Raw genomic sequence first — 57,671 nt, 5'->3', positions numbered from 1 at the left:
TAGAGTGAAAGCGGCATGGTCAGCGAGCTCGGTTCCGCGGTCCCAGGTCAACGTTTGACGCAGTTGTAACGGTAGATCTTTCATCACGGTTTGTAGGGCGGTGTTCATCGCTTCAGCACCGTACCCACCCAAGGCAGGTCCGTTCTTCGTCCTTGGTTGTTCACCCCAGCCGTCCAACCGGGGCAGGTGCACCAGCAGGATCGACCGGCTGTAGCGTTCGACCACGGTCCCGATCGCTGACCTGCCGGTACCGATGATCAAGTCTCCTTCCCAATGCCCGGGCACCGCCCGATCCGAGGCTTCCGGGGGCCGGTTAGAGATGACAACATCGGCGGTGACATGACCTTTAGGCTTGCTCTTGGACCGGGCGCGGGGTTTACGCAGGGCCCGCCCAGTCCGCAGTGCGGCCACGAGTTCACGCTTCAGCGCCCCGCGCCCCTCAATATAGAGCGCCTGGTAGATCGCTTCATGGGAGATTCTCATACTCTCATCATCAGGGAAGTCGATCCTTAACCGCTGCGATATCTGCTCCGGGCTCCACGCGGTCAACCACCGTCGGTCTGCCCTGTGAGGTTTGCTCCGGCCCTTCCACGCAGGCGTATCAGGCCCCGCCATGACGACCCCGTTTTCATCTCGGACCGTCCCAGCAAGACGCTCCTGAACATAGTCTTGCAGGCGCGGATTATCCACGAGTTTTGCTTGTTTGGGACGCTTAGCGGCTTCCTGAGCTTTCCACTGGGCCACCCCTACCCGATAAATCTGCTTGCCACCACGGGTGGCAGCATTACGCCGTAGCTCACGAGAAATCGTCGCCGGATTGCGGCCAATCCGTCGAGCGATCTCACGCACACCCGTCTGTTTCTCCCACAGGATCGCGATTTCCTCTCGTTCAGCAAACGATAGATACCGCCCCGAGGGCTCGTCCAAAGCTAACGGTCTCATTCCACCAGCATGACGGAACCACCTCGTTCCCACCGGTACGGACACCCCCACCTGAAGGGCGGCCTGCGCAGTGGTGATTCCCGTCGCGATCAGACCCCAGAACTGGCGTTGCACCGCCCGTGACGGAACCGGCCTACCCGGGGAACGCATCGCAGGCCGCAACGCCCGATCCGCACGCCACTGACGCCGCACCCCCACCGGCATATCACTGGTCTTCTTACTCCAGTCCTTGGTAGCCACCTTCTCACACCTCCATGCTCAGGGTGTTGCGACAACCAATTGAATCCACCCTGTCAGCCGTGGTCTGAGTGGTGAATCAAACCCGTCGTTTCCTTAGCACGCACAATCGCCTGGTTGAGAGCTTGCAGCGGCAATGTCTGAAGTGCGCATGGAATCTGATAACGCCCACCCAACGATCCGTCGGGAATACAAACGCGGTGTACACAAATCCATTGTTCGTGCGCACATACGTAATGTCAGCCACCCACAGCTTGTTCGGACCTTGGGCTTTGAATTCACGCTCGACCAAGTCTGGGCGCAGATCAGGCAGGTTAGGCTTTCGGGTTGTGATTGGTGATCTGCCTTTGCCAGAACCACCGGCCAGGCGCATTAAACGGGCAGTTTGTTCACGACCGATATCAATTCCATCACGGTAAAGAGCATGCCACATTTTCCGCACACCTAAGACACCGTAATTATCCCGATGAATAGCACTAATGCGTTCAACCAGCACAACCGTCACGAAGCCGACGAGCACTTAAGTCCACGGGCCTTGGACTGGCGATAACCACACGAGGTAATGAACCTACCAGCGCGGTTATTCTTCAACGCCAGTGCAGATGAACTCGACAGAGAAACGATTCCGGTATTTATCGATGAACCGGATCATTTCTTAACGTTTTGGGTCTGGTTCCGACGCGAAAAAAGCCGATGCAGCTTTCAATAGCTCGTTGGTGTCGCGGAGTTCCTGATTCTCCCGGCGTAGCCTCGCGTTTTCCGCGGCCAAGTCTGCAGGTACAGGTTCTGGGATGTTTCCTGCAAGGCGGGCAGGCTTAAGTTCATTGACGAGCTGTGTGCCATGAAACCCCCAGCTTTGGAGCTACTGCCTGGCACGCGGGGTGCATCGACATATTTTCCGCCAAGATACGGTCTTCCACAAGATGGACCACTCGGTCTTTGGCATCCTGGTCAAATTTTCTTGGCATGTTCCAGATTTTCCCATCTACTCAGACGGAACAAAACCTGGGACACTTCAGCGTGAAAGGGCTACGGATGAAATTCGCTAAGAAGTTGACTGCAACTATTGCGGTATGTGCAAGTGTTACTTTTGCTGGTGCTGGTGTTTCAAGTGCCAAGGTTTTTCACGGTCATTGGATTGGTGGTCGTATTGAAGAGGCGTATCACCGGCTTGGTGGTTGGCAGACTTTTGGTGACGCTATAATTTGACACGCTCGAAACCCACCATCCAAAGGCCACAAAAAGCGAAACAAGGTAAAGAAGATTTCGGGCAATAAGCACATAAACCGTAAGTGACGTGTCAAACGGAACGGAAATAATATCGTCATAGCGGGCGGGATAAACTACCCAACTGAAAAACGCAATGAAGATACTCATAATTGCGAGTAGACGTACCGCCCAAGACCTTGGGCGCACAGCTACGGCTACTACGATTAGTGGGGCAATCCATAAAACATATTGGGGTGAAAGTACTTTATTTGTACAGATAACCAGCAACACCATCACGATAGACCATGCCAACGTGGCCTCTGGATTCCAACGATCAAACAGGAAATTCACGAATGCCCACAAAACACCGAACACTACAGTTGCCAGCATGGCCCACGATGAAATCATTAAAGCCGTCTCGATATTTGGGCCAGTTACTTCGAAGCTTTTCGACGTAGCGTAATAGACGGAATAATGCTCCGGATCACCAAGAGCTTTATACATAAACCATGTGCCAGGGATCGATTCAATCTGAATCCCTCGATCTGTTTGATACGTCAAAGGCGATATCAGTCGATCGAAACCATCAACAAAATAGACAATTACTACTAAAACCGCGGAAGTTGTAAAAAATACCGCAAGACGTATCCAACTGCTCATGCTTCTAAAACCGCCCACTAGACCCGCAGCTAGAATTCCAGGCCAAAGCTTCATCATTGTTGCTATCGCTATTAAAGCCGATGCGCGGTATGGATTGACAAAATAACACAGGGCAGCCAAACCCACGGCCACTCCGCACATAATATCTAAGCGCAATAAGAAAACGTGTTGGGTAGCAAGACCAAAAATTATCCAGACAACTGCTGCAAACCGAGAACCCGGAAAGCGTTCTTGGCTCACTGTGAGTAATGCGCCAAAAAACAAAACGTCGAAAAGCAAACAAAGAACTGCAAACCCAACAACAAAAACTGCATGTTCAGAACCCGTTATCCATGATAACGCTTTAATCGGCCATACTCCGGCGGCTGGATATTCTTGCAATGCACCTGGAGAAAGTCCAAAGATACCGACATAGTAATAATTGACATCGCCTGTAGGGCGAAGATCGAGCATGATGAGCTTTACTAGGGCGATACGAGAGATTACCCAAAGTGCGCACAACGAGGGGATCGAACCGATTTTTTGCACGGAAAAATTGTACGAATAATTGCAGCCTCATGGGGGATACCACCACCGAAACTGCAAATAAATAATGAAATATAAAGTAGGCTAACCCATCAATTTCGTTACACTAGTGGCCATCGATATAGCTCACAAGCCAGACCGTGGGAAGAAGAAAACATATGGGAAGAATATTTGATGTCCTCGATGTTGAGACTTTAGATGCCAATCTTTTTCGAGGTCCCGTTGTGGAATCGGCGCTAGCGCGTACCTTCGGCGGGCAAGTTGCCGCCCAAGCGCTTGTATGCGCTACGCAAACGGTCAACACTGAAGACTTTATTGTGCATTCTCTGCATGGATACTTCGTGTCGGCAGGTGATTCATCAAAACCTACGATTTTTGAAGTTCAACGTATCCGCGACGGGCGTAGTTTCATCTCACGGCACATCACGGCTCTGCAAAATGGTCGGCCAATTTTTGTCATGCAGGCCAGCTTCCATATAAGAAACGACCACGGACCAGAGCATTCAGATCTCGTTCGGCGTGTGCCCCCGCCAGAAGCTGTCCAAATAGACCGAGACGGACTGCCAGCAAGCTCAAGGGCCTTACTCGATGAATGGGGGGATTGGGATATTCGAAAAATTGCTTCGGAAGACTTTGAGAAAAATCCATACACTCCAAGTCAACAAGTAGTGTGGTTTAAATCCAAGGAAGCGCTACCTGACGATGAAACATTCCACATTTGCACACTGGCATACATGTCAGACATGACTCTTCTTCACTCATCTCTCGTCCCGCACCCTGAAGAGCCAGTAAAACTCGCATCACTGGATCATGCCATGTGGTTCTTGCGCCCATTCCGAGCCGACGAATGGTTGCTCTACGATCAAGTGTCACCTTCCGCACACGCGGGACGTGCATTAACGCAAGGAAAAATCTTCAACCTTAATGGTGATTTAGTAGCTATCACAACACAAGAAGGTTTAACGCGCCACCTCAAACCTGGCGAAGCAGATATTCCATTTGTGTCACAATGAATAAAATAAACAGTAATAAAAAGTGCGATAAACACATAGGGCACAAACTCAATATCACATAGCTGTCGTATAATAGCGCCGTTGCCAAAAACGAGGCATCGTGGAACTTTCCGTTACCAGCTATAGTGATTGCGTTGCTCAAGAAAAACATCGCAATGTTACTACGCTGAAACAGCTCATCAACATTCGACATGACGATGCTCAGACCACGGTGTCAGACTAAATGAAAGGGAGCCAATGTCCGGCCACTCCAAATGGGCTACAACGAAACATAAGAAAGCAGCCAACGACGCCAAGCGAGGCAAAGAGTTTGCCAAGCTCATCAAGAACATCGAAGTAGCTGCGCGTACCGGCGGCGGCGATCCTTCAGCAAACCCGACTCTTGATGACATGATCAAGAAGGCCAAAAAGGCTTCAGTTCCAAACGACAACATCGAACGTGCTCGCAAACGCGGCTCTGGAGAAGAAGCCGGTGGCGCTGACTGGCAAACCATTATGTATGAAGGTTACGGTCCAAATGGCGTAGCTGTACTTATTGAGTGTCTTACAGATAACCGCAACAGGGCAGCTTCCGAAGTTCGAACTGCGATGAGCAAAAATGGTGGCAACATGGCAGAAAACGGTGCAGTTTCCTACATGTTCAAGCGTCGCGGATTTGTCCTCGTAAATAAGGGCGAACTAACTGAAGACGATGTACTCATGGCAGTACTTGACGCAGGTGCAGAGGAAGTAAGTGACGCCGGCGATAAGTTTGAGATTCTTTCCGAGCCGGGTGATGTAGCTGCAATTCGTGATGCACTGGCAGAAGCAGAAATTGAAGTGGAGGATTCTGATTCTGATTTCCGTGCTGATGTTCTGGTTCCGCTCGAAGCAAATGATGCCCGTAAGATTTTCCGGCTAATTGATGCCCTTGAAGAGTCTGACGACGTTCAAAATGTTTACACCAATATGGATCTGAGTGACGAAGTTCTAGCAGAGCTGGAAGCATAATACTTTTTGTATTTGTTTCAAGCGGCTGTCGTGTCCTTCTATGGGCGCTGCGGCCGCTTTTCGCAATTATGTGCTAAATTGAAGTGTCAATGGTTTTACAGATATGTTCGCAACCAATTCACTAGATAAGGCACTATGACCATCACGCATCGTCCTCAACACTCCGTTGTAGGCTTAAGGATCATGGGAATCGACCCCGGTCTGACGCGCTGTGGATTATCGGTGGTTCAGGCTGGAAAAGGTCGAAGCGTTATACCCGTAGCCGTCGGGGTGGTGCGTACACCGCCTCATGCTGAGTTGTCACAACGATTGTTAGAATTGAGCGAAGCGGTAAATAGCTGGATCGACGAGTATCAGCCTGATGTCGTTGCCATCGAGAGAATTTTTGAGCGCGGAAATGTGTCCACGGTGATGAATACCGCCCACGGAGTAGGAGTGCTTGTTCTTGCAGCAGCGCAACGCGGCCTACCAGTGCATATGTACACACCTAGCGAGGTGAAAAAGGCAATTTCGGGTAATGGTCGAGCCGACAAAAAACAGATGACGGCCATGATTACAAGAATTCTTGGGTTGGTGGAAGCGCCCAAACCGGCTGATGCGGCCGATGCTCTTGCTCTAGCGGTATGCCATTGTTGGCGAGCTCCAATGCTAGCGATACATAACTCCCAGAGATAGCCCGTAACAATAGATATTTAGAAAAAGGGGTATATGAAGTGATTGTTTCTCTGAGAGGTACAGTCGAATCGATCGGTTTAGGTAGCGCTGTAATCGAATGTAATGGCGTAGGTTATGAGGTGCTAGCTGCCCCCACAACTCTTGGACGGTTAACTCGGGGAGAGCAGGCGCGGGTGTTAACCACAATGGTGGTCAGGGAGGAATCCCAAACACTATATGGGTTTACCGACGATGCTTCACGACGCATGTTTGTTCTGTTGCAGTCGGTATCGGGCTTAGGTCCTAAACTTGCTTTAGCAGCACAGTCTGTTTTTACTACGGAAGACATCGCTCGACATATCGCTGGGGGTGATGCCAAGGCTCTGCAGAAGATTCCTGGAGTCGGTAAACGGATGGCTGAACGCATGATCGTTGATCTAAAAGATAAAGTTGCTGGATTCAATGACGGTATTCCTGCTGCCGCACAGCCTCAGTTGTCCATTGCCGTCGATCAAGCAGTCCAAGAGCAAGTACTTGAAGCTCTCGTAGGACTAGGGTTTAGTGAAAAAACTGCATTGCCAGTGTTGTCTCGTGTGTTGCGGGACTCCCCAGAGCTCTCAACATCTCAAGCATTGCGCGCAGCATTAAGCGAATTGGGCACTAAGAACTAAATAGGGGAGAGTTATTCGTGGCTAATATTGAAAAAACCGAGTTTCATGTCCCAACACCGGTATCTGCTGCTGGGAATCAGAAAAGTTCACTGGGCAATGCTGATGTCGATGCACGATTGCAATCCAATGAAGGGGAAGTAGAGACTTCGCTTCGTCCACGTAGTTTGGACGAATTCATTGGACAGCCAAAGGTGAGAGATCAGCTCAATCTTGTCTTATCAGGTGCTAAGAGCCGAGGAGTTGCACCAGACCATGTGTTACTTTCGGGACCGCCTGGACTAGGAAAAACAACAATGGCGATGATTATTGCCTATGAATTAGGCACTAGTCTTCGTATGACATCCGGCCCTGCATTGGAACGCGCCGGTGATTTAGCAGCCATGCTGTCTAATTTGATGGAAGGTGATGTCTTATTTATCGATGAGATACACCGTATGGCACGTCCGGCTGAAGAGATGCTGTATATGGCGATGGAGGATTTTAGAATCGATGTCATCGTCGGTAAAGGGCCTGGGGCAACGTCAATTCCCCTTGAACTAGCTCCTTTTACTCTGGTTGGTGCAACTACACGGTCCGGAATGCTCACAGGACCATTACGTGATCGATTTGGGTTTACTGCCCAAATGGAATTCTACGAGGTTGAAGATCTCACCAAGGTTGTCGTACGAGCTGCTGCGGTTTTAGGGGTCAGCATCGATCATGATGCGGCTGTAGAAATAGCCTCCAGATCTCGTGGAACACCACGTATAGCAAATCGTCTGCTTCGTCGGGTTCGAGACTTTGCAGAGGTCAACGCCGACGGACATATCAATCTCGCAGCAGCTCAAGCTGCATTGGTGGTATTCGACGTAGACGAAATGGGGCTCGATCGATTAGACAGAGCTGTGTTGGAAGCGTTGATAAAGGGCCACGGTGGTGGGCCAGTAGGTATTAATACTCTAGCGCTAGCAGTCGGCGAAGAGCCGTCGACAGTCGAAGAAGTATGTGAACCATATTTGGTCAGGGCGGGGATGGTTACACGCACTGGCAGAGGCCGAGTAGCCACTGCGACTGCTTGGCGTCATTTAGGACTTGAACCTCCGGAAGGAATTATTGGTTCGCTATAGTCATTGAGCATGACATCAACTTTACTTTTGTACGTGGCCTTGGTGGTGGTGTTTGTGCTGCCATCACTGCTTATCAGGCGAAGGCAAAAACAACATTTAGACCGGCTGAAGAACCTGCAAGAATCGATGATGATAGGCCAGCGAGTTATCACAACCGCTGGCGTACATGCCGTAATCAAAGGGATAGCCGAGAACACAGTTGACTTAGAAATAGCACCAAATATTTTAGTCACTTTTGAAAAATCTGCTGTGATTTCCATCGAGGACAATAAATCGGATTCTGAACTAGAGGCTTAAATCACTGTATTACGCCCGCCTTGGAACACGGAATAATGCGGTGGCAAAGAGGATTCCATTAAACCTTAATGATTTTAAGGTGTGTAGTTCCGTGGACAGTGCTTCGGTGGCGTACCATAGCCAAGAACCAAAATTGCTGTTCGATCGTGTTCATTTTCGCATTGATGGAAAGCAAAGAGAAGCTGACGGCGGCGTGCTGTTAGACCATCATTTACATAGGAGTTAGTTCATTGCCTTCGCAAACGAAGAAGGTAGCCAGTAATTCTAGGAGTTGGCCGTTCAAGTCACTCTTCGTTTTTACTGTGCTCATCGCAATTATCTATGCGCTTGTTTTCGCTACAGCTGATCATTCGGCGCGACCGAAACTCGGTATCGATCTTCAAGGTGGTACCCGTGTGACACTTGTTCCTCAGGGCCAAAATCCAACTGAGGACCAACTTGCGCAGGCAAAATCCATTTTGGAAAATCGTGTCAATGGAATGGGTGTCACCGGTGCAAGCGTTGTTAGCGACGGCAATACATTAGTCATCACCGTTCCAGGTGAAGACACGACCCAAGCTCGTGCACTAGGACAAACATCGCAGCTGCTTTTCCGCCCTGTGGCAAAGCCAGATGCGCCAGATACAACGAAATTGCTTGATGCAATGAAAGAGATGGCGAATCGATGGGTTGAAGTTGGAGTGCTCACTCCGCAAGAGGCCAATGATGCGCTCTCAAATACCGCCAAAGCGTTAGCACAATCTGAAGGCAAAAAACCGGAGGATGTCAAAGCCTCTACAGTCACAGCTAAGGAACCTAAAGAACCTGCTAACTCCATTGAGTCGGAACAGCTGCGCAATAAAGTCCTTGAGGTTATGAAGAAAGACCGTCAGTCTACTGATGCGACTACACAGCTTTCTGCCAGCTCCCTGCTCAAATGTGATGACACACCTGATCCGCTGCAAGGTACTGATGATCCAACAAAACCATTGGTAGCCTGTGATCCATCAAGCGGACAAGTGTATGTTCTCAGCCCTGCGCCATTGCTTCAAGGCGAAACTGATCAAGCTAACGGTAAACGACTCACCGGCAACGAGATTGACACCAACCGTCCGATCACGGGTGGGCTGAACCCCCAAACAGGCCAAATGGAGATCGGCTTCTCCTTTAAATCGGACAATGGTGATCAAGGCAGCGCAACTTGGGCGAAATTGACTCAAGAATACCTGCAAAAACAGGTAGCTATTACTCTCGATTCGAAGATTATCTCTGCTCCAGTTATCCAATCTGCAACACCAGTAGGCTCGGCAACTGCAATTACGGGAAGCTTTAGCCAAAAAGAGGCACAAGATCTGGCTAACAACCTGAAATACGGAGCTCTGCCTTTGAGCTTTGCTGGAGAAAACGGGGAAACCGGTGGCACGACCACTACAGTTCCCGCTTCACTAGGCGTGGCGTCTTTGAAGGCAGGTTTGATCGCAGGACTCGTGGGATTGATTTTGGTGGCATTGTATTCGCTTATCAATTACCGTTTCTTCGGCCTTATTTCGATGTTCTCGCTGGTTGCATCCTTCGCTTTGGTATTCGGTGCACTGGTCTTGTTGGGGCGTTGGATCGGCTATTCCTTGGACCTTGCTGGAATTGCAGGTTTGATTATCGGTATTGGTACTACTGCCGACTCCTTTGTCGTTTTGTATGAACGCATCAAGGATGAAGTTCGCGATGGGCGTTCGTTCCGTTCCGCGGTACCAAGGGGTTGGGAACGTGCCCGCCAAACAATTATTACTGGTAATGCCGTTACCTTGATTGGTGCAGTGATTATCTACATTCTGGCCGTTGGAGAAGTGAAAGGCTTCGCTTTTACGCTTGGGCTCACAACCATCTTCGATATCGTTGTTACCTTCCTTGTTACAGCTCCACTAGTCGTCCTCGCATCTCGAAAGCCGTGGACATCTTCAGGTGCAGCAAATGGCATGGGAAAAATTATTTCTATGCATCACGGTGCCAACGCAGCCAAAGGAGAAGAATAAATGAGTGGCAATAGCGTTATGTCAAAGCTCTACACCGGTGATGGTGGACTAGACTTCGTTGGACGCCGTCGAACGTGGTACCGAACCACACTTATCATTGTGGTGATTTGTTTCATTGCGATAGCCGTTCGCGGTTTTAGTCTTGGAATTGATTTTGTTGGCGGAACCAAGATGAATATGCCGGCAGCACAATTGGAAACTTCAGAAGTTGCTGACACATTCAAAGATGCCACAGGTATCGAACCAGAGTTGGTTCAAATTGTGGGATCTGGTGATACGCGTATCTTGGAAATCAATTCTGAGCGACTAAGCGAAGATCAAATTTCTCGAGCTCGTGTAGCACTTTTTGAGAAATATCAGCCTGTGGGCTCCCAAGGTCAACCAACGCCAGACGCTATCGGTGATTCTACGGTATCGGAATCCTGGGGATCTACGATTACCCAGCGCATGCTGATCTCGATGTTCGTATTCCTAGCGGCAGTTTTCGTCTACATTACGGTTCGCTTGGAAAAAGAAATGGCAGTAGCCGCAATTGTTGCGTTGCTCGTAGATTTGATTGTTATTTCTGGAGTTTATGCTCTAGTTGGCTTCGAGGTTTCTCCTGCGACTATTATCGGTCTTCTTACGGTCTTAGCTTTCTCGTTGTATGACACTGTCATCGTGTTTGACAAGGTGCGCGAAAATACAGCTGGATATTTGGGTAATCGCACTCGCACCTATGCGGAACACGCAAACCTAGCTGTTAATCAAACGGTGATGCGTTCAATCTCGACGACGATTATCTCAGCACTTCCAATTATTGCTTTAATTGTTATCGCTGTGTGGCTCATGGGAGTCGGTACCCTGAAAGACTTGGCTCTTGTCCAGCTCATTGGTGTTATTGAAGGTACTTTCTCGTCCGTATTCCTTGCCACTCCAATCTTGGTGTCATTAAAGAATCGCTCTAAGAAGACCGCCGAGCATAATCGTCAAGTAGAAATGCACCGATGCGGTGCAGAAGCTCAAGATGATTCCGCCCCCGAGCAATCAGCTGAATCTACGCAGAAGCGTACGGTGTCTGGCCCACAGACTACACCGTCGACAGGTGCAAGTTGGCGTCCTGACCGAGGGTAACTCCACATTATTAATTGATAGTTCCCCCTGAATTGAACTAACTTCTTTCAATTCAGGGGGCTTTTCATATGAGGTGCGGCCAACTAGATAGGGTGGATTCAATCCTTGTTGGTGTGAGTTACTATAATTTTCCTAGTCCACAGGGCATAGGTAATGTGCTAGTAGGAAAGGCCAAGCAAACTGTGAGGATTAGAATCCCTTCAATGAACCTCCGTAAGGAGGCTGTACGTGTTGGCGGTGTATTGAGCGTTAGCGTAATGGCAGTAGCTTTGTCTTCCTGCAGTGCACATCCTGAGTCATCTTTGTCCCAGAGCAACCAGTTAGGCTATGCCGTAAACGATCGGTTGGTAACCACTAATGCTGGTTCTACCGAAGGCGCATCAACCAATGCACAGTTGCTTGCTGGACGGCTGTACCCAGCACCCTATGTTTCCGGGCCGAAGGGGCAATTAATTCCTAATTTGTCGATGGCCTCGGCACAGGTACTTCCAGGTATTAATCAGAAGATTGTTTATACGATTTCACCAGACGCAGTGTATTCCGATGGTGAAGCCGTGACTTGTGATGACTATCTTCTTGCCTTTACTGCGGGTACTTATGATTACGTTTTTGATTCCTACATGCCGTTGATGAAACAAATCGACAAAGTGGAATGCAAACCTAGGGATCGTGAAATCACTGTTACATTGAAGGAAAATTTTGGTTCTCGGTGGCGGCAGTTGTTTCCAGCGGGTGTCATTTTGCCTGCTCACGCAATAGCACGCAAAATGGGTGTGACTCTTGAAGATCTCAATACTGTATTGCAATCACGCGATGTCGATGCGCTTCAACCAATTGCTGAAGTATGGAATCGAGGTTTTTCGCTCGACCAATTTGACCCTGATCTTCAAGTTTCATCGGGGCCTTATAAGGTTGATCGGGTGGGGGATCGAGGGGAAGTCTATCTAACACGAAATCCTCATTATGGTGGACAACCAGCAGAAATCGAGTCAGTGGTGGTCTGGCCTAAAGGAGCTAACCTCAAGGAGCTTAAAGACGCCGGCTCTTTGGAAATTGCTGAGGTTGCCAGTTCAAAAGAAATCGATTGGCTAGACCGAAACGATTCTACAAATTCGTTTGATGTACAAGCGCAATCGGGAGTATTGACTGAAGAACTATTGTTGGCCAATGCGGGCGTATTTGCCACGCGAGAAAACCGACAAGCTTTTGCATCCTGCATTGATCAATCGAGTATTGCGTCCGAATCCAGCGCGCTATCTGGTGTTGAGGTAGCTCCTGTTACAGCACGCACAATTCGTGCTAATGATCCCATGGCTGGCCATGTCAAAGATCTCACAGAGGCGCATCTGCATAGTGACGTAGAGCAAGCTCGCCGACTTACCGGACAAACAATTGCTATCGGCTATGAGGGGCCTGATGCCCGAATGGAAGCAATTGTGGCGAATATCCGTAGATCCTGTGAACCGGCGGGAATCCTTGTGGTGGATGCGCATCAAGAAGGCAGTGGTATTAGGGATCTGTCCAGAAGCTTTACGACGGATCACGGGTATCAATTCGATAAAATAGGCACGATTGATGTCGTTTTGAAGGCTGTTGATCCAGCGACCGAGTTCGAATCAGTGGCTACAACTAGTAATAACATTGCGGCGACACGGCAAGCTGAACTAAGTACATGGGATGTTGTTCCATCGATCCCATTAGCGTCGCAACCGCGAGTGTTTGTAGTTGATCGACGTGTGTCTAATGTGGTTCTTAATACTGATCTAGCTGGAATCGGATGGAACATGGATAGGTGGTTCTTTTCTAAGAATTCAAAGTAAGAGCAAATGTACGTTATTTTTGATCAGTATCGATTTCTAGGAAAGAACTGCCTTTATGACTGTCCCCCTGTATGCAGATGCCCGAGAAGCAATTGCGTGTAAAACTCGTTTCGTTCCCGATTTCCCTGTACCAGGAGTAATTTTCGAGGACCTCACCCCAGTATTGGCTGATGCCGCCGCTTTTTCTCTCATCGTTGATGAATTGGCAGAAAATGCAATGCGATTGGGAGCTGATTTCATTGGTGGGTTAGACGCACGTGGATTTCTTCTAGGTTCTGCAGTCGCGTACAAAGCCGGAACCGGCATTCTTGCCATTAGGAAAAAGGGCAAATTGCCTCCGCCAGTACACTCTGAGGAATATTCTTTAGAGTATGGCACTTCAGCACTCGAGCTACCTGCTGAAGGTCTAGAGTTGGAAGACAAAAAGGTCGTGCTGGTCGACGACGTTTTGGCTACTGGCGGCACATTGGATGCGGCTCGCAAATTGATTGAAGCTTGTGGTGCCACTGTAAGCGGATACGCAGTCGTGCTCGAAGTCGACGGGCTGGGTGGCCGTGAGCGATTGAATGATGCACCTTTGGTAGTAATTAATGAAAGCGCTACGGCGTAACTCAAGTTGTTCCGGTACTTTTGGCTAAAAATAGAGTTGGAAAGGCATATTCGCAACGATGACGCAGGATAAGAAAACAGCGAAGCAGTCCAATTCGATGCGGAGCATGTCAGCTCGATTGGCCAGAAGCCTTACCGGTAACAGGGTTCGGGTGAACTCTGTACTGGAGCCTATGCTGGCGATTCATAGGGAATTTCATCCTAAAGCAGATGCGGAGGTGCTCAATCGAGCCTATGCAACTGCGGAACGGCTTCATGAAGGAGTATTCCGAAAGTCGGGGGACCCGTATATTACCCATCCGCTGGCGGTTGCAACGATCGCAGCGGAAATAGGCATGGATACCACTACATTAGTGGCGGCGTTACTCCATGACACAGTGGAGGATACGGATTACTCCCTAGAAGATCTCACAGCTGATTTTGGCGCTGAAGTAGCTCGTTTGGTCGATGGTGTTACCAAACTTGATAAGGTTGCTTTGGGAGCTGCTGCTGAGGCAGAAACAATCCGAAAAATGATTGTCGCGATGAGCCAAGATCCACGTGTATTGGTTATCAAAGTAGCTGACCGGCTGCACAATATGCGCACAATGCGCTTCTTGCCTCCAGAAAAGCAGGCTAAAAAAGCGCGTCAAACCCTTGAGGTTATTGCTCCATTGGCTCACCGCCTCGGTATGGCCAGCGTCAAATGGGAACTTGAAGACCTCTCCTTCGCTATCTTGTACCCCAAGAAATACGATGAAGTCGTTCGCTTGGTCGCGGATCGTGCTCCTTCACGAGACCGCTACCTTAATCAGGTCATTGCGCAGCTGACTTCTACCCTCAAAGAAAATCATATTGATGCTGAAGTGATGGGGCGACCTAAGCATTATTGGTCGATCTACCAGAAGATGATTGTTCGAGGGAAGGACTTCGATGAGATTTTTGACCTCGTAGGTATTCGGGTTCTCGTCGATAATGTGAATAATTGCTATGCGGCAATCGGCGTTGTCCACTCATTGTATTCAGCTATGCCTGGGCGATTTAAAGACTATATCTCTTCACCTAAATTCGGTGTCTACCAGTCACTGCACACGACTGTCATGGGGGATGGTGGCAAGCCTCTTGAGGTACAGGTTCGTACCCATGAGATGCACTACAATGCCGAGTTCGGTATCGCTGCACACTGGCGTTATAAAGAAACCAAAGGCAAGAATAGCGGCGAACAAGCCGAAATTGATCAAATGGCGTGGATGCGCCAGCTGCTGGATTGGCAAAAGGAAGCCGCAGATCCCAATGAGTTTTTGGACTCTTTGCGCTACGACCTGACAAGTAAACAAATTTTTGTGTTCACGCCGAAAGGCGACGTAGTCAATCTGCCAGTTGACTCCACACCTGTCGATTTTGCTTATGCAGTCCACACTGAGGTGGGGCACCGGTGTATTGGTGCGAAAATCAATGGAAAACTTGTTGCGCTGGAGTCCAAGCTTAAATCTGGTGATCGGGTAGAGATTTTTACTTCGAAAGATCAAAACGCTGGTCCTAGCCGCGACTGGCAAGATTTCGTGGTATCTCCTCGAGCTAAAGCGAAGATTCGCCAATGGTTTGCCAAGGAACGTCGTGAAGAATATCTCGAAGTTGGTCGCGATGCGCTAGCAACCGAGGTGCAACGTGGTGGTTTGCCAATGCACCGGCTGTTCACCGCACAATCAATGAAGCAGGTCGCTACTGAACTGCATTACCCTGACGTTGATGCGTTGTACACAGCGATTGGCTCAGGCTCGATCTCCGCAGCACATGTTGCTAATAGACTCATTGCTGCATTTGGTGATACTGAAGACGCTGAAAACACTTTGGTATCGCGTACACCATTTAGCGAGCTTGTTAGCTCAAAGTCTCAGGTAACTGATAAAAACGGAATTCTCGTTGAGGGAAGTCCTGACGTTATGGCCAAGTTGGCTAAGTGTTGTATGCCAGTTCCAGGCGATGAGATCTTCGGTTTTGTTACTAGAGGTGGTGGTGTTTCCGTACACCGAACTGACTGCACAAATGCGGATAGCTTGCGTAATGAACCAGAGCGCTTGATTAATGTCCAGTGGGCCTCTGAAGGTGGAAGCGTTTTTGCAGCTACTTTGCAGCTGGAAGCGCTGGATCGGGAGGGATTGCTGATGGATCTAACTCGAGTGATCAATGAGCAACGTGTACAGGTAGTAGCGATGTCATCACATGCTTCAGATGACCATGTTGCTACGGTACGTTTTACTTTTTCTGTCTCAGATACTAAACAGCTGGGATCGCTAATGACTCAGCTTCGTAATACAGAAGCAGTTTTCGATGTTTACCGTGTAACTTCTGGGGGTTAAGTAGCAAAAGTGTGTCCGGTTTTAATGATTTCAGCTGGTTAACCTATCTAAAACGGTCTGGAATAGCTCTTCGGGAGTTATTCCAGATTCAATACCAAGATCCAATACTTCCTTATGCTAGAGCCTGCGGTTTGCTTGATCGGTGACTACGCATCGACCACGATGCCCTGGTTGTACAGGACAAATGAAGAAAAACGGCACAACAGCCGCCGGCACCACCCGATGGCGATGCATTAACCCAGACTGTCGATAATCCCTATCGCGTAAACGCACCGAGATTCACCACGCCACCGGCTATCATTCATTTACTGACCTTGCCGCACAGCGCGGCCTAAGCCGATGGCCCCTGAATCGGACGGTTCCCTACTTTCTGGTATGTTGACATCCCCAACACACCAGACCCGAACCGCATATACGACCAGACCTTCATCGACGGCACCTACACCGCCGCAGGATGCCTGCTGGTAGCAGCTACACGCACTCACGTCATCACCTGGTACTGGGCCAAAAGCGAAACAACCTACGCCTACACCCAGCTATTGAAGCAACTAGCTCCACCATTGTGTGTTGTTCTCGATGGTGGGCAAGGCGCCTACGGTGCCATCACATCCTGTTGGCCGACCTAGAAAACCGGACTTCCAGTCTTCTACGACAAGGCTATCCCAACCTAATACGAGCACAACATCGGAATCAGAAAAAGACCCCTCAGATAGACAAAGTGTGTCCCCCCGCGACACGCCGAGAGACACACTTTTGCTACTTAACCCAATTCTGGGTGATAGTGCAAGGTTAAAGTTCCTTATTTGCTGATGCCGAACTTCTTCATGATCTGAGAAGCGAGTGGGAACAATGCACCCAAGATGGCAACGACAGTAGAGATGATGCTCAACACGCTTTTAAGTGTAGCGATGGTATCTTTAGATTTACCTTGGTTATTACCATCAGCTTGTATTTCGCTGCTGCGTTTACCTGCTTGGGAAAGCAGAGCAGGCTTTTCATTAGCCATAGCAGGAGCGGAGAGGGAACCAGCGGAGATTGCAACTGCGGTGGTAGCAGCTACGATAGCCTTGCGAGACAAAAGCTTCATGAAATTACTACTTTCGGTGAAGGTTGGACAACAATGCCAATCATCCTAGCCTTTCACTAGATAAAAAGCTACCTTTAATTTTTAAGACACGAAAGCAAAGGCTGATGGCATGTAAGTGTCACATGTGTTCTGTGAGCACCTTTGCGCAATCGCTTGCTAAGAAACTGCTGCAGTCCTGATTTTTACTTCTTCAGCCGGAGTGCCATCTGTGCCGCCGTCTTTTACCCCTGCTTCGGCAATCTTGTCTAGGGTCTTAAGGCCAGCGTCAGAGATTTTTCCAAAGTACGTGTATGCGGGAGGTAGCGGAGAATCCTTGTAGTTAAGGAAGAACTGGGAACCGTTGGTACCTTCGCCGGCATTAGCCATAGCAATGCTTCCGCGTGGATAAACTACTGGAGTCTGTTTATCTGAAGCTTCATCGGTTGGGTATTCATTATCAAACTGGAAGCCAGGTCCACCTGAACCCTTACCGCTTGGATCGCCACACTGCAGAACGTAAATTCCACTAGTGGTTAGACGGTGGCAAACAGTATCGTTATAGTATTTTTGCTTGGCAAGATGCTCAATGGCATTGACAGTGCAAGGGGAAGCTGCACGGTCGAGCTCAAGATCAATCTTTCCTTTGTTTGTATCCAGAGAAACCGTGGTTGTTCCCTTTGCAGAAACGGATTCAGTTTTGGGTTTCGATACGTCCTTGGACGCGTTGCCTGCATCGTTGTAGGTGCAGGTAACGGTATCGCCTAGTGCCTTGGCGCGTTTCATTGCTAGGGGGGTGAAGTTGGATTCTTCAGTTGTGGGCGTAGCTTGGTCAGAAGCTTGGGTTTGCGCAGAATCATCCGAGGAGTTTGCCCAGTAAATACCGCCGACAACGGCTAGAACTGCGACTGCTGCTGCAGCGACGACGCCTAGCGGTTTTGTTTTTTCCGCGCGATCTCTTGACTTGATTTCTTTTTCTAGAGATCGCATTGCGCTCTCACGGCGTTCCTTGTTAGTGCCCACAGGCCTTCCAATCCTTTACTTAGATGAGCTGAGCATGAAATGGCTCGCTGTTTGATTATCGTTGGTTAGTCTAGCTTGCCGTTGTGATGCCCCAAAGTTAGAGCCTGTAGCGAGGAAGCGGATTCGTCGTTACGCTTGGGCCTATGGCTATTACACATTTTCAAGAATCAGCGGTAGAAACTAGCGGATCTCTTCCACAAGTTGGGCAGGCTCTTCCGCCTTTCCTTCTCGTCGACGCAGATTTAACTGATTTTGATGCTGAGCGTTTTGCTGGCAAAAAGATTATTCTCAACATTTTCCCATCCATTGATACTGGTGTTTGCGCGCAATCAGTGCGGCACTTTAACAAGGAAGCAGCTGATTTAGCTGACACTGTGGTGATTTGTGCATCTGCGGATCTACCATTTGCACATTCTCGTTTCTGTGCTGCTGAGGGTCTCGATAATGTCATTACGGGATCATCATTCCGTTCAACTTTTGGTCAAGACTATGGGGTTGTTCTCGAGGGATCACCGTTGAAGGGCTTGTTAGCCCGTGCCGTGATCGTTGCTGATGAGCAAGGTACTGTTGTTCATTCCCAGTTGGTCGATGAGATCACGACTGAGCCTGATTATGCTGCTGCTTTGGCATCCATCAAGTAACACGGTTGAATGAACCATATGGAGATTTTGAGTTTTCCGGCAGGACCGTATCAAACCAATTGTTACGTGGTGCTGTCGGAGGAATCTGAGGGGCGTCGATACGCAAGCGTGATAGACCCTGGGCTCCGCGCGAAAGAGCTAATTGATCAGTACTGTGAAGAAAACCGCGTCGAAGTAGTGCAAGTTTTGCTCACTCATGGCCATATTGATCACTGCAGGGATGCTGCTGCTCTTGCTAATGGTTGGGGAGTGGCGTTGCAGATTCATCGCGACGATGAATTCTTTTTGGACAAGGGAAATGGAATGTCGGAAGACTCGAGATTACTTTTCCACGCCGATGCGATGAATCTCCCTGATTCAGTGAGCTATTTAGGCGATGGCGATGAAGTTGAACTTGGTGGTCAACGATTCGTTGTTCGTCATGCGCCTGGTCATTCACCTGGGTGCGTCTTGTTCGTTGGTAAAGACTTCTGTTTTTCAGGTGATGTGCTTTTCAAAGGATCGATAGGACGGACTGATCTTGCGCACTCTGATCCTCATGCTATGGCGAACAGTATAAAAAGTGTAGTTCTGGGGTTAGAGGACTCATTGACAATATTGCCTGGGCATGGTCCAGCTACCACGATGCGAGCTGAGAAGGCTTCAAATCCGTATTTGAGGGTGTAGTACTCGAATTGTTTTGTTGCTACCGCTAAGCTGTATCGACGTGAGTAAAAAGAAGCTGCAGACGATCCAAGCCCCTAAAGGCGTGCCAGACTATATTCCACCAGTTTCCCCCGAATTTTTAGGGGTGCGTGATACTTTTGCCCACCAAGCGCATCTGGCTGGTTATGAGCACATCGAGCTTCCTATCTTTGAAGACACTGCTTTGTTTGCTCGTGGCGTCGGTGAATCGACCGATGTGGTAACGAAGGAAATGTACACGTTTGCGGATCGAGGGGATCGGTCGGTTACGCTTCGTCCTGAAGGCACAGCCGGTGTGATGCGTGCAGTTATCGAGCACAATCTCGATCGCGGACAACTTCCGGTCAAGCTCAACTACTATGGTCCTTTTTTCCGCTATGAGCGCCCGCAAGCGGGGCGTTACCGCCAGCTGCAACAAGTAGGCGTTGAAGCTATCGGTGTTGATGACCCCGCTCTCGACGCGGAAGTTATTGCACTTGCGGACCGCTCTCTCAAAGCAATTGGCTTGACCGGTTACCGTTTGGAGCTTACGAGCCTTGGCGACCACACGTGCCGTCCGCAATACCGAGAAAAGCTCCAAGAATTCTTGTTTAAGCTGCCTTTGGACGAAGAAACTCGTCATCGTGCGGAGATTAATCCACTGCGAGTTTTGGACGATAAGCGTCCAGAAATTCAAGAGATGACCGTAGATGCGCCGTTGATGTTGGATAACCTGTCTGATTCGAGTAGGGAACACTTCGAGCTTGTTACGGGAATGCTGGATGACCTCAATGTTGCCTATGTAGTCAATCCTCGAATGGTTCGCGGTTTGGACTACTACACCAAGACCACATTTGAGTTTGTTCATGACGGTTTGGGTGCACAGTCGGGTATTGGAGGCGGTGGGCGTTACGACGGCCTCATGGCGCAGTTGGGCGGCCAAGAACTTTCAGGTATCGGCTATGCACTGGGAGTGGACCGTTGCTTGCTTGCGCTTGAAGCGGAACAAAAGCGAGTAACCGATGGCTCTCGAGTGAACGTTTTTGGTGTGGCCATGGGTTCGGCAGCGAAGCGCGAAATGGTTCGGATCATCGACGCACTTCGTTCAGCTGGTATCAGCGCAGATATGGCCTATGGTGATCGCGGTTTGAAAGGTGCGATGAAAGGTGCGGACCGCGCTGGAGCTCGTTTTGCTCTTGTGTTAGGGGATCGTGAGCTTGAGAACAATTGTGTTGCTGTTAAAGATCTAGCTCAACAAGGGCAACGCGATGTATCCCTTGACAATTTGATCTTGGAGATTCAGTCAGCGTTGTAAGACACGAGGAGGCCACGCTTGCGGCGGTGGGAATGCACAGTATTTTTATTACTCGTGCATTCCCACCGCTTTTAGCATTCAGTGATGCTGACAGGAAGCCCAAGGCGAATAGCTAGACCGCCTGTGGAAGTTTCTTTGTATTTTGTGAGCATGTCCCGTCCAGTTTCAGCCATAGTAAGCACAGCATCATCGAGTCGGACACGATGTTTACCTGATCCGATAAGCGATAAGCGAGCTGCATTGATAGATTTCACTGCACCAATTGCGTTGCGTTCAATGCATGGTATTTGGACCAAGCCGCCGACTGGATCACAGGTTAGCCCGAGATTGTGCTCGAGAGCTATTTCTGCAGCATGCTCTACTTGGCGTGGGGTACCGTTGAGCACTTGGCATAGACCAGCAGCGGCCATAGAGCTTGCTGAGCCGACTTCACCTTGGCATCCAACCTCAGCACCGGAGATTGAAGCGTTGTATTTGATGATGATGCCTATAGCGGCAGCTGTTAGCAAGAAATCTCGATGGCTTGTTTCCGTAAATTGAGGAACAAATTTTTCAGCGTACTGCAAAACTGCAGGGACAATTCCTGCCGCACCATTTGTAGGAGCAGTGACAACCCGCCCACCGGCTGCGTTCTCCTCGTTGACTGCGAGGGCAAAGAGATTCACCCATTCCATTGCGCGAAGGGCATCATCGGTGTCCACCGGGCCATCAGTGAGATGTTGGAAAAGCTGTGGCGCACGGCGTTCTACTTCGAGTCCACCCGGTAGAATTCCCCACGTACTCAACCCTTGATTAACGCATTCTTGCATAGTGGCCCATACGGAATCGAGATGATCGTTCACAGGCAAGATGCTTCCATGAATTGCTGTTTCATTGGCTTCCATTAGCTGTGGAATGCTGAGAGCGTTGCTCTGGCATTGATACAGAAGCTCGTCTCCTGTGGTGAACGGATACGGCATTAGGTCCTGATTTGCTGATTTGACAGCAGACTCTGGGGTTTTTTGTTCGCGCATGGTATCGGCTGTTGCGATGAAACCACCACCGATGGAGTAATAGATCGCAGGGGTGCCGATACGATTGCCATCGGGGCCATAGGCGACGAAAGTCATCGCATTAGGGTGTTCTGGTAGTGGAACTGGGTCGAAAATGAGGCGATAACGTACCTCGCCTCGAGGTCCACTGACTGTTCCTTGGGTGGGAATTGCGGAGCCAAAAACAGGTTTTACGTCAGGCGTAAGGGTAATAGGGGTGTAGCCTGCTAAGCCAAGAATTGCTGCACGATCGGTACCGTGGCCGATACCTGTGGCGGCAAGGGAACCATGCAAGGTGATAGCAATTTCGGAATCATCAGGGCAGTTGTTTGCACTAAGAAATGCTTCAGCCGCGCGAAGTGGCCCAACGGTGTGGGAAGAAGAAGGGCCAATTCCGATACTAAACAAATCAGTGACACTGATTGACATACTGCTCCTTGAGCGGGGTGGGGAAGATGGGTGAAGTTACCAACCTAGCTATTTTTAGTGGTTTTAGCTACTCCAGTTTTGCAACCTGCAATGAAAATATCGATGAGGTGCTCAGTTGTGGGAGTCGGTGTATCTGTCGCACTGAAATGAGGGGGTGCACATAGAGCAATAATGCCGGTGTAGAAGTCCAGGATTGAGATGGAAGGATGAATTAGTCCTGTGGCTCGAAGATTGGAATCGATAGTTCGCATCAACTTCATGAGTGTACGTCGGGTGTCTAAAAATTCTGGGGCCAAACTTGATTCGGGAGGCTGGATGATGGCTGGAATAACGATATTAAGCCCGATCGTAGAAATGAGAGATATGAGAGTGATGAGTTGTTGTTTGGCTTCGCTCGATGATCGGGGAGGGCAATTGGCTATGGAATTGAGTTGTTCGATGCCATTGTCAGCGATATTTCCAATGCAGGCATGAAGGAGGTGTTCACGCGTTGGGAAGTTTCGGTACAACGTTGCGATTCCGACTTTGGCGCGTTCTGCGACTGACTCGACCGTCATGTGAGTACCGGCTTGGATAAGAAGAGCGCTTCCGGCTGAGATAATGCTGTTTCGCCTTCGCAAAGCGTCCGTTCGCATAGTTTAGAGTCCTCGAGGGTTTGACAATGGTGTCATGTGAGAGAAATATGTTGATGATCCGCTTTAGTGGAGGGTACCTTCTCACTTATTGTGGGTGCAACACCTCTGCGGTAGACCTAATACATTTTAGAAAAACGACTAACAAGATAGGATCCCCCGTTCGTGGAAACAACGCACAGCCTCACGACGGACAACGCACCGACCGAAGATCAGCCGATCCTAAGTGTTACTGACCTCCATATGGTCAGCGGTACGCACCTCCCAGAGCTAAAAATCTACGCTGGTCTTAGCTTGGTGCACTGTGGTCGAGAAAATTCGGCAACAACTTTGTCGATGACTCTCGCAGGGCGTATGAAGCCCATAAGTGGCTCGATTGAATTAAAAGTTCAGGATTCAGACAAGGTGCTAACAGCGCCACGCCAACTGCATAAAGCAGTCGCCTTGGCAGGTGTACCAGAATTAGATTCGCTCGAACGACTCGTGCCAGTCACAGCTGCAGTGCGCGAACAATTGGCATGGTCGCAGCCTTGGTATCGCCGAGTTCCTCGGGACATAACCAAGTCGGAAACGTTCATTAACGCAGCCGAACTACTCGATCTTCCCAACAGCAAAGAATTTGCGAGACAAAGCATTGGAGATCTCGATCCCCTCACTCGTTTTCGTTTACGTATCGCTCTTGCACTAATTGCAAGACCGCACACAGACTTGCTCATTGTGGACGATATCGACCAAATCCGAAGCCTCCGCTTAAGAGCTGATCTTTTAAGGGAGTTAAAAAACATTGCTGCATCAATGCCCGTTGTCGCTATGTCCGCCAATGATGACGTTGACAAAATTGCAGACCAAGAGATTCACGTTGCTGGCGCCCTACAACGAAAGCAAAAAGCAAAGGCATAACGAGGAAAACCTAACATCATGAACCTATTTCATATCGGTACGGAATTCCGCAGATTCGGACATGGAAAACTACCTCCCATAGCAATTGTCGTTATCATGCTTATGCCCTTGCTCTTCGGCGGGTTATTTGTTTGGTCTTACTGGGATCCAATCGGACATCTCAACAAATTGCCCGTAGCAGTAGTCAACTCAGATACCGGAGTGACCAAAGAAGGCAAGACCATCAACGCAGGTGAACAGATCACCCATAGTCTTGTCGATCAACAACAAGCAAAATTTATAGAGGTCTCCGCCGACCAAGCTCGCAAAGGAATTGCTGACGGCACCTACTACTTCGCTATCGAATTCCCCACAGATTTTTCTCAAGCCGCCACTAGCGTAAAAGATCCCCAGCCGCATCAAGCAAAACTTAATGCTGTTTACAACAACGCCAATGGCTTTTTAGCTACAATGTTGGGCAACCAAGTTGTAGGACGCGTTCTCGCCGCAGTAAATGAGAATCTTGGATCACAAGTAGCAAACCAACTCCTTGTCGGGTTTAATACCATCGGCCAAGGCCTTGGCGCTGCAGCAGACGGCGCCGGCCAACTCGCAGACGGCTCCCATAAAGCTCATGATGGTGCCGACAAGCTCGCAGACGGATCAACACAGCTTAACAATGGACTCCAACAAGCAAACGACGGAGCACACAAGCTTTACGACGGCGCAGGCCAACTTGACCAAGGAATTCATACTGCGAGTAACGGTGCTGACGCACTCGCCGACGGACTAACAAAACTCAACGCAGCCACCGATACCCTCGGAAACGGCGCGGGTCAAGTATCTGCGGGCGTCGATAAGCTCGTGGGCGTCGCACAACAAGCGAGCGATGCCCAAGCGCAATTGACAGTTCCACTGGTCAATCTGAGTGCCCAACTACGTGCCACAGGCATACCCCAAGCGATCGACCTCGCTAACAGCGCCGACGGCATTATTAACTCCATCAACACAGCCGGAATCGGTCCTCAATCGGATATGATGACTCAACTTTCGAAACTGCGAAACGGGGCATCGGAAATACACCGACAGCTTTCCGACCCCACGGCACAATATCGCGCAGGTATAAATTCAGCAACGAAAGGTGCTCAAAAACTTTCCACTGGGTTGCATCAGTTGTCTGATGGCTCCGAAAAGCTTGTTATAGGTACCAAGACCCTAGCCGATGGCACGACCAAACTTTCAGCAGGATCTCAACAGCTGACGGTGGGTGCATCGCAACTTAGCTCAGGATTAGTTCGTCTTGATGAAGGAGCATCCGAACTATCCCTCAAGCTAGGAGAGAGCAAAGACAAAATTCCGCAATTCCCTGATGACACGATCGCAGACTCAGCGCGAAACGTATCTACACCAGTAGCAGAAAACGTTGCCAGAGATTCCCTCTCGCTTTTTGGATTAGGGCTCGCACCTATGTTTATCGCACTGGGACTATTCATGGGCGGCACCGTAACCTTCATGCTCATGCGTCCACTACAGCGACGTGTAGTTGATTCAGGCGTAACACCATTCCGCGTTGTTCTAGCCTCCTATATACCTGCAGTTATCGTTGGATTTTGCCAAGCAACCATTATGTTCTTAGTGCAACGCTATGCCATTGGGCTTCAAGCTCACAACGAATTCCTTCTGTGGGCAGCGATGTGCCTGACATCCATGTGCTTCATGGCGATAACCCAAGGACTCAACACAGTATTCGGCTCTACTGTCGGACGCGTATTGTGTATCGCATTTATGTCGCTACAGATCGTATCTTCCGGAGGACTATACCCACCGGAAACACAACCAGCACCACTGCGCTGGTTCCATACCTTCGATCCGATGACATACTCAGTAAATATCCTTCGGCAAGCGATTTACCCAACAGATGTAGCTTTAGACCATCGAGCAGTACAAGGTGTTAGCGTCTTGATCTTCATCGGTGCACTTTTCCTACTATTTTCTACAATTGCCGCAATGCGAGAACGACAAATGAAGATGAAAGATTTCCATCCAGAAGTAGCGGTATAACACCTGTATTTCAATAACGAAAAACATCGTCCGAATTCAAGTGAAGTGAAATAATCGGACAATATGGACCCACTTCGTATGAGCACGCTGCGCTCCCAAGGAACGTACCTTAGGGAAGTCGCACAGCGTGCTCATTTACTTCTGAACTCGCTACTAGAACCACATGAACCAGCAAGGTTCAACACTCATGGAAAAATCAGCGATGTATGGGTCGTACCTCAAACCGCTATATCTTGGCCCCCGCATCTATTCACCCACGAAGAATTCTCCGAAGATCATATTGAAGTTACGGAAATCCTTGAAAAATTTATCGAGTCAACGGCAGGCATCGTAGACCTTCTACACAAAACTAAAATTGGCATATGGAGCACATTTACGCGCCGGGTTTCTTCGACAGCGAATCAGCAATTCGAATCCGCTGCAACTGAGCTTGAAAACCTACTCGCGAATCCAGAACTTCAAGTGCAGCTATCCCGTGTCACTGAATACCTTCGCCGATATGATAGGGCTGAATCAGCTTATAAATCAGGAGTTCATCATTTTCTGGTAGAAAACCAAGACTCTCCCTACGGCAAAGCTGTGCGATCAAGCCTTGCGTCTGCAATGCAGCTTCCGGAAGTCTGTATTGATAATCTGAGCAAAGAATACGTAAGGCCTGCAATTCTCCTGTGCGAACAACTACGGGCGCACCCACTTTCACCGTGGACGCTACAACGCAAAGCGCTTCAAGCAGAAAACAAAATTATTCAATGCCGTGCGCTCGCACTTCTCAGTAGCCTTAGCATCGATTCTCTAAGCCAAGTGACCAGCGAACGCGTCAGTGTCACGGCGATAAAGCGTCAGGGAATAACTTCTGTGGCAGAAATAATTTCTCGTTCAGTTGAAGACTTGGAACAAATTCCGGGCGTCGGACAACAAACCGCAAAGCGGGTAAAAGCTGCAGCTCAGACCCTCTATTCGGAGGCGTTAGCCCAACCGCTTTCCACTTTAGGTTCAGAGCAGAGCACGGAACTCGAGGCGCTTCTTAATATTCTCTATCACTATGGTCGGAGTAGGGAAGCGCTATAAGACGAATTGGATCGCATTGATCGCCTTGAACGGTACTTGCAACCAGTAATCACACATGAAAAAGCGTTATGGAGGTCTATTCCACCGGCGTATTTTGTGATCTACAGCAAGGGGTCAAATGGGCACAACACTGCATATTTGCAGTTTATTGATGATATTTCTTGGGCAAACTTAGCTTTATCTATTCCAGACTTACTCTCTGAGGGGCAAGGCTCGGTAGACATTTGGAAGGATTACTGTGAACGCCCAGCGCATTACCAGTCGCTATGGTCTGCCATTCGTGGAAATGACCAAACGCCCTATAGTCAGAGCGGTTTATCGTCCGAAACGTTAGAACGTATTCGCGCACTAAAGCTCAATACTTCTTTACTACGAGACGCCTTTCTGCGTGGTTATCAAAGTTTCGGCGCAAAATTCGTTATAGTTCAGCGCAAAGTAATTCTTGGCGATGAGATGGGCCTTGGTAAAACTGTGCAAGCTATCGCAGCAGCTGCCCATGTTACTGCTGAAAAATCTTCTGAAAACCCAGTAAAGATATTGATAATTGTCCCAGCGTCACTGATGACTAACTGGGCTCGAGAATGGGAAAAATTCTGCAACATTCCTGTTCAGATTGCGCATGGAGAAAACAAACAAAAAGCAGTTGCGCAATGGAATGATACCGCTGGGGCGCTTATCGTTACATATGATGGCGCGAGAACCATGCAGCTTCTAGGGGCCACGGTTGTCATCGTCGATGAGGCTCACTACATAAAAAATCCTGAGGCTAAACGATCGCGAGCGGTCTCGCGGATTATTGCAGAATCGGAATATGTGCTTCTTCTCAGCGGTACTCCATTGGAAAATAGAATAGAAGAATTTTGTACGTTAGTTTCATATCTTGATTCGCATTGTGCAATAAGCGCACCGCGATTAGCCTCAGCATTTAAAGCTCATATCGCGCATCTTTATCTCCGGAGAAATCAAGGGGATGTCCTTGACGAGCTTCCTGAAAAAATCGATCACACAGAATGGGTCGAGCTCAGTGCGGAGGATGAACATCTATACAGACAAGCAGTACATGAACGTAATTGGATGCTGATGCGAAGAGTAGCAATGCTAGCAGCTCGGCCGGATTGTGCGAAAATGGAACGCTTAATCGACATTGTGAAAGAGGCAGAAAGTGTTGGAAAGAACGTAATTATATTTAGCTACTTTCGCAGTGTGCTCGAGCGTATTGAAAAAGATTTGGGTGAATACGTTGCGGGGTCAATCACAGGAGATGTGCCGCCTGAACGACGACAACAGCTGATTGATGAGTTGGGAAACACTGGAAGACATGTGTTATTGCTGCAAATTGTTGCAGGAGGTGTAGGGCTAAATATTCAAAAAGCCAGTGTGGTTATATTTACGGAAGCGCAAGTTAAGCCCACGCTGGTAGATCAAGCTATTGCACGCACACACCGAATGGGCCAACGAGATCCTGTCACAGTTTATCGACTTTTTGGCGCCGATACTGTCGACGAAAGACTTACCGAATTATTGGAGCATAAGAGGGCAGTATTTGATAACTATGCTCGGGATGCTGAAGCAGCAGAGGTTTTTGACGCCGTAGATGTCTCAGAAGGAGCGCTAGCCCGTAATATTATTGAGCTAGAGCACGATCGCTTACAGATTGATAACTAAGATGGCTCTTTTTCCAACTATTCAAGTTGAAAAAGAGCCATTAACCATCGTGCAAATATGACTTTGCGGCTAAAAACAAATTAGTCTTTGTACACGTGTCGATCGAGAGTATCGCAGCTGCTCATTTTCCCTAAATTATAGCCTGCGAGGAATGCTCGTTGTCTCTGATCGGAAGAACCGTGAGTAAACGATTCGGTGTTGACTCTTCCGGTTGCGCGTTCTTGGATGTTGTCATCGCCAACTGCGCGAGCCGCCGTTATAGCATCATTGACTTGTTGTTTGGTGATCGGTTCAAGGAAGGCATTATCCCCTTTATCTGCGTAATGCCCCCAGACACCCGCATAGCAGTCGGCCTGTAACTCAATCTTGACTGCATTCGAATTAGGACCGGGATCATTATAATCAGATAGTCCTAGTGTGCCTTCTAGGTTTTGAATATGATGCCCGATCTCATGTGCCACAATGTATTCCTGCGCGAACGGAGTATTTTCGCCTCCGTAACGTTGTAGGGAATCAAAGAAGCTAACATCAAAATAGGCGGTGCGATCGCGGGGGCAATAAAAAGGGCCGGTAGCAGATGAGGCGGTGCCGCAACCTGTGGAAACCGCTTGTGAGAATACTGTGATGTTGGGTTTTTCGAACGCAATTCCAGCTTGCTTTTGAAGTTGTTCTTGCCACATTTGATTAACCGAAATAGCAGTAAATTCGACACGACAGTCCGCATGTGCATTTGCATCATCCGTTGTCTTGCAATGTTCCAAAGTCCCAGAGCGCGCTTGTTGTTGATTTTGCGCAGAATCAGAGCCAATAATTTGACCCAAGTCTGATGGATTGCCGCCCATGAGTAGGAATAATCCTACGAGCAGTAATGTTCCTATGCCGCCTCCTGCAGCGATGCGTCCGCCGCCACCGCCGCCCGATCTGGCAAGATTTTCTGGTTTTTCTATACCGCCACGAAAAGTCATGTTTTCATCATGCCATAGGTTTTAGCCGTGAGGAGTTCCTTTATGCAGCGTAAATGCAAATTTGAAAGTGGCATGGGTGGAAATGGTCCCAAATGAAAAACGGTAATCAATCACTTTGGGGCAAAAGGTGGGCTGGTGTCGCGAATATTACGGTAACGCGGTAAAATCCTTCAGTTGATAAGCAAAGGGCGGGCTAACTCCCGTACAAGCGAAAGGATTTGGTGCACGTGTTGCGCACTCATCTCGCAGGTGATCTTGGTAAAGAGACCGCCGGCCAGACAGTCACCCTCACAGGTTGGGTTTCACGCCGTCGAGATCATGGTGGTGTTATCTTCATCGATCTCCGTGATTCTTCCGGGCTGGTTCAGGTCGTTTTCCGTGAAAACGATGTAGCTGAGCAGGCACACCACCTGCGGAGTGAATTCTGTATCAAGGTAACCGGTGAAGTAGAGGCTCGTCCAGAAGGTTCCGAGAACCCCAATCTTGCTTCGGGTGCAATCGAGGTCAACGTCACTGACTTGGAAATCCTGAATGAAGCTGCACCATTGCCATTTCAGATTGATGATGTTTCTCAGGGAGGCGAAGTTGGAGAAGAGACACGTCTTAAGTATCGTTACCTAGACTTGCGTCGCCCGAACCAAGGCGCAGCCTTGAGGTTGCGGTCGCAAGCTAATAAAGCGGCACGTAACGTACTCGATTCTCACGATTTTGTTGAAATTGAGACGCCAACTCTGACGCGTTCGACTCCAGAAGGTGCCCGTGACTTTCTTGTCCCAGCTCGTCTGAAGCCAGGATCATGGTATGCGCTACCTCAATCGCCGCAGCTATTCAAGCAGCTCTTGATGGTTGCGGGCATGGAGCGCTACTACCAAATTGCTCGTTGTTATCGAGATGAGGATTTCCGCGCTGACCGTCAACCTGAATTTACTCAGCTCGATATCGAGATGAGCTTTGTTGATCAAGATGATGTCATCGCATTGGCTGAAGAGATTGTTTCTTCGCTGTGGAAGCTCATCGGATATGAGATTCCTACACCGATTCCACGCATGACGTATGCCGATGCTATGCGTCTATATGGTTCGGACAAGCCCGATCTACGGTTCGACATTAAGATCGTTGAGTGCACAGACTTCTTCAAGAACACCACTTTCCGAGTGTTCCAAAATGAATACGTCGGTGCAGTTGTAATGGATGGTGGAGCTTCTCAGCCACGTCGTCAGCTTGATGCTTGGCAAGAATGGGCGAAACAGCGCGGAGCTAAGGGACTCGCATACATTTTGGTCGGCGAGAATGGTGAGCTTACCGGCCCAGTTTCTAAGAACATCACTGACGAAGAACGTGCTGGTATTGCAGCCCATGTTGGCGCAAAACCTGGCGATTGTATTTTCTTTGCTGCTGGTGAGACTAAGAGCTCACGCGCGCTCTTGGGTGCTGCTCGAAACGAAATCGCTAAGAAACTTGACTTGATCAAGGAAGGCGATTGGGCATTTACTTGGGTCGTAGATGCACCGTTGTTCGAGCCGTCTGCGGATGCAACTGCATCAGGAGATGTGGCACTTGGTCATTCGAAGTGGACTGCGGTTCACCACGCATTTACTTCTCCGAAGCCTGAATGGCTAGATTCTTTTGACGAGAATCCAGGAGAAGCAACTGCTTATGCTTACGACATTGTCTGCAACGGTAATGAAATCGGTGGCGGTTCGATTCGTATTCACCGTCGTGATGTTCAAGAACGAGTCTTTAAAGTTATGGGCATCACGGAGGATGAAGCTCGCGAGAAGTTTGGTTTCTTGCTTGATGCCTTTGCCTTCGGTGCTCCTCCACACGGCGGAATTGCTTTCGGTTGGGATCGTATCGTCTCGTTGCTTGGCGGATTCTCCTCGATTCGTGACGTAATCGCGTTCCCGAAGTCAGGTGGCGGCGTTGATCCGCTGACCGACGCTCCCGCACCAATTCCATTTGAGCAGCGTCGAGAAACTGGCGTGGATTTCAAACCAAAGAAAAAGACTGACGAGTCCGCAGTCTAACAATGCAAAGCTCACAGTGGGCTAGGCACTAGAAGTTGGGGCTTTGTTGGCGTCATAATGATGCTAATGGGGTCCCGATTTTCGCGAAAGCGGTATCGCTTAATGAAAAGGAAGAAACCGACGTGATGTTTGAATCGCACAGCCAGATTATTTCTGCTGCTGAAGAACTTTTGACTAAGCGTTATGGTGGTTCGCAATCATTGACTGATTGGGATCGCTTAGCAGGATCAGGGGCAGCAGTCGTATTGAGAGCTCGCGTCGCGTCGTCCCCATTTTTTCCCAATCGTTCAGTGGTTGTGAAATATATCCCGCCCACTGGAAGGCTTATCGACGAATCCACGCTGATGCGTGAAGTAGTTTCTTATCAGTTCACAACATCTCTGAATGCTGATGTTCGACCAGGTCCTGTCCTCTTAGCCTATGACGTAGAACAGCACCTCCTGGTGATTTCCGATTCCGGAGACGGAGATACATTCGCCGAACTCCTTGAGCGCCATGAAAATGATGTGCGAATTGGGATTTTGCGCAATTTGGGTGAAGCTATCGGAAAGCTGCATGTAGGAACAGCTGCCAAGGAACAAGATTTTAATATTTTGCTCCATAGGATGTTAGTCAAACATCCAGAAGTGCAGCCTATGCATGGTTTCAGAGAAAGGTTACTGCGTCTTAATATCGGCGTGGGCATCACACTTGTGGAACAAGCCGGGATTACGGTTCCGGATGTAGTGAAAAGCTTTGCACAAGAAGCAATGCGAAGGTTAGTTACCGGTCAACATCGAGCCTTTACGCCATTTGATTTGTCTCCAGACAACATTATTGTGGCTGACCGGACCGAGTTTTTAGATTATGAGTGGGCCGGATTCCGTGATGCGGCCTTTGATGTTGCTAGTGTTATCGCAGGTTTTCCTCAGTATCTTTTTGCTCGTCCCATCTCGGACGCTGAAGCAGATATTTTCATCGAATCATGGGTACAACAGGTTGGGGATATGTGGCCCAACGTACGGAATACGCCCCGTTTGCACGCGCGGATTTTAACTGCACTAATCGGCTGGGCTTTTTCAAGCGTAACGATGATGTATTTAGGTTCTAGCAGTGAAGCCTATGAAGAGCTTTTTCATAAAATAGGTACCGAAAAAGCGACTGCATTTGATGTAGAGGAAATCGTTAAAGAAATTGCTGCTACTGGCGATATTCTACTGGGAACGTTTGTTCCAGAAACGAGTGAGGATGCAGATTTGGTTGCTTTGCTTCGACAGGATCTCTATGAGACATTTGAAGCATTGAATCGATTTGCGCAACGAGAGTCGGATACGAGATTTCCGGTAGTTGCTGCTTTTGCCCAAGCGGTTGTTGACCTCCTCACGGACGATGAGTCGACTGAATAGAGTTGCAGACTAACGAAAAGGAGGATGAAGAGCATAATGGACTCTCTTTTTGATTCTCCAGTCCAAACTGCTCGGTCATCTAGTGATTCAGATGCTCATAACTTTTTCAAAGCAGGGCCGTATGCACCATTGGCAGCACGCATGCGCCCTCAATCGTTGGATGAAGTTGTGGGGCAACGCCATCTGTTAGATCCTGGGAAGCCTCTACAGCGGCTAATTGCTGGATCCGGTGATGCATCGGTGATATTATATGGACCTCCAGGAACTGGTAAGACCACGATTGCTTCGTTGATAAGTGCTGGTACTGGCCATGAATTTGTTGGATTATCTGCATTAAATTCTGGCGTGAAAGAAATCAGAGAGGTTATCGATCAAGCAAGGCGAAATCTTATTCATGGAAAACGGACGGTCTTATTTATCGACGAGGTCCATCGTTTTTCCAAGACGCAACAAGACGCCTTACTTGCTGCCGTAGAAAACCGAACAGTTTTGTTGGTTGCAGCTACAACTGAAAATCCTTCGTTTTCCGTAGTGGCGCCGTTGCTTTCGCGTTCTCTCATTTTGCAATTAAAACCTTTAACTCACGACGATATTAAAACCGTGTTGTTACATGCTTTGCAAGATAAAAGAGGTCTTGATAATCGAATCACTATTTCTGACGAAGCGTTGGAACAACTAGTTCTCCTTTCAGGCGGCGATGCACGGCGTTCATTAACTTATTTAGAAGCGGCATCTGAATCTTTAGCCGATGGGGAAGAGCTAACGCCTGAGATCATTCGGCACAATGTTGACAAAGCTATTGTTCGATATGATCGCGACGGAGATCAGCATTATGACGTTGTGAGTGCCTTCATTAAGTCGATGAGGGGCTCTGATGTCGATGCTGCATTGCATTACCTCGCCAGAATGATTGATGCAGGAGAAGACCCCCGTTTTATCGCGCGTCGTCTTGTGATTCACGCCAGCGAAGACGTCGGCATGGCGGATCCTCAAGCGTTGAGCGTAGCAGTAGCGGCGAGTCAAGCAGTCGCTTTGATTGGTATGCCAGAAGCACGTATCAATTTAGCGCAGGCAACTATTCACTTGGCGACGGCGCCAAAATCCAACGCTGTGATAACTGCGATTGATGCTGCGCTGGCAGACGTAAAGCAAGGTAAAACAGGCCCAGTTCCAGCGCATCTGCGTGATGGTCATTATGCGGGTGCCAAGCAACTGGGAAACGCCGTTGGGTATAAGTACCCGCATGATGATCCTCGAGGAATTGTCGAGCAGCAATATATCCCTGACGGACTTGAGGATGTTGTTTATTATCGCCCAAGCGAGCATGGGGCAGAACAACGGATCGAGAGTTACTTAGGCAAGTTGCGTAGGATTGTACGAGGGCAACGTCGATAAGCTTTTGGCAAAAGATTTGATGATACGCAAGGCCTGTGATTTGTTTTGATCGATCTACGAGTAAGCTAGAAAACCGATTGCTTTTCTGCTGGCATGTGCACACCCAGGTCATGCAGTAAAGAGAAATGAAAACTTTTAACTATCAAGCGAGGACTACTGCTGTGCAGACCCATGAAATTCGGGAACGCTTTACTAATCACTTCGTCAAGGCTGGACACGAAGCTGTTCCAAGCGCGTCGTTGATTCTTGACGACCCGAACCTGCTGTTCGTCAACGCAGGTATGGTTCCGTTCAAACCATACTTCTTGGGTCAACAGAACCCACCGTTTCTTAATGGCACCGCAACGTCGATTCAAAAATGCGTACGCACCCTTGATATCGAAGAAGTAGGTATTACTACCCGTCACAATACGTTTTTTCAGATGGCGGGTAACTTCTCCTTCGGTCAATACTTTAAAGAAGGCGCGATCACACATGCGTGGCAGCTGCTCACTGGAACGGTCGCTGAAGGTGGCTTGGGGTTAGATCCTGAGCGCCTGTGGGTCACGGTCTACCTTGATGACGACGAAGCTGCAGAAATCTGGAACAAAAAGATTGGTGTTCCTAGCGAACGCATCCAGCGACTAGGCATGGCGGATAACTACTGGTCAATGGGTATCCCCGGCCCCTGTGGTCCATGCTCGGAGATTTACTATGACCGTGGTCCCGAATATGGTGCTGAAGGTGGTCCAATTGCTGATGACAACCGCTACATGGAAATCTGGAATTTGGTTTTCATGGAAAATGAGCGTGGAGAAGGCATCGGCAAGGATAATTTTGAAATTGTCGGACCGCTTCCTAAAAAGAACATTGACACCGGAATGGGTATTGAGCGTGTTGCTTGTATCCTTCAGGGAGTAGACAATGTCTACGAAACTGATCTGTTGCGGCCAGTTATTAATGTTGCAGAAGAGCTGACCGGAGCAACTTACGGTACGAATGACGACGATAACATTCGTTTCCGTGTGATTGCGGACCACTCTCGTACGGGCATGATGCTTATTCTTGACGGAGTGACTCCCGGAAATGAAGGACGCGGATACATTCTGCGTCGATTGCTGCGTCGCATCATCCGATCTGCTCATTTGCTTGGTGCTAAGGGTAAGACGCTTGAAAAGTTCATGAACACCATCATGGATACGATGACTCCCTCATATCCAGAAATTGCGGATAACCGTGAGCGTATTCTTCGAGTTGCGATCACCGAAGAAAAGGCATTCCTTAAAACTTTGGCGTCAGGAACCGAGCTTTTCGAAGACAAAGCAGACCAGGTAAAGACATCCGGAAATAAAGTTCTTGATGGTGCAGCTGCTTTTAAGCTTCACGATACCTACGGTTTCCCCATCGATCTGACGCTTGAGATGGCAGCTGAAGCGGGACTCAACGTTGATATTGAAGGCTTTAACTCATTGATGGCGGAGCAGCGCGCACGAGCAAAAGCCGACAATCGCGCTAAAAAACATGGGCACGCTGATTTGTCCATATACCGTGAATGGGTAGATGAGCATCCTACAGTCTTTACTGGCTATGATGAGCTCACGACCGATTCCAAGGTATTGGGTCTATTGTCCGCCGGCAACAAGGTTAACGAAATCAAAGCCGGTGAAGAAGTCGAAGTAATTCTGGAAGCATCTCCGCTTTATGCAGAAGCAGGTGGCCAGTTAGGCGACCGCGGTCAAATTCTCATGGGCGACACGGTGCTAAAAGTCAAGGACGTCCAAAAAATTGGAAAGAAGCTCTGGGTTCATAAGGCTACTGTGGCACAGGGCGGACTGAGCGTTGGCGATGTCGTAACCGCACAGGTAGATAGTGACTGGCGCCATGCTGCTCGACAAGCACACACAGGAACGCACTTGATCCATGCTGCTCTCCGCCAGGTACTTGGTCCTACTGCGGTTCAGGCTGGTTCTATGAACAAGCCTGGCTATCTTCGCTTTGACTTTAACTACACTGAAAGCTTGACGCCACGGCAGCTGGAAGAAATTCAGAACATAACTAACCAAGCCGTTGACTCCGATTGGGATGTTAATACCATTGAAACCTCTCTCGAGGAGGCAAAAGCAATGGGAGCACTGGCCTTGTTCGGTGAGAATTATGGATCGGAAGTTCGTGTGATCGAAGTTGGTGGACCATTCTCTATCGAGCTGTGCGGTGGTACCCACGTAACACATTCTTCGCAAATCGGTCCTGTTGCAATTTTGGGTGAATCTTCTGTGGGATCAGGCGTACGTCGCATCGAGGCGTACACAGGACTCGATTCCTTCAAGTACTTGGCCAAAGAGCAAGCGCTTGTAGAAAACATCGCATCCTCCATGAAAGTTAAGCCGGAAGAGTTACCAGATCGTATTGCTGCATTGACCCAAAAGCTTAAAGATGCTGAAAAAGCTATTGCCGATATGCGTTCGGCCCAATTGATGGCCCAAGCTACGGGACTAGTTGCAGGGGCCATAGAGGTCAATGGGGTCAAACTTGTTGCTCAGCGAGTCTCTGATGTGGAAAACATGGGTGATCTGCGTTCTCTTGCTGCAGATATTAAACAACGCTTAGGCGATGTTCCTGCAGTGGTTGCTTTGGTGGGCGAAGACGCCTCCGGTAAGGCACCATTTGTTGTCGGCGCTACAAAGGCTGCTGTTTCCGCAGGATACAAAGCGAATGCATACGCAAAGATCCTAGGACAGTACATTGAAGGAAATGGCGGTGGAAAGCCAGACATGGCTCAAGGGTCAGCACGAAACTCTAGTGGATTCGATCAAGGAATTGCAGCTGTAAAGGCAGAGATGTCAGCATAAGCAATTTATTTTGAAACTCCGACCGCATCGATGTAAACAATAATTTACTGTTCGTCGATGCGGTCGAATTTCTTTTGAATGAGCTCTAGCAATATTCGATAAATATCGTGGTAATAGTGGTATAAAACCCATAAGTTGGCGTTCGACGGTTACAAATAGGTAACATTTGTTTGCTCGGTACGTTGCCGTACGTGTCAATTGTGCCTTTAAACGTCAAAAGTTTGTTTTAGTGACTGTGCAAAGTTCACGATGTAAGGATTTTTACATGGTAGTTCAACCGGATATTCCCGGAGATAACGATCCTGGGATGGGGCGACGACTCGGCGTTGATGTAGGTACAGTTCGAATTGGATTAGCAATGTCCGATTCTGGTGCTCGTATGGCAATGCCATTCGAAACAGTCGCGCGTGAAACAGGACTCAAAGACAGTGATAAGCAAGACATTGACAGAATTGCAGAAGTAATTTGTGACAATCATATAGTAGAAGTAGTTGTCGGGCTTCCGCGAGATCTAAAAGGAAATGGCTCAAAAAGCGTCAAACATGCCAAAGATGTCGCTTTTAGAATTCGACGTCGGATGCATAAAAACGGGTGGGAACATGTTGCAGTGAAAATGGCTGATGAGCGTCTAACCACAGTGGTTGCAACACAAGCTCTCAGAGCCTCTGGTGTTTCAGAGAAAAAGGGGAGAAGCGTGGTTGACCAAGCCGCAGCAGTAGAAATTCTTCAATCTTGGTTGGATGCCCGAAACAACGTACTAGAGAATCGGACAATCCCGTAGAAAAGCCCACTTGTAGCATAATACGGCGCTGCAACTGAAAATTATCGCTGTAAAAAGTAGAATCAATAATCTAGCAAGGTCAGTAGCGACCTGAAACGAAAGGCTCACATCGATGCGAATGGAAAGTAAATACGTCAAACGGCGTCAACGTGGTTTGGCCGTGTTGGTTGCTGCCTTAGTCTTGATTATTGGTTCGGTAATTTACATCGGCGTCCATTTTGTCAACGGAGGGTCTGATTACAAGGGTGCGGGCAACGGAGAGATGGCGCTTGTGGAGATCAAAGAAGGGTCGTCTCTTTCCGAACTAGGGCCTGAACTTGCCGAGCGTGGGATCGTCGCAAGTAACGATGCTTTCCAAGGCGCTGCATTTTCTAATCCGGGGGCCAGTCAAGTTAAGCCAGGTTTTTATCGCCTAGAAAAGAAAATGAGTGCTGCAGAAGCAGTCAAAGCACTGCTCGATCCTTCGCGTAAGATCGATATGCTCGAAATCCATGGTGGCTCCACATTGATAGACGTCACAGTGGTTAAGGGACAAACGCGTAAAGGAATCTACTCAATGATTTCAGACGTGACGTGTTCTCAAGGCTCGACCAAATGCATTAGTTCTGCGGAACTGCAGCAGGTAGGTGCAACAGCATCGTTGGAAGAACTTGGAGTTCCAGATTGGGCTCGGGATGCAGTTGCTGCGCGTGCAAATGATCCTAAACGTTTGGAAGGTCTGATTGTCCCAGGGTCATATATCGTTAACCCAGAAAAAGATGCCCTTGGCATTTTGCAGGATCTGATTAAGCGTGGTGCCGAAACTTTTGAAAAGACCTCACTTGCGCAGCGCGCACAGACTGTTGGTCTGAGTCCTTATGAGTTGCTCACCGCGGCTTCGCTTGTAGAACGCGAAGCGCCAGCAGGAGACTTTGACAAAGTTGCGCGGGTCATTCTTAATCGTTTGGCGAAGCCAATGCGTCTTGAGTTTGACTCAACTGTGAACTATGGCTTGGCAGAACAAGAAGTCGCTACGACCAACGAGGACCGCGCTCGCGTGACTGCATGGAATACTTATGCTAAAGATGGGTTGCCAGATACTCCGATTGCTAGTGCCTCCGTTCAAGCTATTGAAGCACTTGAAAATCCTGCCGAGGGGGACTGGCTGTACTTCGTAACGATTGATAAAAACGGAACCACTGTGTTCACCAATAATTTTGAGGATCACCAAAATGCTACCCGCGATTCGATTGAAAATGGCGTGTTAGATAGCAATCGATAAGCGTTAATGCGCCTTGTGGCCTTATCCTAAACAATCAGGATAAGGCCATTTTATTTTTGTTACGAACCTAAAAGCGGCTTGGCGGGGGTATCTATTGCCAGGTCATTTTATACTGACCATTATGATTCACTTTCGAGCAGCCGTCTTAGGACACCCCATTGAGCATTCCTTATCTCCGTTACTTCATAACGCTGGTTATGCGGCTATAGGTCTTTCGCAATGGTCTTATGGACGATTTGATTGTGATTCACAGCAGTTATCTGAATTAGTCGATAAATGTGATCCATCATTTCAGGGTTTCTCAGTAACAATGCCGTGCAAATTTGAGGCGTTAGAATACGCAACGTCGGTAAGCGAACGTGCACAGAGAATTGGCTCTGCAAATACTTTGGTCCGAGCTGAAAATGGCTGGTATGCGGACAACACGGATACAGAGGGGGTTCGCGGTGCCTTGGAGATCCTTTTTAGTGATCGGGGCGGTTCTGCGGAGGCGCTCAAAAATACAAGGGCAATAGTTGTCGGTGCTGGAGGTACGTCTCGGCCAGCAATCTGGACATTAGGTACTTTAGGCGTCGCAGAAATAGTTGTGGTCAATAGAAGCGATCGTCGTGAAGAATTGGAACCAGTTCTAGAAGGGGAACCCACCAAAATAAGTTTTGTTGGGTTTGATTCAAATATTCGGTCATACGCGCAGTCAGCTTCAGTGGTTATTTCGACTGTGCCGTCTGTTGGGGTGTCAGATTATATTGATGACCTAGTTCATGCTCCAGTTCTCGATGTCATTTATGATCCGTGGCCGACACCATTAATCCAACATGCTCAAAAGAAAGGCGTGCCGTGTATCGGTGGACACATAATGCTTTTGCACCAAGCTTTGAGCCAGTTTGAACAATTTACGGGGGTAAAGGCACCTCGCGAAGCAATGCAAAAAGCACTGTTTGACCACCTGTTTGGGGACAATTAATCCTGCGAATAGTGCTTCCCCCATACAATAGAGCGCATGGGGGAAGCACTTAAAATATTGGGAATAACTAGTGTCGGATCGTGGTGGGCCTTTCGGCTGATTCTATTTGATTGCACAACTCGTCGTCTGCCTAATCGATATACGTTAAGCGCTGCTGCTTGCTCATTTATATGGGCAGTTCTAACACAGCATTTCGAGTGGATCCTCTACGCGGGAATCTGGGTTTTACCCTACGTCTTTATAGGTAGTTTGAGTGCAATGCGAGGAATTGGGGGCGGTGATATAAAACTAAGTATGGCCCTTGGAATCGTGGCGGCAGCACACGCGGGTGCTCAAGGCGTGGTTGTTGCCAGTATTTGCTCTTCATGTTTGTCAATAGTTTTAGGTCTAATTCTTCGATTTCTTCACTCGAAGAGATGTAATTCCACGAAATATAGCAATCTTCCGCATGGTCCGAGCATGATAATAGCGACATGGTTTGTGGTGGTATGGAGTCAAATTACCCCCACATAGTCAGTGTTTTACCCAGAAACAACAAGAAATCATATGCAAACCGATCTTCTTGTTCATGACATGCCATAATTTCAAGCATGCTTCGTTGGACAACTGCTGGAGAATCACACGGACAAGCATTGATTGCAATGCTCGAACACATGCCCGCTGGTGTGCCTATTAGCCGAGAGGAAATTTCCTTTCAACTAGGCAGACGGCGTCTTGGTTTTGGACGTGGGGCACGAATGAAATTTGAAGCTGACGAGGTAAGCATTCTGGGTGGTGTTCGTCATGGGTATACGATTGGCAGCCCAATCGCAATTATGGTTGGAAACACTGAGTGGCCAAAATGGACGACCATTATGTCTGCAGATGCAATTGACGAGTCTGATCCTGATGTTGCCGCAGCTATGTCTTCTGGACGTGGAGCCCGTCTGACGCGGCCCCGTCCTGGACATGCTGATTTTGCAGGAATGGTCAAATATAATCATGATGAAGCTCGACCGATTTTAGAGCGATCCTCAGCACGAGAGACTGCTGCGCGAGTAGCTGCAGCCACAGTTGCACGGAGCTTTCTGCGTGAAACGCTTGGCGTGGAAGTATTCTCGCATGTTATTTCCATTGGTCGCTCGGAAATTGATCAAACAGTTTGCCCAACATTTGAGGACTTAGGAAGGATTGATGATTCTCCTGTCCGTTCAGCTTCAGCACAAGCGGAAGCGAGCATGATAGATCAAATTAATGCAGCTAAAAAACAAGGAGATACCCTTGGCGGCATTGTTGAGGTCATCGTTAACGGCCTTCCTATCGGCTTAGGCTCTCATATTTCAGGCGAGGATCGACTAGATGCACAGCTTGCAGCGGCCCTCATGGGCATCCAAGCAATAAAAGGCGTGGAAATCGGTGACGGATTTGAAGAAGCCCGAAGGCTAGGTTCAGAAGCACATGATGAGATTGTGTTGAGGGACGGCGTAGTTGCACGACAAAGTAACAGGGCAGGTGGCATCGAAGGTGGTATGACCAATGGAGAAAGCCTTCGAGTACGTGCAGCAATGAAGCCAATTTCGACCGTGCCTCGAGCATTACAATCCATTGATATGGATTCTGGTAAACGTGCTACTGGAATCCATCAGCGATCTGACCTATGTGCTGTTCCTGCAGCTGGTGTTGTCGCAGAAGCAATGGTTGCGTTGGTTTTAGCGCGAGCAGTGTTGGAAAAATTTGGTGGCGATTCCTTAGCCGAGACGAAGCGAAATATCGCTACTTATAACGAATACGTTAAAACCCGGATTTCATTCGATGGTGAGTAGGAAAGTGATGAACGATCAGTTACTCGAATCAGACGTGAGTGGTCGGGTTCGCCCAATCGTTGTTTTAGTAGGTCCACCTGGGGCAGGTAAAACGACTATTGGCCGTCGTCTTGCGAATGCCCTGAATACTTCGGTGGTGGATAGCGATGTGTTGATTGAACAACTCCAAGGCAAACCCTGTGGTGTTGTATTTGCTGAACTCGGTGAGCCAAACTTTCGAGATTTAGAAGCAGAAGTAATAGACTTTGCCCTCACAACAGCAGGGGTAGTGAGCCTCGGTGGCGGTGCCGTGACAACGGAATCAGTGCGACAAAAGCTTCGAGCGCAAATAGTGGTATGGGTAGATGTATCCGCAGCGGAAGGCGTGCGTCGAACTGCAGTTGAAAATTCGAGGCCATTACTGGATACAACGAATCCACTTGAACGCTACAGCGAATTATTAGCTCAGCGTCGTGATTTTTATAAAGAAGTAGCAGATTATCGCGCGCACACAGATGCTCGGAGTCCACAGCAAATTGTTGCTGATATTTTGGGCTTTCTTGAAACCTTACGTTGAATCGTGTGACTAGTTTTATCGCCGTATGCCGAAAAGGAGTTAAATAGTGCCAACTATAGAAGTGAAAAGCAGTAATCCGTACCAAGTACGGATTGATAAACAACTAAACACTGAGATCGTTACAACATCACAACTCAGCGGTGCGGAAAACGTAGCGATCATCACACAACCTCCACTTCTTGAACGTGCTGAAAAGCTTGAAAAGATGCTGGCACAAGCGGGACTTGTGTCTCATGTTTTGGCTGTGCCTGATGCTGAAACTGGTAAAACTCTTGAAGTTGCTGGACGTTGTTGGGATCAGCTAGGCGAATGGGGCTTTTCTCGAAGCGATCTAATAATCGGATTCGGTGGTGGGGCTGCAACAGATTTGGCTGGATTTGTTGCAGCAGCTTGGATGCGCGGCATAAAAGTAATTCAGGTACCTACTACGTTATTAGCAATGGTTGATGCAGCAGTCGGGGGGAAGACTGGTATCAATACTGCGGCTGGAAAAAACTTAGTGGGAGCATTCCACGAGCCGATTGCGGTGTTTATCGATGTGGATCATCTCGATTCATTGCCACAGGATGAGATTATTGCGGGGTCGGCTGAAATCATAAAAACTGGTTTTATTGCAGATCCTAGAATTCTCGAATTATATGAGAAAGATCCGGCAGCGTGTTTGCTTAAAGATGGGTACCTTCCGGAACTTATTGCGCGCTCAATTGCCGTGAAATCAAAAGTTGTAAGTCAAGATTTAAAGGAATCAGGTTTACGCGAGATCCTAAACTATGGGCACACTTTTGGGCATGCAGTTGAACTGCGTGAAAATTTTTCTTGGCGGCATGGAAATGCTGTAGCCGTGGGAATGGTATTTGTCGCGGAGTTGGCCAACATTCGTGGTCTTATCTCTGACGAGCTGGTAGAACGGCATCGCAAAATTTTAAAGTCGATAGGGTTGCCTACCTCATATTCGCAAGGCCACTTTGAAGAACTTCATCAAGGCATGAAGCATGATAAGAAGAATCGAAATAGCATGATTCGATTCGTCGCTTTACGTGACATAAATGATGTCGTTCGCCTTGAAGGTCCTACTGACGAAGAACTTTTCCAAGCATATTCGCGCCTTGCATTGGAGATGAGCTAAATGAATGTTGTGATCCTCAACGGTCCAAACTTAGATCGGTTAGGCAAACGTCAGCCTGAAATTTATGGTTCGACAACTCTAGCAGACGTAGAACTTGAGTTGTTTCGACTCGCTGGGCAATTAGGCGTTGACGTCGAATGTAAACAGTCAAACTATGAAGGTGAATTGATCGACTGGCTACACTGTGCGGCGGATGCAGGTAATCCCGTGATCATTAACCCCGGAGGGCTAACCCATACTTCGGTGGCATTGCGTGATGCATTGGCTGAAATATCAGATGGTCCAGGGTTCATTGAAGTCCATATTTCGAATATTCATGCGCGAGAAGAATTTAGACACCACAGTTATTTGTCTCCAATCGCGACTGGAGTTATCGCCGGACTGGGAACAATCGGTTACGAATTAGCCCTCCGATATGTAGTTTCGACTTTAAACTCATAAAAAAACTCTCATCGATGTAGGAGAATATGACTATGCCATTGGCTGATACTCGTTTTTTACAGCGCCGACGTGCTCTTTCTGCACAGCTTGCAGCCAAGCGTATCGACGCTATGTTAGTGACGCATTTGACGCATATTCGCTATTTATCGGGATTTACCGGTTCAAATGCGGCACTAATCATCAATAAGGATCTTTCGGCGCGTATTTCAACAGACGGCCGATACACCACACAGATTGCTGAGCAAGTACCAGATATTGAATCTTTAATGGCTCGCAATTGTGCTCCAGCTCTTCTATCGGACATTAATGGTGCGAAGCGGGTCGGATTTGAGGCGGACTATCTATCAGTTTCGCAATGCGAAGAATTGCGTAAATCAGCAGGCTCCGATGTGGAGTTGATTCCAGTAACTGGAGCCATCGAGAAGCTTCGGCTAATAAAAGACGCATTGGAAATTGAGTCTCTTCGATCTGTAGCAAAAATTGCAAATACTGCTTTTCAGGAACTTATCGATGATGGCTTGATTGCTGCAGGGCGAACTGAACGTGCGATAGCCGCCGATTTGGAGTATCGGATGCGCATTAAAGGTGCAGAACGGCCGAGTTTTGACACCATCGTGGCATCGGGTCCAAATTCGGCAAAACCACACCATGGTGCCGGTGATCGGGTGATATGTGAAGGGGATATCGTCACTATAGATTTTGGTGCATATGCTGATGGTTATAACTCAGATACGACTCGAACCGTGATCGTTGGGCAACCAACTGCATTTGCTCGAGAAATCTACTCGATAGTTTTAGAAGCTCAGCGTGCGGGTTGTGCTGCTGCTGTGCCAGGTACTTCATTGGTAGACGTCGATAAGGCTTGTCGCGAAGTCATTGAGAATGCTGGATATGGTGAATATTTTGTTCACTCAACTGGTCACGGTCTGGGTTTGGACGTTCACGAACAGCCTGCAGCGGCTGTGACTGGAAGCGGAGTTTTGGAAGAAAACATGACTCTCACTATCGAACCTGGAATTTATGTCCCAGGTAAAGGTGGAGTACGAATCGAAGATTCACTCGTTATTCGTAGCGGATCGGCTGAAAACCTCACGAGTCTTTCCAAGGATCTTTTGATACTCTAAAGTGTCGAAGCGAAATTGATAATATTGCTAAAGCTTTAGTGTAGTATTGACTGGCTACCGACAGCATCAAATCTTTTCATCGAAAGAAAGAAGTATTCAGCGTGGCAACTACTGCCGATTTTAAGAACGGTCTTGTCCTCAAGATTGACAACAAGCTCCAGCAGATTATTGAGTTCCAGCACGTCAAGCCTGGTAAAGGTCCTGCATTCGTGCGTACAAAGCTGAAGGATGTTGTCTCCGGAAAAGTCACCGATAAAACCTTTAACGCTGGTGTCAAGGTTGAAACGGCAACCGTTGATCGCCGTGATATGACTTACCTGTACAACGATGGATCTTCCTACGTTGTCATGGATGAAAAGACCTTTGAACAGGCGGAGCTGGCTCCTCACATCTTCGGTGATGCTGCTCGTTTCCTTCTAGAGAACACCACTGTTCAGGTATCTTTCCACGAGGGTGAGCCTTTGTTTGCTGAACTGCCAATCTCTCTCGACCTTCGCATCGAGCACACCGATCCCGGCCTTCAGGGCGATCGTTCCACTGGCGGTACGAAGCCAGCAACTCTTGAGACTGGTGCCGAGATTCAGGTCCCACTGTTCATCGAGACTGGAAATGTGGTTAAGGTGGATACCCGCGACGGTTCCTACCTATCTCGCGTAAACAACTAATTGTGAGCGGTAACAAAGTGAACCCTGAAGATGAAAATACCTCTCAGTCGAAAAAACCGGCTGAGGAATTGAAGTCTCAAGAGACTAGGTCTTCTTGGAAACGTCGTGGTAGCCGCTACAAAGCGCGTAGGCGTGCGGTGGATATTCTTTTTGAGGCAGAAATGCGGGATATCGACCCCGTTGCTATCGTTGAAGACCGAGTTGTGCTTTCGCGACTAAACGGAACAGACGTGAATCAAGTTCCTAGCTACACTAAAGAAATTGTTTCTGGTGCAGCTATGGAGCTGGACCGAATCGATGAACTGATTGCAGCCCATTTGGCCGAGGATTGGTCGTTGGAGCGGATCATGACTGTTGATCGCGCAATCCTTCGCGTCAGTGTCTGGGAATTGATCTTCAATCCCGATGTTCCTTTGGCTACCGCAATTATCGAAGGCGTAGAACTAGCGAGTGAATATTCAACGGATGTATCACCAGCATACGTTCACGCGCTTCTCGACAGTATCGCTAAGAATATTGACGAATATCGGGCCGGCTCGGTGACACCTGTTGAAAACAGCGAAGCCGAAGCGGCTAGTTATCCAGTTGAAGAATCAATCGAAGAAGACTCACAGTAGTCTTTCTTGAAAAATGTGGTGGTCGCACGTGATTGTGCGACCACCACATTATTTATATCGCCGTTGCTTTAGCCCAACTGTTTTGTAAATCAAGCACGTCATTAACGCTGTTGGACAAGCACATATGTAGTTGAGAATCAGTAAGCCCTGCAGCGCTGCAGATATCCACTTCTGCACGCATTATAGGGGCGGCTGAATTATCGACTACAAAAATACCACCGCGTACTGTGCGATTATTTACTTCATTAGCGGCAAGATAAATTCTTGGATCGCTTTTTGTCTCTGAGAGGTATCGATCGGCCCGGACTATCAGTACACTTGGCAAAACAATGAACTGGAAATTAAATCCATTAATGTTTGCAAAACCAACTGATGGTCCAGTAGGCGTGATATGCAAGGTGATTTCAAGCGACTTCATCTCTTTAACCACTCGTTCAATTGAAATCGCTGTAGGTACGTCCATCATTGGTTCTCCCAAGTCACTCGATGTGGGAATTGTGAATCAAAATGATTCCAGACGCCCACAAAGGAATCGATAGTTGACACGGTAAAGGCACCCAACTGGTTGAAACTTACTCCAGCACTTGTGTCGAAAGATCGTTGCGTTGTTACATGAAGGAGATTGTCACTTTCTTCGTGGAAACTGACACAAGGCAACAGTGTAGTTTTATTCCACTCATTGCACACCGCAAGTAGCTGTGCAGCTTCGTCTAGAGCTAATGTTGCCCGCCATGCACTACCCATATAGACCATATGCTCCATTTTTTGAATAGTGATTGATTGGTTGATAAAACCAGTAGTAATACATTGATCTGTACGGACAAATTTTAAATTTTCGTCCGTAAGAATCTCCTCGATAGTGGAGATATTCCAGGTCGGTGCGATAGTAAGTTTATTCATTGTTATTAAATATCGAGAAGGTTTTCGCCACCGAGTTCGTGTGCCAGGCAACTACGAATATCGACATAGCGAAAGTAGTGGTTCAAATTGTTTAAAACACGTGGCTGGACGCGTTGATCCGCTAAGGCTAATTCCTTTGCCCCCTGTTGTCCAAGCAGAATTGCTGGACCTAAAGATGGAATCGTCATTTTTGCCGGTCGCTTGAGCTCTTTCGCAAGTGCATCGACAAAATCTTGATTTTTGATTGGATTAGGGGCTACTGCATTGATAGCACCTGAAAGCTTTGGATCAAGCACAGCACGAATATAAATATCGCAAAGATCGTCAATAGCAATCCATGACATCCACGGATTGCTGCCGCGAAATGGTCCACCAAGTCCTACAGAAAACACAGCTTTAAGAACTGGAAGCATTCCGCCACGACCGCTCATTACCACACCCGTCCGAATGTTGACGATACGCTTATTTGAGGTCGCATCCGTGCGGCTGGCTGCTTCCCATTCTTCGCACACACCGGCTAGGAAGTCGTCGCCTTGAGTGGATCCTTCATCAAGAATTTCGTCTCCACGCGCATGTCCGTAGTATCCGATCGCAGAGGCGGACACCATTGTGTGGCAGGTACTGCTTTTTTGAACTAATTGGGATAACTGCCGAGTAGGCTCAATCCGAGAGTCTCGAATATCGGCTTTGTGTGCATCATTGAACCGTCCTAGGATGGGTTCACCGGCAAGATGAATTAAGGCATCGAGGCCCTCAAGTAGATTTGGCGCTGGGTGTGCAGGATCCCAATGACGCTGATGCGGTTTGGATTCGCCGCGTACAAGTTGAACGACAGTATGGCCAAGGGTAGTTAACTGTGCTGTGAGTGCTCGCCCGACGAGCCCACGAGAGCCGGTGAGTCCAATGGTTAATGGCGTCGATTCAGTGAGATTACTTCTTGTCAATTCATAGAATCGTTGCTGCGCCTGAATATCATTGATGAGTTGATGCTGACGATATGCAAAGGCTGGAGATAACGTAGTGCGTGGTGCTCGCGTGTGCACTGTATCAGTGATAAGTGTGCCGCTGGGGTGATCAGTAAAGTCGTGTATGTGGCGCCATGAAGCCAAAGACTTCACTGGGGCATTGATGCATACATCCGTAAAACGATGATGCTGGATATACCCGCTGAGATCGTGACGAGCTTCCCATCGTAGTCCAGCCGGCAACGCAAAAACTGTTGTTCCTTTAGCTAATGAGGTTGCTTGCTCAATGGGGCGTAGAGGCAAAAAAGGAGGAGTAAGCCTAAATACTGCTCCGGGTCGGGTATGCCATTCCCATACATCTATACGTGGTGCTGGGATGACATGGCTTGTGTGAAGACTCATGAATGCCTTTCTCGCCGATAGGTTATCTGTTTGAGGATACAGAAAAATCGTTGAGGAATAACAGGTCGGTTTAGGAAAAGTAATTATTTTTCATGCGCATTCGGGGGAGAAGATGAGTAAGACCGTGTGAAAAATCTGTTGTGGTGTTATTGTTTTTCTAGCCTTAGTTCGTCTTAGTGCTTACTTAGGTGCAGAGTACTCTGCAAATATCATGAATCGGCATCCTTTAACAGACCGCACAGAGAGGCGGGAAAGGAGGTCACGATGAGTGAAAACAATGGCGACAATATCGAACTTCTTTCGGAAAACGATGTTGCTCGTACTATTGCACGCATCGCGCACCAAATTATTGAAAAAACTGCGCTCGACGCACCAGGTACAAAGCCCGTTTTGCTGCTCGGTATTCCTTCTGGTGGAGTGCCTATCGCGTCTCAACTTGCACAGAAAATCAAAGAATTTACCGGAGTTGATGTCCCGGTTGGTTCACTAGATGTAACCCTGTACCGTGACGATCTGAGAAAAAATCCCCATCGTGCGTTACAGCCAACTAACCTCCCGCTAGATGGAATAAATGGGCATCATATTATTTTGGTAGATGATGTTCTTTATTCTGGCCGCACAATTCGTGCCGCTCTTGATGCACTTCGCGATATCGGTCGACCAGATATTATTCAGCTCGCTGTATTGGTGGATAGGGGCCACCGACAGTTGCCTATCCGCGCAGATTATGTTGGCAAGAATTTGCCTACTTCTCGTGGCGAAGATGTTCAAGTGTTTATCAAAGAAATTGATGGCCGAACAGCCGTTGTCTTAACTCGTGGCACGGAGGAAGCATAGTGAAACATCTATTATCTATTGCTGACCTTAGCAAAGATGACATCATTGGTTTGATGGATGAAGCGGATCGTTTCCGAGAAGCACTCTTAGGGCGTGATATTAAAAAACTTCCTACGCTTCGCGGTCGGACAATTTTTACCCTTTTCTACGAAAATTCGACGCGTACACGTTCATCATTCGAAACAGCTGGAAAATGGATGAGCGCTGATGTTATCAACATCTCTGCTGGCTCATCTTCTGTTAAAAAGGGTGAATCCTTAAAAGACACTGGCCTGACGTTATCTGCGATTGGTGCAGATGCCATTGTTATGCGCCATTACTCATCAGGGGCGGCTGAACAACTAGCTCGTTGGGTTGCTCCAGGTGGAGTAGGGCCGAGTGTTATTAATGCTGGTGACGGTGCGCATCAACATCCTACTCAAGCATTATTGGATGCTGTCACGATTCGTCAACGCTTAGGTGATATCGATGGTCGTAAGGTTGTGATTGTTGGCGACTGCTTGCATTCGCGAGTGGTACGTTCCAACGTAGATCTTCTCACCACTTTGGGAGCCGAAGTAGTTCTCGTTGGACCCCCCACGCTATTGCCTGCTGGTATTGATACATGGCCAGTTCGTTATTCCTATGACATGGACGCCGAAATCTATGACGCAGATGTCGTCATGATGCTCCGAGTCCAGCAAGAACGGATGCATGGTGGATTCTTTCCGACACACCGTGAATACGCCACCCTCTATGGCCTTTCAGCAGAGCGCGAACGAAAGCTCCAAGACCATACGATCGTGATGCATCCAGGCCCAATGTTAAGGGGAATGGAAATCAACTTCGGAGTGGCCGATGCGCCTCGTACCGCTGTATTACAGCAGGTTAGCAATGGGGTGCACACCCGAATGGCCGTTTTGTTCACTCTTATCGCTGGCCAAGACGCAGCGGCATTTTAAAAAACTCAAGGAAGAGCAGCAACTATGAGTACTCAAAATTATCCAGCAACTGGCCGACTCGCCGAGCCGGAACATGGCACTCTGCTAGTCAAAAACGTGAAGATCTACGGAGAGGGTGAGCCTGTCAATGTCTTGATCACTGATGGGGTGATCACTGACACTCACGCTGGTGATGTAAAAGCAGATCGTGAAGTCGACGGACAAGGCGGAGTTTTGCTTCCTGGCCTTGTAGATATTCACGTTCATCTTCGGGAACCAGGCCGCGAGGATACTGAAACAATTGCGACTGGTTCAGCTGCCGCTGCGAAGGGCGGTTTCACGGCTGTATTCACAATGGCAAACACAACGCCGGTAATGGATCAACCGATTATCGCAGAGTCAGTGTGGCATAAAGGTCAAGATATTGGACTTTGCGACGTTCACCCTGTCGGATCGATAACAAAGGGTCTTGAGGGCAAAGAAATCACCGAATTTGGCATGATGGCACATTCTCAGGCCAAGGTTCGTATGTTCTCCGATGACGGAAAGTGCGTCGATAATCCACTGATCATGCGTCGAGCAGTTGAGTATGCACGGGGTACGGATGTGCTACTAGCACAACATTGCGAGGATCCTCGATTGACTGACGGGGCAGTCGCTCACGAAGGCGCAATGGCAGCCAAACTCGGTTTGGGCGGTTGGCCACGCGTTGCAGAAGAGTCGATCGTGGCGCGAGATGCAATTTTAGCCCGCGATTATGGCGGCCGTATGCACATCTGTCATGCTTCAACACAAGGAACTGTTGAACTTGTTAAATGGGCGAAAGAACATGAAATTCCACTGACAGCCGAAGTTACTCCGCACCATTTATTGCTAACTGATGAACGACTCGCCACATATGACGGTGTAAATCGTGTCAATCCGCCACTTCGTGAAAACTCCGATATTCTCGCATTACGTGACGCATTGCTCAACGGAACTATTGACTGCGTAGCAACTGACCATGCACCGCACGGGTCCGAAGATAAATGTTGCGAATTTGAACATGCGAAACCAGGTATGTTGGGCTTGGAGACTTCCTTAGCAGTGGTTGCAGCAGTCTTCGTGGAAACTGGACTCGCAGATTGGCGTTTTGTAGCCAAAGTCATGAGTGAGCGTCCTGCAGAAATCGTCAAACTTCCTGGCCATGGCCGGCCAATCGCAGTCGGTGAGCCAGCGAATTTAACGATCGTAGATCCAGGCGCCAAGTGGACTGCTTCGGGTGAAAAGATGGCGTCCAAAGCAACAAATACGCCATATGAGGGCATGGAATTTAATGCGCGGGTAACGACCACGATTTTGCGCGGTCGTCTGACCTGTGTCGATGGTGAACCAACTCAAGCACGAGCGTAACGAACAAACGGGTGTAAAAAGCGCTAAGTCTGAGAAAATTGGGTAACTTATCCACCAGCTGGCTTTATCGCCTGAGCACCTCAAAACGCACAAAGTGAAACGCGGATATTGCGTTGATATCCGTGTACCCAAAAACAAAAGTGAAAGGCGACAGAGTGACGTCCCAAGATCGAAGTGAAGCCGTACTTGTGTTGGCAGATGGCCGTATATTTAAAGGAGAGTCTTTCGGCGCGGAAGGAGCGACTCTAGGCGAAGCAGTTTTTACTACGGCAATGAGTGGTTATCAAGAGACCATGACAGATCCGTCGTATCACCGTCAGATTGTGGTAGCTACGGCTCCGCAGATCGGTAACACCGGCTGGAATGATGAAGACGGTGAATCCCATGGTGACAAGATTTGGGTTGCTGGTCTTGTGATTCGGGATTTGTCTACGGCTGTATCTAACTGGCGCGCAAAGCGCAGCTTGGAAGATGAAATGCGCGAACAGAACATTGTCGGAATTTCTGGTGTGGATACACGTGCAATAGTCCGGCATTTACGTAATTTCGGTTCAGTCGCTGCAGGTATTTTCTCAGGAGAGGCGGCGAAGCAGCCTCATGATGAGCTCATTGAGATAGTAAAATCACAGCCTTCAATGGCCGGAGCAGACTTAGCTAGCGAGGTATCTACCCAAGAAGCTTATGTCGTAGAACCAGACGGTGAAGCACTTTATACCGTTGTTGCTTATGACATGGGTATTAAGACGAACACTCCTCGTAATTTCTCCCGTCGTGGAATTAGAACGGTAGTCGTTCCTGCAAATACTCCTGCAGGGGACATCGCTCAATATAATCCCGACGGTGTTTTTGTATCCAATGGTCCTGGCGATCCAGCTACTGCTGATGTGATGGTAGGGATCGTGCAAGAAATTCTGGCACAGAAAATTCCATTTTTCGGAATTTGCTTTGGCAACCAGATTCTTGGTCGTGCACTAGGAATGAATACCTACAAAATGAAATTTGGCCACCGTGGTATCAACGTTCCTGTTTTGAATCATCTCACTGGGAAAATTGATATTACAGCGCAAAACCATGGATTTGCACTAGAAGGCACAGCGCTTGAGCAATTTGACACGCCGTTCGGCCCTGCCCATGTAACGCATACTTGCCTTAACGACGACACTGTGGAAGGTGTAGCGCTGGTGAATGGTTTGGCTTACTCAGTGCAGTATCACCCTGAAGCCGCAGCGGGCCCGCATGATGCAAATCCTTTGTTTGACCAGTTTGTCGAGCTTATTCAAGCAAATAAGAAATAATCACCAGGAAGGTAAAAATAATGCCAAAGCGCAATGACATCAAACACGTCCTGGTTATCGGTTCCGGTCCAATCGTTATCGGACAAGCGTGTGAGTTTGACTATTCCGGAACACAAGCGTGCCGAGTTCTTAAAGAAGAAGGACTTCGTGTCACTTTGATCAACTCGAATCCGGCGACAATCATGACGGATCCAGAGTTTGCTGATCATACATATGTTGAGCCGATTGAGCCGGAATATATTGAAAAGATTTTTGAAAAAGAGATCGCTGAGGGACACCCCGTTGATGCTGTCTTGGCAACACTTGGTGGGCAAACGGCATTGAATGCCGCTATCAAATTAGATCGTCGCGGATCTCTCGAAAAATACAACGTAGAACTCATCGGTGCAGACATCGACGCCATTGAGCGCGGCGAGGACCGCCAGAAATTCAAAGATATCGTTGCGAAAATTGGCGGCGAATCAGCGCGTTCCCGTGTATGCCACAATATGCAAGAGGTATATGACACCGTTGAAGAGCTCGGCCTTCCGGTAGTTGTACGCCCTTCCTTCACTATGGGCGGTTTGGGGTCCGGACTTGCCTTCAATCAAGAGGATCTCGAACGAATTGCCGGCGGTGGACTCGCAGCGTCCCCCGAAGCAAACGTGCTTATTGAAGAATCAATTCTTGGCTGGAAAGAATATGAGCTTGAGCTCATGCGTGATGGTGCTGATAACGTTGTGGTTATTTGTTCCATTGAAAATGTTGATGCACTAGGCGTACACACAGGTGATTCTGTTACTGTCGCTCCTGCTTTGACTCTGACTGATCGTGAATACCAAAAGATGCGTAATCAAGGCATCGCGATTATTCGTGAAGTAGGGGTCGACACCGGTGGATGTAACATCCAATTTGCGGTAAATCCACGTGATGGTCGTTTGATCACCATTGAGATGAATCCTCGTGTATCGAGATCATCCGCTCTTGCATCGAAAGCAACGGGATTCCCCATCGCTAAGATTGCTGCCAAGTTGGCTATCGGATACACGTTGGATGAAATTACTAATGACATCACCGGTGTTACGCCGGCGGCTTTCGAGCCGACGCTCGATTACGTAGTAGTCAAGTCTCCGCGCTTTGCGTTTGAGAAATTCACAGGATCCGACGACACCTTGACTACAACGATGAAATCCGTTGGCGAGGCAATGGCTCTTGGCCGTAATTACATCGCGGCGTTGGGTAAAGTCATGCGTTCGCTAGAAAACAAGCAAGCTGGCTTCTGGACAACAAGTGATGAATTCTTTGCTGGGGATCGCGCTAAGAATCTTGACGCAGTGTTAGAAGATCTGAAACGCCCGACAGAAGGGCGGATGTATGACGTGGAGCTGGCTCTTCGTCTTGGAGGCTCAATTGAAGAAGTACATCAAGCGTCTGGACTTGATCCATGGTTCTTGGCGGAGCTTCAGTCATTAATAGATTTCCGAGAATCCTTGATGAAGGCACCGGTGCTGGATGAGCCGTTGCTTCGAAAAGCCAAGTTCTTCGGATTGTCTGACCGCCAAATCGCGGCCCTTCGTCCCGAATTTGCAGGGGAAGACGGCGTTCGTCGCTTGCGATGGTCATTGGGAGTACGGCCAGTATTTAAGACTGTAGATACGTGCGCTGCAGAATTTGAAGCTACGACTCCATACCATTATTCAGCATATGAACTCGATCCAGCTGCTGAATCGGAAGTACGTCCTCAAACTGAAAAAGACAAGATCATCATTTTGGGATCAGGTCCGAACCGAATCGGCCAGGGTATTGAGTTTGACTACTCATGTGTTCATGCTGCGCTCGAACTTTCACGGGTGGGGTATGAGACAGTTATGGTTAACTGCAACCCAGAAACCGTGTCGACAGATTATGACACCGCTGACCGTCTGTATTTCGAGCCACTGACATTTGAAGATGTTATGGAGGTCTACCACGCCGAATCAGAATCTGGACATGTTGCCGGTGTGATCGTTCAGCTTGGTGGACAAACCCCACTTGGACTAGCCGAAAAGCTTCGTGATGCGGGTGTCCCAGTCATTGGTACTACTCCAGAGGCTATCGATCTAGCTGAAGATCGAGGAGAATTCGGTGAAGTATTGCGTAAAGCGCAATTGCCAGCTCCAGCTTTCGGTACCGCTACATCATTTGAGGAAGCTAAAACTGTTGCCAATAACATTGGTTACCCAGTATTAGTTCGTCCATCTTACGTCTTGGGCGGCCGTGGCATGGAAATCGTATACGACGAAAATTCCTTGCACGCGTACATCGAGCGAGCTACCGAGATCACGAGTGATCACCCAGTGCTCGTGGATCGCTTTTTAGATAATGCGATTGAAATTGACGTTGATGCGCTTTGTGATGGCGAAAATGTCTACCTTGCTGGTGTTATGGAACACATTGAAGAAGCTGGTATTCACTCCGGTGACTCTGCTTGTGCGCTGCCACCTATGACGCTAGGTGCCGAAGATATCGAAAATGTCCGTCGCTCAACAGAAGCGTTGGCACATGGTATCGGCGTTAAAGGATTGATGAATGTTCAATATGCCTTGAAGGATGACATTCTTTATGTGATTGAGGCCAACCCTCGTGCATCTCGTACAGTGCCTTTTGTCTCCAAAGCTACGGGTGTCCACTTAGCAAAAGCAGCAGCGCGAATCATGACTGGGGCAACGATTCCTGAGCTTCAAGCGGAGGGAATGATTCCAACCGGTTACGATGGTGGTTCTTTGCCAGAGAATTCGCCGATTGCGGTGAAGGAAGCAGTACTTCCGTTCAATCGATTCCGTCGTCCTGATGGCACAATGTTGGATACTTTGCTAAGCCCTGAGATGAAATCAACGGGCGAAGTCATGGGGCTGGCTGATAATTTTGGTGCTGCATATGCTAAGGCAGAGCAGGCGGCTTTTGGTGCACTTCCAACTGAAGGCACTGTCTTCGTATCAGTAGCAAACCGCGATAAGCGTACTTTGATTTTCCCAATTCAGCGCCTAGCTTCACTTGGATTCCGAGTACTGGCAACATCAGGCACAGCCGGAATGCTACGTCGCAATGGTATTGAATGCGAAGTTGTATTGAAGCAGACCCAAGTGCAGGAAGCACGACAAAACGGCACTGAGGGTCAGCGTTCCGTAGTCGATATGATTAAAGCCGGCGAGGTGGACCTCATTCTTAATACACCTGCAGGGTCTTCAGGAGCGCGTCACGACGGTTACCAGATTCGCGCAGCGGCAGTCAACGTTGGTGTTCCTCTGGTTACTACCGTGCAAGGTGTTACTGCGGCAGTACAGGGAATCGAAGCGCTTAGGGCTGGCGAGCTCAGCGTTCGAGCGCTGCAAGAGCTAGATCATTCGGTGACTCGATGATTCAAGAGCGAAAAAATCTAGTTACATTCGGCGATCAACTGGTAGAGGCTGGTCGCCGGCTGGGCCGGTTGTGCGTCGGAATAGATCCTCACCCTAGCTTGCTCAAGCAATGGGGATGTGACGATGGAATAGCAGGATTGCAGAGGTTCACTGAAATTTGCGTCGAAGCATTTTCTGGGAACGTGGCGCTGGTGAAACCTCAAGTAGCTTTTTATGAGGCGTGGGGTGCTGCGGGCTATCAAATTCTTGAATCGGCGATTTCAGAGCTACGACAGGCAGGAACGCTTGTGTTGTCAGATGCAAAACGCGGAGATATCGGCTCTACAATGGCTGGTTATGCTCAAGCATGGTTGGCAGAAGAATCCTCGTTGAGCTCTGATGCGGTGACCGTATCCCCATTCCTCGGTTACGGTTCGCTTTCACCAGTACTTGAGGTAGCTGCATCTACCAATAAAGGTGTTTTTGTTTTGGCGGCCACCTCGAATCCAGAGGCGCGATCTTTGCAGGATCGTATTGGTGAAGATGGACTGAGCATTTCGCAATTGATGGTGGATTCGGTCGCGCTTTCAAATCGAGAGCATAAAGAAAATAACCACTACGGGAATGTAGGTGTTGTAATTGGAGCAACCTTAGCGCATCCACCGCAGTTAGAGAGGCTCAATGGGCCGATCTTGTTACCGGGGGTCGGTGCACAAGGCGCAACACCTGCCGATGTTGCTCGATTAACGCAGGGAGTTCAGGAGCTAGCGTTTGCCAATGTCTCGCGTGGAATTCTCAAAGCAGGGCCTTCTACATCTGCGTTATCCACCGCCATTAGTAAATTCGTAGAGGAATTTACTAATTAAATAATCCCAGCTCAGCGCCCTTGTTGCTAACCGCAGGTAGGAAAGCTCCGACCTGCGGTTTTGCAATGTCTTAGGGTGATTACCTGTTGGTATGCGAACTGGTGCTAGACTGATTCGGACATCAACGCGATTTCAAA

At 48.5% G+C, this 57,671-nt stretch carries 51 protein-coding genes and 2 pseudogenes (1 of these 53 only partly in view); 41 read left to right on the top strand and 12 right to left on the bottom strand.

Translation table 11 applies throughout. The features are described 5' to 3' along the window. From AT687_RS06675 to AT687_RS06665, 4 genes and pseudogenes are all read right to left on the bottom strand, one after another. Positions 1–1,146: the 5' portion of an IS30 family transposase gene (locus AT687_RS06675; RefSeq protein ID WP_047928725.1), read on the bottom strand. 258 nt of this gene lie to the left of the window's left edge; 1,146 of the gene's 1,404 nt are visible here — the first part of the coding sequence; the start codon lies at positions 1,144–1,146; the stop codon falls past the left edge of the window. A gap of 112 nt (positions 1,147–1,258) precedes the next feature. Further along, positions 1,259–1,612 (bottom strand): transposase, encoded by a 354-nt coding sequence (locus AT687_RS13500; RefSeq protein ID WP_041627131.1) that lies wholly within the window; start codon positions 1,610–1,612, stop codon positions 1,259–1,261. Positions 1,613–2,000: 388 nt separating this feature from the next. Beyond that, a pseudogene (locus tag AT687_RS12630) lies at positions 2,001–2,193 on the bottom strand (hypothetical protein). A 93-nt stretch (positions 2,194–2,286) separates the two neighbouring features. Next, entirely contained in the window at positions 2,287–3,576 is a 1,290-nt protein-coding gene (locus AT687_RS06665) for a hypothetical protein (RefSeq protein ID WP_014310488.1), read from the bottom strand. 155 nt (positions 3,577–3,731) lie between these two features. Here AT687_RS06665 and AT687_RS06660 point away from each other — a divergent pair, with 155 nt between their 5' ends. From AT687_RS06660 to AT687_RS13040, 13 genes and pseudogenes are all read left to right on the top strand, one after another. Beyond that, on the top strand, positions 3,732–4,586 hold the full coding sequence (locus AT687_RS06660; RefSeq protein WP_014310487.1) for an acyl-CoA thioesterase: 855 nt from the start codon (positions 3,732–3,734) through the stop codon (positions 4,584–4,586). A gap of 100 nt (positions 4,587–4,686) precedes the next feature. Next, a complete protein-coding gene (locus AT687_RS13290; protein ID WP_014301981.1) occupies positions 4,687–4,809 on the top strand; it encodes a hypothetical protein in 123 nt (40 codons plus the stop codon). Positions 4,810–4,823: 14 nt separating this feature from the next. Next, positions 4,824–5,576 (top strand): YebC/PmpR family DNA-binding transcriptional regulator, encoded by a 753-nt coding sequence (locus AT687_RS06655; protein WP_014310486.1) that lies wholly within the window; start codon positions 4,824–4,826, stop codon positions 5,574–5,576. Between the two features lie 135 nt (positions 5,577–5,711). Then, positions 5,712–6,251: a crossover junction endodeoxyribonuclease RuvC gene (ruvC, locus tag AT687_RS06650; protein ID WP_014301980.1), complete on the top strand. Its 540-nt coding sequence runs from the start codon at positions 5,712–5,714 to the stop codon at positions 6,249–6,251. Between the two features lie 38 nt (positions 6,252–6,289). Continuing rightward, positions 6,290–6,901: a Holliday junction branch migration protein RuvA gene (gene ruvA / locus AT687_RS06645; RefSeq protein ID WP_014310485.1), complete on the top strand. Its 612-nt coding sequence runs from the start codon at positions 6,290–6,292 to the stop codon at positions 6,899–6,901. Between the two features lie 17 nt (positions 6,902–6,918). Next, a complete protein-coding gene (gene ruvB / locus AT687_RS06640) occupies positions 6,919–8,007 on the top strand; it encodes a Holliday junction branch migration DNA helicase RuvB (protein WP_014310484.1) in 1,089 nt (362 codons plus the stop codon). 3 nt (positions 8,008–8,010) lie between these two features. Further along, the gene (gene yajC / locus AT687_RS06635) at positions 8,011–8,304 is read left to right on the top strand and encodes a preprotein translocase subunit YajC (protein ID WP_014310483.1); all 294 of its coding nucleotides are present in this window, start codon (positions 8,011–8,013) and stop codon (positions 8,302–8,304) included. A gap of 230 nt (positions 8,305–8,534) precedes the next feature. After that, positions 8,535–10,313: a protein translocase subunit SecD gene (gene secD / locus AT687_RS06630; protein WP_014319125.1), complete on the top strand. Its 1,779-nt coding sequence runs from the start codon at positions 8,535–8,537 to the stop codon at positions 10,311–10,313. Further along, positions 10,314–11,426: a protein translocase subunit SecF gene (gene secF / locus AT687_RS06625; RefSeq protein ID WP_014310481.1), complete on the top strand. Its 1,113-nt coding sequence runs from the start codon at positions 10,314–10,316 to the stop codon at positions 11,424–11,426. A 68-nt stretch (positions 11,427–11,494) separates the two neighbouring features. Beyond that, positions 11,495–13,246, top strand: a complete 1,752-nt coding sequence (locus tag AT687_RS06620; RefSeq protein ID WP_014310480.1) for an ABC transporter substrate-binding protein — start codon at positions 11,495–11,497, stop codon at positions 13,244–13,246. 55 nt (positions 13,247–13,301) lie between these two features. Then, positions 13,302–13,856 (top strand): adenine phosphoribosyltransferase, encoded by a 555-nt coding sequence (locus AT687_RS06615; protein WP_014303477.1) that lies wholly within the window; start codon positions 13,302–13,304, stop codon positions 13,854–13,856. A gap of 58 nt (positions 13,857–13,914) precedes the next feature. Then, a complete protein-coding gene (locus tag AT687_RS06610) occupies positions 13,915–16,194 on the top strand; it encodes a RelA/SpoT family protein (RefSeq protein WP_014301975.1) in 2,280 nt (759 codons plus the stop codon). A 142-nt stretch (positions 16,195–16,336) separates the two neighbouring features. Continuing rightward, a pseudogene (locus AT687_RS13040) lies at positions 16,337–16,814 on the top strand (IS1/IS1595 family N-terminal zinc-binding domain-containing protein); the annotation flags it as partial. A 179-nt stretch (positions 16,815–16,993) separates the two neighbouring features. Here the strand turns inward: AT687_RS13040 and AT687_RS06605 are convergent. Both AT687_RS06605 and AT687_RS06600 read right to left on the bottom strand, forming a co-directional pair. Then, complete coding sequence (locus AT687_RS06605) at positions 16,994–17,281, bottom strand: hypothetical protein (protein WP_014303476.1); 288 nt, start codon at positions 17,279–17,281, stop codon at positions 16,994–16,996. A 156-nt stretch (positions 17,282–17,437) separates the two neighbouring features. Further along, on the bottom strand, positions 17,438–18,280 hold the full coding sequence (locus AT687_RS06600; RefSeq protein ID WP_014303475.1) for a peptidylprolyl isomerase: 843 nt from the start codon (positions 18,278–18,280) through the stop codon (positions 17,438–17,440). A 143-nt stretch (positions 18,281–18,423) separates the two neighbouring features. Between AT687_RS06600 and tpx the strand changes: the two genes are divergently transcribed. From tpx to hisS, 3 genes are read left to right on the top strand one after another with little or no spacing between them, the layout of a single operon-like run. Next, a complete protein-coding gene (gene tpx / locus AT687_RS06595) occupies positions 18,424–18,921 on the top strand; it encodes a thiol peroxidase (protein WP_014303474.1) in 498 nt (165 codons plus the stop codon). Positions 18,922–18,930: 9 nt separating this feature from the next. Then, positions 18,931–19,587, top strand: coding sequence for an MBL fold metallo-hydrolase (locus AT687_RS06590; protein ID WP_014303473.1), 657 nt, complete (start codon positions 18,931–18,933; stop codon positions 19,585–19,587). A gap of 40 nt (positions 19,588–19,627) precedes the next feature. Beyond that, the gene (gene hisS, locus AT687_RS06585) at positions 19,628–20,899 is read left to right on the top strand and encodes a histidine--tRNA ligase (protein WP_014310478.1); all 1,272 of its coding nucleotides are present in this window, start codon (positions 19,628–19,630) and stop codon (positions 20,897–20,899) included. A 71-nt stretch (positions 20,900–20,970) separates the two neighbouring features. On the opposite strand, the gene AT687_RS06580 is transcribed toward hisS, so the two are convergent. Further along, positions 20,971–22,359: an L-serine ammonia-lyase gene (locus AT687_RS06580; RefSeq protein WP_014310477.1), complete on the bottom strand. Its 1,389-nt coding sequence runs from the start codon at positions 22,357–22,359 to the stop codon at positions 20,971–20,973. Positions 22,360–22,403: 44 nt separating this feature from the next. Beyond that, positions 22,404–22,994 carry a TetR/AcrR family transcriptional regulator gene (locus AT687_RS06575; RefSeq protein ID WP_014310476.1) on the bottom strand — a complete coding sequence of 197 codons (591 nt, stop codon included), beginning with the start codon at positions 22,992–22,994 and terminating at the stop codon, positions 22,404–22,406. A gap of 162 nt (positions 22,995–23,156) precedes the next feature. Here AT687_RS06575 and AT687_RS06570 point away from each other — a divergent pair, with 162 nt between their 5' ends. The 4 genes from AT687_RS06570 to AT687_RS13030 all read left to right on the top strand — a co-directional run bounded on the left by AT687_RS06570 (position 23,157) and on the right by AT687_RS13030 (position 28,664). Further along, positions 23,157–23,891 carry a P-loop NTPase family protein gene (locus tag AT687_RS06570; protein WP_014310475.1) on the top strand — a complete coding sequence of 245 codons (735 nt, stop codon included), beginning with the start codon at positions 23,157–23,159 and terminating at the stop codon, positions 23,889–23,891. Between the two features lie 18 nt (positions 23,892–23,909). Continuing rightward, a complete protein-coding gene (locus tag AT687_RS06565; protein ID WP_014319124.1) occupies positions 23,910–25,931 on the top strand; it encodes a YhgE/Pip domain-containing protein in 2,022 nt (673 codons plus the stop codon). 78 nt (positions 25,932–26,009) lie between these two features. After that, a complete protein-coding gene (locus AT687_RS13035) occupies positions 26,010–26,999 on the top strand; it encodes a helix-hairpin-helix domain-containing protein (RefSeq protein ID WP_021335059.1) in 990 nt (329 codons plus the stop codon). Positions 27,000–27,005: 6 nt separating this feature from the next. Next, complete coding sequence (locus AT687_RS13030; RefSeq protein ID WP_021335819.1) at positions 27,006–28,664, top strand: DEAD/DEAH box helicase; 1,659 nt, start codon at positions 27,006–27,008, stop codon at positions 28,662–28,664. An 80-nt stretch (positions 28,665–28,744) separates the two neighbouring features. On the opposite strand, the gene ypfJ is transcribed toward AT687_RS13030, so the two are convergent. Beyond that, positions 28,745–29,629 carry a KPN_02809 family neutral zinc metallopeptidase gene (gene ypfJ, locus AT687_RS06550; protein WP_014319123.1) on the bottom strand — a complete coding sequence of 295 codons (885 nt, stop codon included), beginning with the start codon at positions 29,627–29,629 and terminating at the stop codon, positions 28,745–28,747. A gap of 227 nt (positions 29,630–29,856) precedes the next feature. On the opposite strand from ypfJ, the gene aspS reads away from it, so the two are divergent. The 15 genes from aspS (at position 29,857) to nusB (ending at position 46,601) form a co-directional block, all read left to right on the top strand. Continuing rightward, positions 29,857–31,656, top strand: coding sequence for an aspartate--tRNA ligase (gene aspS, locus AT687_RS06545; RefSeq protein ID WP_021335056.1), 1,800 nt, complete (start codon positions 29,857–29,859; stop codon positions 31,654–31,656). A 35-nt stretch (positions 31,657–31,691) separates the two neighbouring features. Further along, complete coding sequence (locus AT687_RS06540) at positions 31,692–33,041, top strand: protein kinase family protein (protein ID WP_014301965.1); 1,350 nt, start codon at positions 31,692–31,694, stop codon at positions 33,039–33,041. Between the two features lie 36 nt (positions 33,042–33,077). Further along, positions 33,078–34,436, top strand: a complete 1,359-nt coding sequence (locus AT687_RS06535; protein WP_014306945.1) for a replication-associated recombination protein A — start codon at positions 33,078–33,080, stop codon at positions 34,434–34,436. Between the two features lie 161 nt (positions 34,437–34,597). Next, positions 34,598–37,264 carry an alanine--tRNA ligase gene (gene alaS / locus AT687_RS06530; RefSeq protein WP_021335054.1) on the top strand — a complete coding sequence of 889 codons (2,667 nt, stop codon included), beginning with the start codon at positions 34,598–34,600 and terminating at the stop codon, positions 37,262–37,264. 265 nt (positions 37,265–37,529) lie between these two features. Continuing rightward, positions 37,530–38,045 carry a Holliday junction resolvase RuvX gene (gene ruvX / locus AT687_RS06525; RefSeq protein ID WP_014303462.1) on the top strand — a complete coding sequence of 172 codons (516 nt, stop codon included), beginning with the start codon at positions 37,530–37,532 and terminating at the stop codon, positions 38,043–38,045. 112 nt (positions 38,046–38,157) lie between these two features. After that, on the top strand, positions 38,158–39,306 hold the full coding sequence (gene mltG / locus AT687_RS06520) for an endolytic transglycosylase MltG (RefSeq protein WP_014306943.1): 1,149 nt from the start codon (positions 38,158–38,160) through the stop codon (positions 39,304–39,306). Positions 39,307–39,427: 121 nt separating this feature from the next. Further along, positions 39,428–40,270, top strand: coding sequence for a shikimate dehydrogenase (locus AT687_RS06515; RefSeq protein ID WP_014310472.1), 843 nt, complete (start codon positions 39,428–39,430; stop codon positions 40,268–40,270). 36 nt (positions 40,271–40,306) lie between these two features. Next, positions 40,307–40,783 (top strand): prepilin peptidase, encoded by a 477-nt coding sequence (locus AT687_RS13495; RefSeq protein ID WP_077393403.1) that lies wholly within the window; start codon positions 40,307–40,309, stop codon positions 40,781–40,783. Between the two features lie 77 nt (positions 40,784–40,860). Further along, positions 40,861–42,072, top strand: a complete 1,212-nt coding sequence (aroC, locus tag AT687_RS06510) for a chorismate synthase (protein ID WP_014319122.1) — start codon at positions 40,861–40,863, stop codon at positions 42,070–42,072. A 7-nt stretch (positions 42,073–42,079) separates the two neighbouring features. Continuing rightward, positions 42,080–42,628: a shikimate kinase gene (locus tag AT687_RS06505; RefSeq protein ID WP_014310471.1), complete on the top strand. Its 549-nt coding sequence runs from the start codon at positions 42,080–42,082 to the stop codon at positions 42,626–42,628. A gap of 46 nt (positions 42,629–42,674) precedes the next feature. Continuing rightward, positions 42,675–43,754 (top strand): 3-dehydroquinate synthase, encoded by a 1,080-nt coding sequence (gene aroB / locus AT687_RS06500; protein WP_014316770.1) that lies wholly within the window; start codon positions 42,675–42,677, stop codon positions 43,752–43,754. Then, positions 43,755–44,195, top strand: a complete 441-nt coding sequence (gene aroQ / locus AT687_RS06495) for a type II 3-dehydroquinate dehydratase (protein WP_014319121.1) — start codon at positions 43,755–43,757, stop codon at positions 44,193–44,195. A 32-nt stretch (positions 44,196–44,227) separates the two neighbouring features. Continuing rightward, positions 44,228–45,319 (top strand): aminopeptidase P family protein, encoded by a 1,092-nt coding sequence (locus tag AT687_RS06490; protein ID WP_014310469.1) that lies wholly within the window; start codon positions 44,228–44,230, stop codon positions 45,317–45,319. Between the two features lie 101 nt (positions 45,320–45,420). After that, positions 45,421–45,984: an elongation factor P gene (gene efp, locus AT687_RS06485; protein WP_003851660.1), complete on the top strand. Its 564-nt coding sequence runs from the start codon at positions 45,421–45,423 to the stop codon at positions 45,982–45,984. Between the two features lie 17 nt (positions 45,985–46,001). Further along, complete coding sequence (nusB, locus tag AT687_RS06480; RefSeq protein WP_014306937.1) at positions 46,002–46,601, top strand: transcription antitermination factor NusB; 600 nt, start codon at positions 46,002–46,004, stop codon at positions 46,599–46,601. Positions 46,602–46,653: 52 nt separating this feature from the next. Here the strand turns inward: nusB and AT687_RS06475 are convergent, their stop codons facing one another. The 3 genes from AT687_RS06475 to AT687_RS06465 are packed head-to-tail and all read right to left on the bottom strand — an operon-like array spanning position 46,654 to position 48,868. Next, on the bottom strand, positions 46,654–47,067 hold the full coding sequence (locus AT687_RS06475; protein WP_227882410.1) for a hypothetical protein: 414 nt from the start codon (positions 47,065–47,067) through the stop codon (positions 46,654–46,656). Next, positions 47,064–47,501, bottom strand: a complete 438-nt coding sequence (locus tag AT687_RS06470) for a YbjN domain-containing protein (protein WP_003851654.1) — start codon at positions 47,499–47,501, stop codon at positions 47,064–47,066. The genes AT687_RS06475 and AT687_RS06470 overlap by 4 nt, the downstream gene beginning before the upstream one ends. A 5-nt stretch (positions 47,502–47,506) precedes the next feature. Beyond that, positions 47,507–48,868 (bottom strand): TIGR01777 family oxidoreductase, encoded by a 1,362-nt coding sequence (locus AT687_RS06465; RefSeq protein WP_014306936.1) that lies wholly within the window; start codon positions 48,866–48,868, stop codon positions 47,507–47,509. A 264-nt stretch (positions 48,869–49,132) separates the two neighbouring features. On the opposite strand from AT687_RS06465, the gene pyrR reads away from it, so the two are divergent. From pyrR to pyrF, 6 genes are all read left to right on the top strand, one after another. After that, the gene (pyrR, locus tag AT687_RS06460; RefSeq protein ID WP_014306935.1) at positions 49,133–49,705 is read left to right on the top strand and encodes a bifunctional pyr operon transcriptional regulator/uracil phosphoribosyltransferase PyrR; all 573 of its coding nucleotides are present in this window, start codon (positions 49,133–49,135) and stop codon (positions 49,703–49,705) included. Continuing rightward, complete coding sequence (locus tag AT687_RS06455) at positions 49,705–50,646, top strand: aspartate carbamoyltransferase catalytic subunit (protein WP_003851649.1); 942 nt, start codon at positions 49,705–49,707, stop codon at positions 50,644–50,646. The genes pyrR and AT687_RS06455 overlap by 1 nt, the downstream gene beginning before the upstream one ends. 24 nt (positions 50,647–50,670) lie before the next feature. Further along, on the top strand, positions 50,671–52,017 hold the full coding sequence (locus tag AT687_RS06450; protein ID WP_014306934.1) for a dihydroorotase: 1,347 nt from the start codon (positions 50,671–50,673) through the stop codon (positions 52,015–52,017). Positions 52,018–52,172: 155 nt separating this feature from the next. Beyond that, complete coding sequence (gene carA / locus AT687_RS06445; protein ID WP_014306933.1) at positions 52,173–53,312, top strand: glutamine-hydrolyzing carbamoyl-phosphate synthase small subunit; 1,140 nt, start codon at positions 52,173–52,175, stop codon at positions 53,310–53,312. Positions 53,313–53,332: 20 nt separating this feature from the next. Continuing rightward, positions 53,333–56,689 carry a carbamoyl-phosphate synthase large subunit gene (carB, locus tag AT687_RS06440; protein ID WP_014301953.1) on the top strand — a complete coding sequence of 1,119 codons (3,357 nt, stop codon included), beginning with the start codon at positions 53,333–53,335 and terminating at the stop codon, positions 56,687–56,689. Continuing rightward, a complete protein-coding gene (gene pyrF, locus AT687_RS06435) occupies positions 56,686–57,534 on the top strand; it encodes an orotidine-5'-phosphate decarboxylase (protein ID WP_014306932.1) in 849 nt (282 codons plus the stop codon). Before carB ends, pyrF begins: the two co-directional genes overlap by 4 nt. The last annotated feature ends 137 nt before the right edge of the window (positions 57,535–57,671 follow it).

The organism is Corynebacterium diphtheriae (assembly GCF_001457455.1).
Lineage (GTDB): Bacteria > Actinomycetota > Actinomycetes > Mycobacteriales > Mycobacteriaceae > Corynebacterium > Corynebacterium diphtheriae.
This window is presented reverse-complemented; position numbering and strand designations above follow the sequence as displayed.

Bases quoted from the DNA above. Each gene is read 5' to 3' on its own strand.
- AT687_RS13500 (WP_041627131.1), bottom strand. From the start codon at position 1,612: ATGTGGCATGCTCTTTACCGTGATGGAATTGATATCGGTCGTGAACAA.
- AT687_RS06660 (WP_014310487.1), top strand. From the start codon at position 3,732: ATGGGAAGAATATTTGATGTCCTCGATGTTGAGACTTTAGATGCCAAT.
- AT687_RS06655 (WP_014310486.1), top strand. From the start codon at position 4,824: ATGTCCGGCCACTCCAAATGGGCTACAACGAAACATAAGAAAGCAGCC.
- ruvC (WP_014301980.1), top strand. From the start codon at position 5,712: ATGACCATCACGCATCGTCCTCAACACTCCGTTGTAGGCTTAAGGATC.
- secF (WP_014310481.1), top strand. From the start codon at position 10,314: ATGAGTGGCAATAGCGTTATGTCAAAGCTCTACACCGGTGATGGTGGA.
- AT687_RS06620 (WP_014310480.1), top strand. From the start codon at position 11,495: ATGAGGTGCGGCCAACTAGATAGGGTGGATTCAATCCTTGTTGGTGTG.
- AT687_RS06615 (WP_014303477.1), top strand. From the start codon at position 13,302: ATGACTGTCCCCCTGTATGCAGATGCCCGAGAAGCAATTGCGTGTAAA.
- AT687_RS06610 (WP_014301975.1), top strand. From the start codon at position 13,915: ATGACGCAGGATAAGAAAACAGCGAAGCAGTCCAATTCGATGCGGAGC.
- AT687_RS06605 (WP_014303476.1), bottom strand. From the start codon at position 17,281: ATGAAGCTTTTGTCTCGCAAGGCTATCGTAGCTGCTACCACCGCAGTT.
- tpx (WP_014303474.1), top strand. From the start codon at position 18,424: ATGGCTATTACACATTTTCAAGAATCAGCGGTAGAAACTAGCGGATCT.
- AT687_RS06590 (WP_014303473.1), top strand. From the start codon at position 18,931: ATGAACCATATGGAGATTTTGAGTTTTCCGGCAGGACCGTATCAAACC.
- AT687_RS06580 (WP_014310477.1), bottom strand. From the start codon at position 22,359: ATGTCAATCAGTGTCACTGATTTGTTTAGTATCGGAATTGGCCCTTCT.
- AT687_RS06575 (WP_014310476.1), bottom strand. From the start codon at position 22,994: ATGCGAACGGACGCTTTGCGAAGGCGAAACAGCATTATCTCAGCCGGA.
- AT687_RS06565 (WP_014319124.1), top strand. From the start codon at position 23,910: ATGAACCTATTTCATATCGGTACGGAATTCCGCAGATTCGGACATGGA.
- AT687_RS13035 (WP_021335059.1), top strand. From the start codon at position 26,010: ATGAGCACGCTGCGCTCCCAAGGAACGTACCTTAGGGAAGTCGCACAG.
- ypfJ (WP_014319123.1), bottom strand. From the start codon at position 29,629: ATGACTTTTCGTGGCGGTATAGAAAAACCAGAAAATCTTGCCAGATCG.
- AT687_RS06535 (WP_014306945.1), top strand. From the start codon at position 33,078: ATGGACTCTCTTTTTGATTCTCCAGTCCAAACTGCTCGGTCATCTAGT.
- ruvX (WP_014303462.1), top strand. From the start codon at position 37,530: ATGGTAGTTCAACCGGATATTCCCGGAGATAACGATCCTGGGATGGGG.
- mltG (WP_014306943.1), top strand. From the start codon at position 38,158: ATGCGAATGGAAAGTAAATACGTCAAACGGCGTCAACGTGGTTTGGCC.
- AT687_RS06515 (WP_014310472.1), top strand. From the start codon at position 39,428: ATGATTCACTTTCGAGCAGCCGTCTTAGGACACCCCATTGAGCATTCC.
- AT687_RS13495 (WP_077393403.1), top strand. From the start codon at position 40,307: ATGGGGGAAGCACTTAAAATATTGGGAATAACTAGTGTCGGATCGTGG.
- aroC (WP_014319122.1), top strand. From the start codon at position 40,861: ATGCTTCGTTGGACAACTGCTGGAGAATCACACGGACAAGCATTGATT.
- AT687_RS06505 (WP_014310471.1), top strand. From the start codon at position 42,080: ATGAACGATCAGTTACTCGAATCAGACGTGAGTGGTCGGGTTCGCCCA.
- aroQ (WP_014319121.1), top strand. From the start codon at position 43,755: ATGAATGTTGTGATCCTCAACGGTCCAAACTTAGATCGGTTAGGCAAA.
- AT687_RS06490 (WP_014310469.1), top strand. From the start codon at position 44,228: ATGCCATTGGCTGATACTCGTTTTTTACAGCGCCGACGTGCTCTTTCT.
- AT687_RS06475 (WP_227882410.1), bottom strand. From the start codon at position 47,067: ATGATGGACGTACCTACAGCGATTTCAATTGAACGAGTGGTTAAAGAG.
- AT687_RS06470 (WP_003851654.1), bottom strand. From the start codon at position 47,501: ATGAATAAACTTACTATCGCACCGACCTGGAATATCTCCACTATCGAG.
- AT687_RS06465 (WP_014306936.1), bottom strand. From the start codon at position 48,868: ATGAGTCTTCACACAAGCCATGTCATCCCAGCACCACGTATAGATGTA.
- pyrR (WP_014306935.1), top strand. From the start codon at position 49,133: ATGAGTGAAAACAATGGCGACAATATCGAACTTCTTTCGGAAAACGAT.
- AT687_RS06450 (WP_014306934.1), top strand. From the start codon at position 50,671: ATGAGTACTCAAAATTATCCAGCAACTGGCCGACTCGCCGAGCCGGAA.
- carB (WP_014301953.1), top strand. From the start codon at position 53,333: ATGCCAAAGCGCAATGACATCAAACACGTCCTGGTTATCGGTTCCGGT.
- pyrF (WP_014306932.1), top strand. From the start codon at position 56,686: ATGATTCAAGAGCGAAAAAATCTAGTTACATTCGGCGATCAACTGGTA.